This window comes from Desulfogranum marinum, from assembly GCF_963675105.2.
GTDB classification, from domain to species: domain Bacteria; phylum Desulfobacterota; class Desulfobulbia; order Desulfobulbales; family Desulfobulbaceae; genus Desulfogranum; species Desulfogranum marinum.
In genome coordinates this window covers 288,358-346,028 of sequence record NZ_CAXXRO010000005.1, presented here as the reverse complement: position 1 = coordinate 346,028, position 57,671 = coordinate 288,358, and the positions used below count along the sequence as shown (strand labels likewise).

At 46.3% G+C, this 57,671-nt stretch carries 47 protein-coding genes (2 of these 47 only partly in view); 10 read left to right on the top strand and 37 right to left on the bottom strand.

Translation table 11 applies throughout. From position 1 onward, the window contains the following. Window positions 1-1,206 carry the 5' portion of a GumC family protein gene (locus ACHZCY_RS22040; RefSeq protein ID WP_319550424.1) on the bottom strand. The gene continues 381 nt to the left of window position 1, outside the view, so the window shows 1,206 of its 1,587 coding nt (coding positions 1-1,206); its start codon is at window positions 1,204-1,206; the stop codon falls past the left edge of the window. Window positions 1,207-1,296: 90 nt separating this feature from the next. On the opposite strand from ACHZCY_RS22040, the gene ACHZCY_RS22035 reads away from it, so the two are divergent. After that, window positions 1,297-1,962 (top strand): metallophosphoesterase family protein, encoded by a 666-nt coding sequence (locus tag ACHZCY_RS22035; protein WP_319550423.1) that lies wholly within the window; start codon window positions 1,297-1,299, stop codon window positions 1,960-1,962. A 40-nt stretch (window positions 1,963-2,002) separates the two neighbouring features. Here ACHZCY_RS22035 and epmA read toward each other — a convergent pair whose 3' ends face one another. Both epmA and efp read right to left on the bottom strand, forming a co-directional pair. Further along, entirely contained in the window at window positions 2,003-2,923 is a 921-nt protein-coding gene (gene epmA, locus ACHZCY_RS22030; RefSeq protein WP_319550422.1) for an EF-P lysine aminoacylase EpmA, read from the bottom strand. A gap of 3 nt (window positions 2,924-2,926) precedes the next feature. Next, window positions 2,927-3,490 carry an elongation factor P gene (gene efp, locus ACHZCY_RS22025; RefSeq protein ID WP_205221160.1) on the bottom strand — a complete coding sequence of 188 codons (564 nt, stop codon included), beginning with the start codon at window positions 3,488-3,490 and terminating at the stop codon, window positions 2,927-2,929. Window positions 3,491-3,675: 185 nt separating this feature from the next. Between efp and ACHZCY_RS22020 the strand changes: the two genes are divergently transcribed. From ACHZCY_RS22020 to ACHZCY_RS22005, 4 genes are all read left to right on the top strand, one after another. Further along, on the top strand, window positions 3,676-4,173 hold the full coding sequence (locus ACHZCY_RS22020; protein WP_319550421.1) for a metallophosphoesterase family protein: 498 nt from the start codon (window positions 3,676-3,678) through the stop codon (window positions 4,171-4,173). A gap of 23 nt (window positions 4,174-4,196) precedes the next feature. Next, window positions 4,197-4,664 carry an HIT family protein gene (locus tag ACHZCY_RS22015; protein ID WP_319550420.1) on the top strand — a complete coding sequence of 156 codons (468 nt, stop codon included), beginning with the start codon at window positions 4,197-4,199 and terminating at the stop codon, window positions 4,662-4,664. A gap of 7 nt (window positions 4,665-4,671) precedes the next feature. Further along, window positions 4,672-7,341, top strand: coding sequence for a DNA mismatch repair protein MutS (gene mutS, locus ACHZCY_RS22010; RefSeq protein ID WP_319550419.1), 2,670 nt, complete (start codon window positions 4,672-4,674; stop codon window positions 7,339-7,341). 465 nt (window positions 7,342-7,806) lie between these two features. Next, window positions 7,807-9,603 (top strand): N-acetylmuramoyl-L-alanine amidase, encoded by a 1,797-nt coding sequence (locus tag ACHZCY_RS22005; protein ID WP_319550418.1) that lies wholly within the window; start codon window positions 7,807-7,809, stop codon window positions 9,601-9,603. 480 nt (window positions 9,604-10,083) lie between these two features. Here ACHZCY_RS22005 and ACHZCY_RS22000 read toward each other — a convergent pair whose 3' ends face one another. The 24 genes from ACHZCY_RS22000 to ACHZCY_RS21885 all read right to left on the bottom strand — a co-directional run bounded on the left by ACHZCY_RS22000 (window position 10,084) and on the right by ACHZCY_RS21885 (window position 37,270). After that, on the bottom strand, window positions 10,084-10,500 hold the full coding sequence (locus ACHZCY_RS22000; RefSeq protein WP_205221165.1) for a F0F1 ATP synthase subunit epsilon: 417 nt from the start codon (window positions 10,498-10,500) through the stop codon (window positions 10,084-10,086). Between the two features lie 30 nt (window positions 10,501-10,530). After that, a complete protein-coding gene (atpD, locus tag ACHZCY_RS21995) occupies window positions 10,531-11,952 on the bottom strand; it encodes a F0F1 ATP synthase subunit beta (protein WP_205221166.1) in 1,422 nt (473 codons plus the stop codon). Window positions 11,953-11,997: 45 nt separating this feature from the next. Further along, the gene (gene atpG, locus ACHZCY_RS21990) at window positions 11,998-12,879 is read right to left on the bottom strand and encodes an ATP synthase F1 subunit gamma (RefSeq protein WP_205221167.1); all 882 of its coding nucleotides are present in this window, start codon (window positions 12,877-12,879) and stop codon (window positions 11,998-12,000) included. Window positions 12,880-12,897: 18 nt separating this feature from the next. After that, window positions 12,898-14,421, bottom strand: coding sequence for a F0F1 ATP synthase subunit alpha (gene atpA / locus ACHZCY_RS21985; protein ID WP_205221168.1), 1,524 nt, complete (start codon window positions 14,419-14,421; stop codon window positions 12,898-12,900). Window positions 14,422-14,425: 4 nt separating this feature from the next. Then, window positions 14,426-14,974: a F0F1 ATP synthase subunit delta gene (locus tag ACHZCY_RS21980; RefSeq protein ID WP_205221169.1), complete on the bottom strand. Its 549-nt coding sequence runs from the start codon at window positions 14,972-14,974 to the stop codon at window positions 14,426-14,428. Next, entirely contained in the window at window positions 14,971-15,723 is a 753-nt protein-coding gene (locus ACHZCY_RS21975; protein ID WP_205221170.1) for a F0F1 ATP synthase subunit B family protein, read from the bottom strand. Before ACHZCY_RS21975 ends, ACHZCY_RS21980 begins: the two co-directional genes overlap by 4 nt. Beyond that, window positions 15,720-16,151 (bottom strand): ATP synthase F0 subunit B, encoded by a 432-nt coding sequence (locus ACHZCY_RS21970; RefSeq protein ID WP_205221171.1) that lies wholly within the window; start codon window positions 16,149-16,151, stop codon window positions 15,720-15,722. The genes ACHZCY_RS21975 and ACHZCY_RS21970 overlap by 4 nt, the downstream gene beginning before the upstream one ends. Before the next feature lie 224 nt (window positions 16,152-16,375). Beyond that, the gene (locus tag ACHZCY_RS21965) at window positions 16,376-17,374 is read right to left on the bottom strand and encodes an NAD-dependent epimerase/dehydratase family protein (protein WP_319550417.1); all 999 of its coding nucleotides are present in this window, start codon (window positions 17,372-17,374) and stop codon (window positions 16,376-16,378) included. Between the two features lie 56 nt (window positions 17,375-17,430). Continuing rightward, the gene (locus ACHZCY_RS21960; protein WP_319550416.1) at window positions 17,431-19,071 is read right to left on the bottom strand and encodes a fatty acid CoA ligase family protein; all 1,641 of its coding nucleotides are present in this window, start codon (window positions 19,069-19,071) and stop codon (window positions 17,431-17,433) included. Further along, complete coding sequence (locus tag ACHZCY_RS21955; RefSeq protein ID WP_205221174.1) at window positions 19,058-19,939, bottom strand: alpha/beta fold hydrolase; 882 nt, start codon at window positions 19,937-19,939, stop codon at window positions 19,058-19,060. Before ACHZCY_RS21955 ends, ACHZCY_RS21960 begins: the two co-directional genes overlap by 14 nt. A gap of 2 nt (window positions 19,940-19,941) precedes the next feature. After that, window positions 19,942-20,976: a 3-oxoacyl-ACP synthase III gene (locus ACHZCY_RS21950; RefSeq protein WP_319550415.1), complete on the bottom strand. Its 1,035-nt coding sequence runs from the start codon at window positions 20,974-20,976 to the stop codon at window positions 19,942-19,944. 42 nt (window positions 20,977-21,018) lie between these two features. Continuing rightward, window positions 21,019-21,243 (bottom strand): YkvA family protein, encoded by a 225-nt coding sequence (locus tag ACHZCY_RS21945; RefSeq protein ID WP_205221176.1) that lies wholly within the window; start codon window positions 21,241-21,243, stop codon window positions 21,019-21,021. Between the two features lie 62 nt (window positions 21,244-21,305). Continuing rightward, the gene (locus tag ACHZCY_RS21940; protein WP_205221177.1) at window positions 21,306-22,106 is read right to left on the bottom strand and encodes an enoyl-ACP reductase FabI; all 801 of its coding nucleotides are present in this window, start codon (window positions 22,104-22,106) and stop codon (window positions 21,306-21,308) included. Then, window positions 22,107-22,565 (bottom strand): 3-hydroxyacyl-ACP dehydratase FabZ, encoded by a 459-nt coding sequence (fabZ, locus tag ACHZCY_RS21935; protein ID WP_319550414.1) that lies wholly within the window; start codon window positions 22,563-22,565, stop codon window positions 22,107-22,109. After that, window positions 22,565-23,305, bottom strand: a complete 741-nt coding sequence (fabG, locus tag ACHZCY_RS21930) for a 3-oxoacyl-ACP reductase FabG (RefSeq protein WP_205221179.1) — start codon at window positions 23,303-23,305, stop codon at window positions 22,565-22,567. Before fabG ends, fabZ begins: the two co-directional genes overlap by 1 nt. A 59-nt stretch (window positions 23,306-23,364) precedes the next feature. Next, window positions 23,365-24,777, bottom strand: a complete 1,413-nt coding sequence (locus ACHZCY_RS21925) for a phytoene desaturase family protein (protein ID WP_205221180.1) — start codon at window positions 24,775-24,777, stop codon at window positions 23,365-23,367. A 29-nt stretch (window positions 24,778-24,806) separates the two neighbouring features. After that, window positions 24,807-26,255, bottom strand: coding sequence for a phytoene desaturase family protein (locus tag ACHZCY_RS21920; RefSeq protein WP_319550413.1), 1,449 nt, complete (start codon window positions 26,253-26,255; stop codon window positions 24,807-24,809). A gap of 2 nt (window positions 26,256-26,257) precedes the next feature. Further along, window positions 26,258-26,509: an acyl carrier protein gene (locus tag ACHZCY_RS21915; protein WP_205221181.1), complete on the bottom strand. Its 252-nt coding sequence runs from the start codon at window positions 26,507-26,509 to the stop codon at window positions 26,258-26,260. 189 nt (window positions 26,510-26,698) lie between these two features. Further along, window positions 26,699-27,946: a beta-ketoacyl-[acyl-carrier-protein] synthase family protein gene (locus ACHZCY_RS21910; protein WP_319550412.1), complete on the bottom strand. Its 1,248-nt coding sequence runs from the start codon at window positions 27,944-27,946 to the stop codon at window positions 26,699-26,701. A 382-nt stretch (window positions 27,947-28,328) separates the two neighbouring features. Continuing rightward, on the bottom strand, window positions 28,329-30,974 hold the full coding sequence (gene alaS / locus ACHZCY_RS21905; RefSeq protein WP_205221183.1) for an alanine--tRNA ligase: 2,646 nt from the start codon (window positions 30,972-30,974) through the stop codon (window positions 28,329-28,331). A gap of 631 nt (window positions 30,975-31,605) precedes the next feature. Continuing rightward, window positions 31,606-32,316, bottom strand: a complete 711-nt coding sequence (locus ACHZCY_RS21900) for a 3'-5' exonuclease (protein ID WP_319550411.1) — start codon at window positions 32,314-32,316, stop codon at window positions 31,606-31,608. A 3-nt stretch (window positions 32,317-32,319) separates the two neighbouring features. Further along, window positions 32,320-34,275 carry a DUF294 nucleotidyltransferase-like domain-containing protein gene (locus tag ACHZCY_RS21895; RefSeq protein WP_319550410.1) on the bottom strand — a complete coding sequence of 652 codons (1,956 nt, stop codon included), beginning with the start codon at window positions 34,273-34,275 and terminating at the stop codon, window positions 32,320-32,322. Window positions 34,276-34,427: 152 nt separating this feature from the next. Beyond that, window positions 34,428-36,419 (bottom strand): acetate--CoA ligase, encoded by a 1,992-nt coding sequence (gene acs / locus ACHZCY_RS21890; RefSeq protein WP_319550409.1) that lies wholly within the window; start codon window positions 36,417-36,419, stop codon window positions 34,428-34,430. Window positions 36,420-36,994: 575 nt separating this feature from the next. Continuing rightward, window positions 36,995-37,270: a hypothetical protein gene (locus ACHZCY_RS21885; RefSeq protein ID WP_319550408.1), complete on the bottom strand. Its 276-nt coding sequence runs from the start codon at window positions 37,268-37,270 to the stop codon at window positions 36,995-36,997. 47 nt (window positions 37,271-37,317) lie between these two features. Between ACHZCY_RS21885 and ACHZCY_RS21880 the strand changes: the two genes are divergently transcribed. The 3 genes from ACHZCY_RS21880 to trxB are packed head-to-tail and all read left to right on the top strand — an operon-like array spanning window position 37,318 to window position 41,284. Then, a complete protein-coding gene (locus ACHZCY_RS21880; RefSeq protein WP_319550407.1) occupies window positions 37,318-40,092 on the top strand; it encodes an MMPL family transporter in 2,775 nt (924 codons plus the stop codon). A 38-nt stretch (window positions 40,093-40,130) separates the two neighbouring features. Beyond that, window positions 40,131-40,325 (top strand): YgaP family membrane protein, encoded by a 195-nt coding sequence (locus tag ACHZCY_RS21875; RefSeq protein ID WP_205221188.1) that lies wholly within the window; start codon window positions 40,131-40,133, stop codon window positions 40,323-40,325. A gap of 14 nt (window positions 40,326-40,339) precedes the next feature. Further along, window positions 40,340-41,284, top strand: coding sequence for a thioredoxin-disulfide reductase (gene trxB / locus ACHZCY_RS21870; protein WP_205221189.1), 945 nt, complete (start codon window positions 40,340-40,342; stop codon window positions 41,282-41,284). A gap of 106 nt (window positions 41,285-41,390) precedes the next feature. Here trxB and ACHZCY_RS21865 read toward each other — a convergent pair whose 3' ends face one another. The 10 genes from ACHZCY_RS21865 to ACHZCY_RS21820 all read right to left on the bottom strand — a co-directional run bounded on the left by ACHZCY_RS21865 (window position 41,391) and on the right by ACHZCY_RS21820 (window position 56,040). Next, window positions 41,391-42,011 (bottom strand): MlaC/ttg2D family ABC transporter substrate-binding protein, encoded by a 621-nt coding sequence (locus ACHZCY_RS21865; RefSeq protein ID WP_319550406.1) that lies wholly within the window; start codon window positions 42,009-42,011, stop codon window positions 41,391-41,393. Between the two features lie 511 nt (window positions 42,012-42,522). Further along, window positions 42,523-45,621 (bottom strand): efflux RND transporter permease subunit, encoded by a 3,099-nt coding sequence (locus tag ACHZCY_RS21860; protein ID WP_319550405.1) that lies wholly within the window; start codon window positions 45,619-45,621, stop codon window positions 42,523-42,525. Next, complete coding sequence (locus ACHZCY_RS21855) at window positions 45,618-46,736, bottom strand: efflux RND transporter periplasmic adaptor subunit (RefSeq protein WP_205221192.1); 1,119 nt, start codon at window positions 46,734-46,736, stop codon at window positions 45,618-45,620. The genes ACHZCY_RS21860 and ACHZCY_RS21855 overlap by 4 nt, the downstream gene beginning before the upstream one ends. A 36-nt stretch (window positions 46,737-46,772) precedes the next feature. Then, window positions 46,773-47,423: a TetR/AcrR family transcriptional regulator gene (locus tag ACHZCY_RS21850; RefSeq protein ID WP_205221193.1), complete on the bottom strand. Its 651-nt coding sequence runs from the start codon at window positions 47,421-47,423 to the stop codon at window positions 46,773-46,775. Window positions 47,424-47,853: 430 nt separating this feature from the next. Next, entirely contained in the window at window positions 47,854-49,722 is a 1,869-nt protein-coding gene (gene aspA / locus ACHZCY_RS21845) for an aspartate ammonia-lyase (protein ID WP_319550404.1), read from the bottom strand. Between the two features lie 28 nt (window positions 49,723-49,750). Continuing rightward, window positions 49,751-51,058, bottom strand: a complete 1,308-nt coding sequence (locus ACHZCY_RS21840; protein ID WP_205221195.1) for an anaerobic C4-dicarboxylate transporter — start codon at window positions 51,056-51,058, stop codon at window positions 49,751-49,753. Between the two features lie 63 nt (window positions 51,059-51,121). After that, window positions 51,122-51,625, bottom strand: coding sequence for a hypothetical protein (locus ACHZCY_RS21835; RefSeq protein WP_319550403.1), 504 nt, complete (start codon window positions 51,623-51,625; stop codon window positions 51,122-51,124). Window positions 51,626-51,802: 177 nt separating this feature from the next. Continuing rightward, window positions 51,803-52,057: a hypothetical protein gene (locus ACHZCY_RS21830; RefSeq protein WP_319550402.1), complete on the bottom strand. Its 255-nt coding sequence runs from the start codon at window positions 52,055-52,057 to the stop codon at window positions 51,803-51,805. 378 nt (window positions 52,058-52,435) lie between these two features. Beyond that, window positions 52,436-54,070 carry a 2,3-bisphosphoglycerate-independent phosphoglycerate mutase gene (gpmI, locus tag ACHZCY_RS21825; RefSeq protein WP_319550401.1) on the bottom strand — a complete coding sequence of 545 codons (1,635 nt, stop codon included), beginning with the start codon at window positions 54,068-54,070 and terminating at the stop codon, window positions 52,436-52,438. A 137-nt stretch (window positions 54,071-54,207) separates the two neighbouring features. Next, the gene (locus tag ACHZCY_RS21820; RefSeq protein WP_319550400.1) at window positions 54,208-56,040 is read right to left on the bottom strand and encodes an SLC13 family permease; all 1,833 of its coding nucleotides are present in this window, start codon (window positions 56,038-56,040) and stop codon (window positions 54,208-54,210) included. A 356-nt stretch (window positions 56,041-56,396) separates the two neighbouring features. On the opposite strand from ACHZCY_RS21820, the gene ACHZCY_RS21815 reads away from it, so the two are divergent. Both ACHZCY_RS21815 and ACHZCY_RS21810 read left to right on the top strand, forming a co-directional pair. Further along, window positions 56,397-56,951, top strand: coding sequence for an NUDIX hydrolase (locus tag ACHZCY_RS21815; RefSeq protein WP_319550399.1), 555 nt, complete (start codon window positions 56,397-56,399; stop codon window positions 56,949-56,951). Window positions 56,952-57,160: 209 nt separating this feature from the next. Then, window positions 57,161-57,671, top strand: partial view of a S8 family peptidase gene (locus tag ACHZCY_RS21810; RefSeq protein ID WP_319550398.1) — the start only. 758 nt of this gene lie beyond the right edge of the window; the window shows 511 of its 1,269 coding nt (coding positions 1-511); it begins with the start codon at window positions 57,161-57,163; its stop codon lies off the right edge, out of view.

Sequence of the window (57,671 nt, the reverse complement as noted above, 5' to 3'; positions counted from 1 at the left end):
AAGATTCTGCGACACTAAAAAATCATAATGACTCTTAAACTGGTTATAATCACGGGTCAATGCAGACCATTCAGCCTCCCTGACCGGTGCGGCTGCGATCCATTCCTCGAGTTTCTGTATTTGTGAACGTAACTCTTTTTCGTCCACTCGCAACACAACAAGATTACGTTCAAGGTCTCTTTGCTGAATGGCAGCAGCCTGCAAAACCGGATCTCGACTCATTAAGGAACGATTAGTCGAAGGACGACTTCCTTCTTTTTCCTCAGTCCCAACATTGTCATTCGCACTTAATTGAGTTTCCAAGGCAGCAATACTTTTACGAATACGTTTTACTTCCGGGTGTGTTTCCTTGTATTTGACAAGCAATGTATCCAGATAGGCGTGCATCTGTGCCAATTTCTGGTAAGGATCTCCACCGGGCACATCCTTACCTTCCGTAGTCGAAGCAACCATGTTGGAACTGGCATTTTGCAGCAATTGCCGCCTTTGCCCGATCTGCTCTTTAAGGACAAGTTTGGTTCGCTCCAGCTCCTGAATGTTATCCTGCACTCCCTGCAGCTTCACCTGTAGAGTATCCGCCCGGGCGACATTGATTTGACGCTGCTCAGGAAGCTCATTGTAATATTTAAGTTTATAATCGCGCATGGCCTGTTCTTTTTTATCCAGGCTTTGCTTAGATAACTGCAGTTCATTAGCGATATAGCTTGATGTTTCAGAGGCTCTTTCTTCCCTATATTTTAAGTTTTCTTCGATAAACTTAGATGCAAGGGCATTGGTGACTCTAAGCACCTTTTTCGGATCTCCACCGGAAAAACTTACCTGGAAGACTTCCCCCTTTGTTGGTGAAATCTTAATCACCTTACGCATAGATTCTATGACATCTTCAAGGGGCATCTTTTCCAACATTTCAGGGTAAAGGTTTAAATCCTTGATTATTTTTTCCAGGCTACTCCTACTGGTTACCTGCTGCATTAGGGTACTAACGACTTCCTTCACCATATCCTTGACATCCGGCGACATTTTAGACGGGTTGATGGCTTTTTTTTCATAAATCAGCAGTGAAGTGGCTTGGTAGATCTTGGGTGTTTTATAATATTGGACCAATCCGCCAAGCACAGCGATAAAGACCAAAGTAACAAGCAGCATTTTTCGCGCAAGAATGATATCAAAATATTTTTTTACCAGTTGCTGCGTTTTCTCGTTCATAGTGTAGAGCTAGTGCTTATGGTTATATATTATTTTTTATGAAAAAATTCCCTTTACAACAATTACCATTCTTCAAAAAATCGGACTGGCATGGAGCGTACTGTAGTTATCGGCGACATACATGGTTGTCTTGACTCACTCAACAACCTACTGGACTTAGTCCTCCCCAATGCAGACACCTTAATATTTCTTGGCGATTACGTGGATCGTGGGCCAGACTCATACGGTGTAGTTGAAAGGCTGCTGGCCCTGCAAGCAGATCATCCACGACTCATTACCTTAAAAGGCAATCACGATTTCATGTTCCAGCAATATTTTGATGGTAAGGAGAGTAGTCTTTTTTTACGGGTTGGTGGGAAAGAGACACTTACCAGCTATGGCATCCCGCCCGAAGCTTCTGCAGCTCTAGCATCAATCCCAGCTGCACATACCCATTTTTTCCGTGAACTCCCATTATTCTTTGAAAACCAGCACGCCATTTATGTCCACGCCGGGCTGGAGCCTGAGTGCCATCTCAGTCTTCAGAGTCCTCAGTGGTGTTTATGGGCCAGAGAAAAATTTCTTAACTCTTCTTTCCAGCTTGGCAAGCCGATTATCTTTGGCCACACAGTGTTCCCGCGTCCTTATATTGCAAAGGATAAAATAGGGATAGATACCGGGGCGGTTTATGGTGGACAACTCACAGCACTTATTCTTCCAGACATGGAGTATATCAGTGTTCCTGGAGAACTGAACAAACCCTATATCGCTCCTTAGTGTCTTATGGTATATGATAGATAAAGAAAAAACAATGTGGCTATTGCATAATTCGGACATCGATCGGTAAAATTTCAGTCAACTTTTCTTTTCCCAGTAACAACATCATCACGCGATCAACTCCCAAGGCAATGCCGGCTGTATCACCTAGCCTCTCCAGTGCTTGAAGAAACTGCTCCGGCATTCGCACATCTCGGTCTAGTTGCCGAATCGCTCCCATTTCTTGAACAAAACGCTCTCGTTGAACAGCCGCGTCTACCAACTCTGAGAATCCGTTGGCTAATTCGAGCCCGCCTATGTACAACTCAAATCGTTCTGCCAGGTCCGGGCTGTCATCTTTTACTTTAGCCAACGAGGCTAACTGAACAGGGTAATCATACAAAAAGACTGGTCGCTCCCAGCCGAGGTGTGGTTCAATCTCTTCAACCAAAATTTCTTCAAACCGGTCTTTTGCAATGGCCTCATCTGCAGTGATGTCAGCAAAATGTACAAAAGCGTCCCGTAGCGATAACCGGCTCCATGGTTTTCCAAGAGATATGGTCCTCCCTTTATAAACGATGTCTCCTTTGACGTTAAGTCCATTCAACCCAGATACCCTGCTGGCTAGAATGTTGAACAGATCTTCACATTCCGACATTAAATCGGTGTAATCCCACCCACGATGATACCATTCGAGCATGGTAAACTCGGTTTGATGGTAACACCCACTCTCCTCCTTACGAAAACAGTGACAAAGCTGAAAAATCTGTTCACAACCACCGGCCAGCAACATTTTCATGCAAAGCTCCGGGGAAGTTTGCAAAAACCAACCATCACTTGTAAACGGTTGAATATGGGCCTCAGGAAGAAGGACAGGCAGACGGATGGGAGTATCGACTTCTATATAATCGCGATTGAAAAAAAAAGATCGAATAGCCTGCAGCAGCATCGAGCGCTGGCGCAGGCTATGTGGAGAAGACATGCATTATTCCTTGACTCTGGTCATATAGGTTCCGGTTCGGGTGTCTATCTGAATTTTATCACCCTGCTCGACAAAGGGAGGCACCTGTAGTTGAAAACCTGTCTCCACGGTGACGGGCTTTGTGTCGGTTCCAGAAGTATCACCTTTTACCCAAGGATCAGCAACGGTTACTTCCAAGTTGACAAAGGTCGGTAAACTTACATCAATGGGCCGTTCTCCAAAAAAAAGAACCTGGACTTCCATGTTATCAACCAAGTAATTAAGATTATCGCCCAGTTGTTCTTCAGATAAAAATATCTGTTCATAAGAAGTGGTGTCCATGAAATGGTACTCGCCATCCTGAGCATAAAGGAACTGCATTGTCCGTTCTTCCAGGTCAGGCTTCTCAAACTTATCATTGGAGCGATAGGTATTGGAAAATTGATTACCGCTTATCATGTTGCGCATTTTAGTGCGGTAAAGTGCCTGCCCCTTTCCCGGTTTAGAAAATTGAAAATCTGTAATAATATAGGGCTCACCATCAATCTGAATCTTCAGTCCTTTACGCAAATCCGAGGCTGAATACATTGTTATTATCCTTTTATTCATTATTAATTGTTCGGTACGAAAAAAAAACTATGCATATTATATCCCTGATACCTTATCGGTACCCTGTATAAAATACAGTTTCTTTTCCCTCTTATCTTGTTTTCACGGGCTATCTTTAATACATTTACCCCGACACGACAAATGAATATCTTACACGGCACACTATGACTCTTCGAGCTGGGGTACTTTCTGATACCCATCTAATCCGTCCTGACAGCCGTTTTAAAAGGCAAATCAGGCATTGTTTTCACGACTGTGATATTATCATCCATGCAGGCGACATAACAGAACCGACTATACTGGAAGCATTTGGGAATAAATCAGTGTATGCGGTGCATGGCAACATGTGCAGCGCCAAACTGCACAGGCAGTTGCCTGAAGCCACCACCTTTTCTTTCGGGAACTTCACCATCGGGCTCACCCATGGTGCCAGGCTTGGATATGACATAGAAGAACACTTGTGGGACCTCTTTCCCGAAGTAGACTGTATGATTTATGGCCACACCCATAGGCCTGCCTACCACAAAATCGGCCAGGTACTCATCATCAATCCAGGTAGTTTTCAGGCGACGAGCCGTTATGGGGCACCAGGGACCTATGCCATTCTTGAGGCTGGAGAAACCTTGGTGGGAACAATTCTTGAAATTCCTCCAAGCCTATGAAAACCCTTTGGACACCATGGCGGATGGAACATGTTTTGGGTAAAACGCCCAAGACCCAAGGATGTATCTTTGATCCACCTGGCACTGCTACCCACGACAAACACAGCTTGCTTCTTTACCGAGACCAGTGGACGGTTGTCCTCCTCAATCGCTTCCCCTACGCCAACGGCCATCTACTTGTCGCCCCCATCCGCCACCTTGCCGATCTACCAGAACTCAGTCTACAGGAACAGGGAAAGTTGATGCACATGGTTACTCAATGCTGCACCATTCTCAGAGCTACCTTTGCTCCTGACGGCCTGAATGTCGGACTTAATCTAGGCCAAACTGCAGGTGCAGGCATTGCTGATCATCTTCACTTTCATATCGTTCCCCGCTGGGATGGTGATCATAATTTTATGACCGTCTGTGCTGAGATCCGGACCATTCCTCAACATATTGACAACACCTTTGACACACTTCTTCCCCATTTCTTGAAAAAGCAGGTTTAACACCATCATGACCACCAACGTAAAAATCACCCCAATGCTCCGCCAATACCTGGAAATTAAAGAAGCATACGATGACGCCATCCTTTTTTACAGGATGGGTGATTTTTATGAAATGTTCTTTGACGATGCAGTCACAGCTTCCAAGATTCTTGGTATTACCCTTACCTCAAGAAGCCATAAAGACGAAGCCAACAAAGTACCTATGTGCGGTATTCCTTTTCATGCCCTGACAGGTTATCTCGGCAAAATGATAAAATCGGGACACCGAGTAGCTATCTGCGAACAGGTTGAAGACCCGAAACAAACCAAGGGGATTGTTAAAAGAGAAGTGGTCCGTGTTGTTTCACCTGGTGTCACAACAGATGAACAAATTCTTGATGAAAAAACAAATTGCTATGTCTGCGCCTTAACCACCCCAAAGAAACAGGGAGGAAAACACATCGTCGGCCTGAGCTTTCTTGATGCTTCCACAGGCGAATTCCTTGTCACAGAACTTCCTTTCAATGCTGATGATGCAACGGAACTTATCGACATCATGACCCGCATTAGCCCGGCGGAGTTACTCCTCAATGAAAAAGAAAGTGAACTCCAGCAAGCTCTTGCCAAAGTGGTTGGAGAGGCCCTCGGTGATATCTGCATGACTCTTCGTCCTGACTTCCACTTTATAAAAGATACTGCCCAGACAACTTTACTCGATCATTTTCACACCACCAACCTTGCAGGCTTTGGATGTGAAAACTTCTCATATGGTATCTGCGCTGCCGGAGCTCTCCTTAACTACATCCAAGACACCCAAAAATCTGCGCTTAATCACATTCAGCAAATCAAACCGCTCAACCAATCCGGCTTCTTAACCATTGACGACTCCTCCCGCCGCAACCTGGAACTTACAGAAACCATTGTTGGCGGTAAACGTGAAGGTTCCCTGCTGGCAGTCCTGGACTTTACAGCTACACCGATGGGGGCGAGACTGCTCAGAAAACGCCTCCTTTTTCCACTGCAGGATAAAGCCTCTATTGAACGCCGACTTGATGCAGTTGAAGAACTTATTGAATCGCCGGATTCAAGAAAAAACCTGCAACAGTGTCTTTCCTCAGTCTATGACCTGGAACGTCTCTGCAGCCGGCTGGTCCTTGGCCAAGGCAATGCCAGGGATATGGCTGCATTAAAAATTTCCCTAGCTCAATTACCCCTGCTACGACAATCAATTCAAACCTGCTCCTCCCTCCTCTTCAACAACATTCACAGCCAGTTGGACGAACTTGCCGAGCTACACGATCTCATTGACAGTAGCATTCGCGATGATGCTCCCATAAGTCTTCGAGAAGGGCGACTTATTAAAGAAGGTTATAATGCCGACCTGGATGAGCTGCTTATCCTCTTACGAGATGATAAACAACTCATCCTCAACCTTGAAGCACAGGAAAGAGAAAGAAGCGGTATTTCTAAATTGAAAGTTGGTTACAACAAAGTCTTCGGTTATTTTTTTGAGATAACCCGAAGCCAGGCGGGAACAGTGCCGGATAACTTTATCCGTAAACAAACTCTTGTCAATGCAGAACGCTTCATCACGCCTGAACTGAAAGAACTTGAAAATTCTATTGCCACAGCCCAAGAAAAAAGACTTGAGCTTGAATACCAGCTGTTTTCAAATATCAGGCAATCCATAGCAGATCAAAGTAAAAAGATTCTCGATGTCGCCTATCAAGTGGCCAGAATAGACTTTCTGTTCAGCCTTTCTACAGCGGCGGTTAAATATCGATACCGTAAACCATCGATAAACGATGCCCAACAAATATATATCGAGGAAGGCAGACATCCTGTTATTGAACGAGCACTGGAAGCAGGCCGTTTTGTACCCAATGATGTAGAGCTTAACGACCAACAACAACTTATTATTATTACCGGTCCCAATATGGCCGGAAAATCAACGGTACTCAGGCAGACCGCCCTTATAACGCTGATGACCCATGCCGGCAGCTTTGTCCCGGCCCGTTCAGCAAGCATTTGCATTGTTGACCGTATTTTCACAAGGGTTGGCGCTATGGATGATCTTCGCCGGGGACAATCGACTTTTATGGTCGAAATGAACGAAACAGCAAACATCCTTAATAATGCCACCAAAAACAGCTTGGTGATTCTTGATGAAATCGGCAGAGGGACTTCCACTTATGACGGACTAGCTATTGCATGGGCCGTTGCTGAAGCACTGGTCAATAAAGATAATTCAGGTATAAAGACACTCTTTGCTACCCATTATCATGAACTAACAGATCTCGCTTCATCTCACCAGCGTGTACAAAACTATTCTATTGCCGTCCGCGAGTGGAATGATACCATCATTTTCCTCCATAAACTGGTAAAAGGTGCAACCAACAGGAGCTACGGAATACAGGTAGCATCACTCGCCGGCGTTCCTGAAAAAGTAACCCAACGCGCTTATGCCATACTTGCGGAAATAGAACGTGGAGAGATGCACCACCAAGGAAAGATTAATCAGAATCCGGGTAAACAGGTGTTACAAAAAAAACAACAACCAGCACAACTTCAGCTTTTTCCTAAGGCGCAAAGTCCTTTACTGACCTTACTCACCAAAACAAATCCAGACAGCCTCAGCCCACGGCAAGCCCTTGACTTACTCTATGAAATGAAAGAACTTCTTCCGAGTGAAAGTTAGAGTTTAAGGCTCTTTCTTGCCGGTTGCTAAAAAAACAAAACCACGTTAACGGCCAATAGAGAAAGGGTAGTAACCAGAAAAAGTACAAATTCTTTTACTGCTTCATTTAAATACTGTATATTTAGCCTAGCTCGAATTTCTCATGAGCATTTTGTCATTTTTAGAAAAAATTAGTGGTTTCAGATTGATGCTATTTACAACCTATCAGATATAAAATTAACAAAATGCTCATGAGAAATTTGGGCTAGATTTAATACTTATTACTCAAATTGACTTTCGACATTCTAGACAATTTCCGGACCCTTCAAATACAATTTTGCCTGTTGGTCCAAAAAAACTAATGGCAAGGGAATCTACGTTCTTTCCTTACCAAAGAAAAACATATCTAAAATGATGACCAGGCAGTTTAAAGCTCTCAATTTTGTGTGCTACACACACATTATCTTTTTAACTGTAGCAGCGACAATGGCATTGATGCTTTTTCATGGTACCATTGCTTATGGAATGGATTCCACGAACAAGGCTAACAGGCAACAAACTCTTATTGAAAAAGATTACAAAGCAGCAAAGGATTTTTACTATCAGCTGGAAAGAGAACAAGAGCTAGGGCAGGATCGAAAAAACTGGCTCAAAGGTGTGCGTAAATTTAGAAAAATTTATCTCGAACATACAAAAGGACCGTTGGCACCTTCTTCACTGTATATGATGGGTAGGATGCAATACAAAATGTTTCAGCGCTTTCACCTGTCCATAGACCTGGAAGATTCCCTTGGGTATTTCAATGATGTGGCCACCATATTCCCAGGGAAATCGCTAGCAGATGACGCCATATTTAATGCTGCTGAAATTTATCTCAACGACAAAAAAAAAGACACTCTTGCGGCAGAGCAATACCTTAAAATAGTGCAGCATTTTCCCAAAGGCGACAAATACTCACAGGCGTTAAACAGGTTGGAAAAGCTCCAGGAGAATGGAAAGATTCAAATCTCTAACCATCTGAAGACTAATAAAAAAAACAACAAGTTAGTCAACGTACTTCCCGTAAAATACTGGTCATCGGATGAATATACCCGCATCGTCATCCGGGCCTCAGCACCTGTTCATTACTCGTCAGAGCTCCTTGAAGAAACAACAGGGCAACCCAGAAGATTATATATCGATTTCAGCCCTAGCTATATTCCACCCAAATATCGTTCACCAGTACCCATTGAAGACGGTCTCCTTAAACAAATTCGAACAGGACAATTTAGCGACTCCACAGTAAGGGTGGTTCTCGATATTGAGTCTATATCAGACTATAAAATATTTAGTCTCAGTGATCCGTTCAGAGTGGTTATAGACGTACATGGCAACAAGAAAAAAACACATTCTTCCCAGACAACAATCACGGCATTTAAACAAAAGTCTGTTCCTGCATTGACAACTTCCGAAAAAAGAAAACAGGGAAAAGCAAAAACAGAAAGTTCCCATCCTTTTATTAGTCTTCAAGACTATAAAAAAAGGAAACCTTCAGACAAGGCGGCATCAACTCTTCCCTTGCCTCCTAAAAAGTACTCGTTAGCACAGCAACTTGGACTTGGGGTGCGAAAAATAGTGATTGACCCTGGCCATGGCGGAAAAGATCCTGGGGCCATTGCCCATGGACTTAAAGAAAAAAATATTGTGTTGGCAATATCCAAAAGACTTGCCAATGTACTGGAAGCCACCTACGGATATGATGTCTCACTTACCCGTACCAAGGACGTCTATATTCCCCTTGAGGAACGAACAGCGATTGCCAATACTCTAAAAGCGGATCTCTTCATATCCATACATGTCAATGCCCACCAAGACATGAGCATAAGCGGTACAGAGACCTACTTTCTTAATCTGGCAACAAATGCCGAGGCAATGCGAGTGGCTGCTCTTGAAAATGCTACCTCAACTCATAATATCGGCGAAATGCAGGATATTCTCTCGAGTTTAATGCAAAACTCTAAAATCAATGAATCTTCACGGCTCGCAGAATACGTCCACTCCAACTTAATTTCTGGTCTCAATGCCAAATATCCAACGCGTGATCTTGGGGTAAAACAGGCACCTTTTTATGTTCTTATAGGCGCGGAAATGCCTGCAGTACTTGCAGAGATTGCTTTTTTATCTAATCCAAATGAGGCAAAATTACTTAATAGTACCGATTTCCAGAACAAAGTAGCTCAACAAATCGCAACCGGTGTCGTCTCCTACATAGATCATCATACAACAGCCGCCCTACAGTTGTAATTTTTTCAAAGAATCCGCACTAGAAGGACTACTTAATTCTTACTGACTACCCGATACATACTTTTGCTTCTGGTTGTGCATTTACCAGAAACAAAGACGGTACATACAGATAGCCTTCTCGCGCATACCAAGAAGACCACTCCTGATCTAATGAGTGAACAAATTGTAAATTTGTGTACAATCAAAATGAGCTGATATCTGTCCCCTGTTCAAGCAGTTGCCCTTTCCAAAGAGTAAGTGGATGTAATGAATGCTGCTGTTTTAAGATGCCCTGTAAATAAATACAGTCACTCACAACAGTCAGATAAAAAAACACCTCTTACCATTAATAATGCTTACCAAACGCCATTCCGGCCTGTAATAACAATCCATTAAGCCAAATTCTGCAACGACCCATTCTTTCCATGTCCTGAGAAGCACACAAAAAAAGGGCTACCTTAACAGGCAGCCCTTTTTTTGTGTGACAAATGTATATACAATCTAGCTACGTGCCTTTTCAGCAGCTTTTAATCTGGCCATAGCCCTTTGTAAAGCCGCCTCTGCACGGACTCGATTTATTTTCTCAGCAGCCTGTTGCGCCTGAGCGAGTCGCTTTTCAGCCCTTTCCTTTGCAAGCATTGCCCGATTAACATCAATGTCTTTACCGAACTCAGCACTTTCAACAAGGAAGGTGATTTTATTATTCGAGACCTCAGAAAATCCGCCACTGACCATGAGGTACTTTACCTGCTTATCCTTTGTAAAGCTGAGAGTACCGGTCTTAATAGTACTCAGAAAAGGAGCATGGTTAGCCAGGACGCCAAACTCACCACCCACACCAGGAGCAGTGACGATATCAACATCGTCACTGATCACAGGTCCGGTTGGTGTTACTACTTCAAGATGAATCTGTGCCATAAGAGAGTCCTCTGTTCAGCTCGCTAAGCCTTATGCTTCAGCTTTCTGAGATGCAGCTTTTTCTACTGCTTCTTCGATGCTACCAACCATGTAAAAGGCACCCTCAGGCAGCTCATCATGCTTACCATCGAGGATTTCTTTAAAGCTACGGACTGTGTCTTCAACCTTAACATACTTGCCCGGGAAGCCGGTGAAGACTTCCGCCACATGGAAAGGCTGAGAAAGGAAACGCTGTACCTTACGAGCACGAGTAACAGTAAGTTGATCTTCCTCAGAAAGTTCGTCCATACCAAGGATAGCGATAATATCCTGCAGTTCCTTGTACTTCTGAAGGGCAACCTGCACACCACGTGCAGTAGCATAATGCTCTTCACCAACTACGTTAGGATCAAGAATACGACTAGTTGAGTCAAGTGGGTCAACCGCAGGATAGATACCAAGCTCAGAAATTTGACGGGAAAGAACAACCGTTCCGTCAAGGTGAGCAAAGGTGGTTGCAGGAGCAGGGTCAGTCAAGTCATCGGCAGGTACGTATACACACTGTACCGCGGTAATGGACCCCTTGGTGGTAGAGGTAATACGTTCCTGCAAAGCACCAAGATCAGTTGCAAGTGTAGGCTGGTAACCAACAGCAGACGGTGTACGACCCAAAAGTGCGGAAACCTCTGAACCAGCTTGAGTAAATCGGAAAATATTATCTACAAAGAAGAGTACATCCTGTCCTTCTTCATCACGGAAATATTCAGCAGCTGTCAAACCTGTCAAGGCAACACGCATACGTGCTCCAGGAGGTTCAGTCATCTGCCCGTATACCAATGCTGCTTTAGGTAATACGCCGGATTCCTTCATCTCATTGTAAAGGTCATTCCCTTCACGAGTACGCTCACCAACACCGCAGAAAACAGAAATACCACCATGCTGCATGGCGATGTTGTTAACCATCTCCATCATGATAACAGTTTTACCACAACCGGCACCGCCGAACAGTCCCATCTTACCACCACGTGGAAAAGGAACAAGCAGATCGATTACTTTAATACCCGTCTCAAGTACATTGACTTCTGTATCCTGTTCGGTGAATAGCGGTGCAGGTCTGTGGATAGGCATGGTCTTTTCGGAGCTAATATCTCCCATACCATCAACAGGGCGACCGACAACATTCATAATACGACCAAGAGCGGATTCGCCAACAGGGATACTGATAGGCTCTCCAGTGTCACGTACTTCCATACCGCGAACAAGGCCATCTGTCTGGTCCATTGCAACTGTACGAACAACATTATCTCCCAAGTGCTGTGCAACCTCACAAACAAGATTGTCAGCGACGTCGCTGATAGCAGGATTAGAGATAAACAACGCGTTCATGATTTCGGGCAAATCACCCGGTTCAAACTCGACATCAACAACAGGACCAATGACCTGTATAATTTTACCAACTCGTGACTCACCCATCTGAAATGGCCTCCTCAATCTTATAAAATACTCTACGGTAGAGCGTTAGCCTTTAAGTGCCGCAGCACCACCGACAATATCCATCAACTCGCCTGTAACAGCCGCCTGACGAGCTTTATTATACAATTGCGTAAGTTCGTCTATCATATCCTTACATGCATTGGTAGCATTGTCCATTGCTGTCATTCGAGCAGCATGTTCGCTTGCTCCAACTTCAAGCATGGCGTGATAAACCTGCACATTTAAATAAAGTGGAAGTAATACTTCCATAATTTCATTTGGATCAGGCTCATAGATATATGATCCGGTCGCGCCATTCTGCTCTTGAGCAGATTCGGCATCGTTTTCTACAGGTTTAATAGGCAGCAACTGTTCGCGTTCAGGTTTCTGAACAGCTACGGAATGAAACTTTCCGTACACTATATCAACCTGATCACTCTCTCCAATTAAGAATGTCTCGGTAATATCTTGAGAAATCTCGCGAGCGTTAAAAATTTGGAAAGTACCCATGATATCATCATAGGATTTTCTCAATTTGCCTGATTTTTTGAAAGCCTGTGCACCTTTTTTACCTACGGTAACGATGCTTACAGTCTTACCTTCGCTTTCATACTGTTTAACAAGCTTTTCTACGACTTTAACTATGTTGCTGTTAAAACTACCGCATAAACCACGGTCAGAGGTAACAATGACAATCTCTACAGTTTTAACATCCCGTATTTCCATGAGTGGGAGGTTTGCATCTTCCATTCCAGCTGAGAGTTCACTCATTGTTCCAGCGAACTTTTCTGCATAGGGTCTGAAAGACTCCATCTTATCCTGTGCACCTCTCAACTTTGCAGAAGCAACCATGTTCATGGCCTTGGTGATCTGCGCAGTCTTCTTTACACCGGTAATCTTGTCTTTGACATCCTTTAATCCAGGCATAAGACTCTGTCCTTATGATTAATTCAGGCCCTTTGTGGCCTTAAAGGTCTCGCCAAAGGACGTCAGTGTTTTCTTCATTTTTTCTTCAAGCTCACCTGAAATTGCTTCTTTCTCTTTAAGTTCTTGAAAAATTGAAGGTTCGTTAGCTTCGATGTACCCATACATTTCCTGCTCATAGTCAGCAAGTGTGTCTACTGGAAAGGAATCAAGAAAGCCCTTGGTACCAGCGAAAATAATGGTAACCTGCTTTTCCATTGACAGTGGTTGGTATTGGGGCTGCTTGAGAATTTCAACCAGTCTTTCACCACGAGTGAGCTGCGCCTGGGTTGCAGCATCAAGATCGGATCCAAAACCGGCAAAGGCTGCAAGCTCACGATACTGCGCAAGGTCAAGTCGCAAGGTACCTGCAACCTGTTTCATTGCTTTTACCTGGGCAGAGCCACCAACACGAGATACGGACAAACCTACGTTAATTGCGGGACGGACACCAGCAAAGAACAGGCTAGGCTCAAGATATACCTGGCCATCAGTAATAGAGATAACGTTGGTAGGAATAAACGCAGAAACGTCACCAGCCTGGGTTTCGATGATTGGCAAAGCAGTAAGAGAACCTGCACCAAGCTCATCACTCACCTTAGCAGCACGCTCAAGCAGTCTGGAGTGGTTAAAGAAAATATCTCCAGGAAAGGCCTCACGTCCAGGAGGACGACGAAGCAGCAGTGACAGTTCACGATAAGATACCGCCTGCTTGGAAAGATCATCATAGATGATCAATGCATGTTGCCCATTATCACGAAAATATTCGCCCATCGCACAACCGGCAAACGCAGATACATACTGCATAGGTGCAGGATCGGAAGCACAGGCAGCAACAACGGTTGTGTACTCCATGGCACCATGTTTTCTCAACGCTTCAACAACCAAAGCTACCGTTGATTTCTTCTGGCCGATAGCAACGTAAATACAATGCACATCAGTTTCTTTCTGGGCGATAATCGCGTCGACACAGAGAGCGGTTTTACCAATCTGACGGTCACCAATAACGAGTTCACGCTGTCCTTTACCAACCGGAGTCATAGCATCAACAGCCTTTGCACCAGTATAACAAGGCTCATGCACACCTTTTCGTGCGATAACACCAGGGGCGAGAACTTCCATCTTACTGAAGTTTTTCGCATCAATGGGTCCTTTACCATCAATAGGCTGGCCAATACCATCAACAACACGGCCTTCCATTTCAGGGCCGACAGGAACCTCAGCAATACGTCCGGTTCGCTTAACGATATCGCCTTCTTTAATCTCACGAACGTCACCAAGAACGGCACAACCGACGTTGTCTTCTTCAAGGTTCAGCGCAAGTCCGAAAATATTCCCCGGAAACTCGAGTAGCTCCATGGCCTGACAATTTTCTACGCCATAGACACGTGCAATACCGTCACCCACCGAAAGTACCGTTCCGGTTTCCTTCAGGTCGACATCACTCTCGTAGCCAGCGATTTGGTCCTTAATAATCTGGCTGATTTCTTCGGCTTTGATCTGCATTTGACTAATCTCTCCCCTTGATAGATTCTTTTAATCCATTAAGTTGTGTCTTTATACTTCCGTCCAGTACCAAATCACCAACCTTTGCGATGATGCCACCGATTATCGTCGGATCGACCTCGGTCTGAAGTATAACCTTATTTCCTGTAATTTTTTCTAAAGTAGCCTGGATACTTTTCTGCAGTTTGCTATCCAGTTCTACGGCAGACACGACAGAACCATGACTGATATTCTGATCCATATCCACCATGACTTGTATTTCGCAGGCAATATCCGGCAAAATATCTGCTCTTTTTTTCTCAATTAACAAATTAAGAAAACCAGACATTATTGCATCTGCCTTTGCATTTTTGCCAATTTGTGCCATCACTTTTTGCCGTACATCAAGAGGATATAAAGGATTTGTCAACGCATCCCTTACACCAACGGCCTTGTCATCGTACAATGCTGCGACAGCAGCGAGCAGTTCACTGTATTCTTCAATTTTTCCCTGCTCTTTACCCAAAGAAAAAAGCGCCTTTGCATAACGGCGTGCTAGAATCGTATTTCTCACTGTACCGTACCCACTCTTTCAAGGAACTGTTCTGTTATCGTCACCTGATCTGCGGGGGTGAGATTGGAAACGATTAACTCCTCGGCCATTGCAGCTGCCTGCTCTGCAACCTCGTCACGTAACATCCGCTTTGCATCCTCCAGTTCGCCTTGAATGGAAGCCTCAGCCTGACGTTTAATATCGTCAGCTGCTTGTTCAGCCTCAGCAAGAATCCTTTTCTTTTCATTCTCAGCTTGGGATATGGCCTTTTCGACAACACGGTCCATTTCTTCTTCCATGCCTGCAAGTCGCGTCTCAAACGCCTTGAACTCTGCCTGGGCATCATCACGCTTTGCTTCCAGCTCCTGCAGTTCTTCTTTGATCTGCTTTTGACGACCAGAGAGCCCGGTAGCAATGGGCTTGGCAAGAAATTTAACAAGGAGGATCACCAGCGCGATAAAGTTGACTGTCCTCCAAAAGAGGTCTTTCAGCTTCGCAGGAGCGAGTGAGCCGCCGACTTCTCCATGCCCACCTGTTTCTGCATGCGCATCGGCAGCAACTGCATGGGCGCCAGCCTGAGGGGCAACAGTTTCTATTGATGTGTGGCCAGTCGCTTCACCATGGGTATTCGCTGCAGCAGCTTCAGCATGAACAGCAGTTTTTCCACTCTCGTCGTGGCTCGACGCTGAAGCCAAGACAATTGTTGCCGCTCCTGAAAATAGCAACAGCAACAGAGTAGGTACAATAATTCCGACAATACGAGATTTCATGCTTCCAAGCTCCTCCCAAGTATCTTTCCGGCCATATCTCTAGCAAAACCTTCTGTTTTCGCCTGCAGGTCTTTCCTTGCTGCTTCAACCTGTGTGCGTATTTCCGCCATTTGTTTCTCTTTTTCGCCATCTGATTCCTGACGAATAGCAGCCAGTTTCTCGGCGCCGGCAGCCTGCGCGCTAGCACGTGCGGCATCAAGTGCTTTTTTCGCCTTGCCGCTGCCTTCGCGCATTTTCCTGTCCAAATCAAGCTGGCGGTTTCTTGCCCGTTGCTCCAGCTGAGCGACCTGATCATGCATGGAATCCACTTTTTGCTTCCTTTTTTCAAGGATACCAAGCACCGGCTTGTACAGAATTGCATTGAGCACCAGCATCAACACAATCATGTTGATGATATGTATTACCATAGTAATATCAATTGAAATCATACCAACTACTCCTCATCTCAAGAAGAAAACAGGCCATAACTCTGAAAGTGAATGGCGGTTCATATTACGACAGGATTTCTACTTAAAAATCCTGTTACTGTCAATTCATTTTAAATAAAACTTATATGTTTTTTCAGTTCTGCTTGCCACTCGACAACAAACACGGAAAACAGATGACTTCAGAGGGGTATTATTACCCAAGCACAGCCCTTGATGAGTCATTATTACACAGCCTCGCGACGTAACCACGACACCAATTCCTCAATCCCTTCTGCTGTACTCACCTGTTCCTTGTAACCAAGTATACGTTCAGCCTTCTCATGATTAAACCAGTGAGAATGCGCCAATTGGTGGGCAAGAAAACGTGTCATCTTCGGCTCAGTTGTGCATCTCGCCAAGCCAAAAATTCCTTCAAGGGCCCCCCCGGCCAGGTAAGCAACAAAAAATGGAACTTTTTTATGTATCTGCTCAATGTCTAGCCTTGCATACAGGCTATTTATCCATTCCCAAAGAAGCACTGGCTGTTCTTGCCCAATGAAAAATGCCTGTCCACCAGCTGAACCACCGGCGTGTAAATTTTCTGCAGCAAGAATGTGTGCATGGACCACATTATCGATATAGCTAATATCCACAACATTATCACCCTTGCCGACTACTTTCAGCTCTCCTTGTCTGCCTCGCTCAAGTAATCGGGGAATAAGATGCTGATCACCAGGCCCCCAGACAAGATGCGGCCTGATAGCAGTAGTACCCAATCCTTTTCCATTTGCAGCAAGGACTATTTTTTCGGCCTCGATTTTACTTGCAGCATAGTGGCATAGTGGACGGGAGGCATATGGTAGCCGTTCGTCCGCCCCTTTTAGAGGCGCACGATCAAACACAACCGATGGAGTCGAGGTATACACCAAAACAGGGACGGATGCATCCTTGCAGGCGGCAATTACATTTTGGGTCCCCTGGGTATTTATAGCAAAATATTCCTCTTCTGCGCCCCATATTCCAGCCTTTGCAGCAACATGAAAGACTGTGTCCACACCTTTAAAAACAGATTGTAGAAAATCTAAATCACGAATATCTCCCTGATGACATCGCACCCCTATTTCCATCAAATGGGGATAGCAATTCCGCCCAACTACATTGACCTGCAAGCCCTTACTTATCAATTTCCGTACAATGGCCTGGCCGATAAACCCTCCACCGCCGGTTACCAGTATATTTTTCATAGTCTTTGCACAAACACGTTATTAAACCTATGACCTGACCAGATCACTGATTTTCATCAATCATAACAGCCTACTTTACGTTTGGCCCAAAGGGCCAGCTGCTCACGGAAAATCTTGGCATTGTGCCGTATATCCACAGGAAACCCAGGATGAACAAGGAAGGTCTCTATCCCTTGCGTCAAGGTATTTGCAGCAGCCAAGCCTTTTAGTTGTTGAAACAGCATGCCGTGGTTGCGGCTTTTTTGTTTTAGCTCAACTATTAATACAGGTCTTTGTTTGCCAATTTTTCCCACGCCCACCAGAGCAGAACGAAATACAGCTGGGTGTTCGTTAAAAATTGCCTCGCAGGGGATGGTATATAAAGTCTCTGAATCCGTAAAAACCCGATGCGCTTTGCGGCCACAAAACCACAATCGCCCCTGTTCGTCAAAGTAGCCCATATCCCCCATACGATGCCAAAACGTTTTCCCATCCTTAATTTTAGCATGCACATTTTCATGGGTATTGCTGTCATAAGCTCTAGTTACCACAGCTCCTTTGACGACAATTTCGCCAATCTCTCCAAGGGGTAATTCTATTGTTTTTCCCCACTCAGATACAGGCTCATCGCAAGGAGTGATTACTTTAATCGTAATCCCCGGCAAAGGCCTGCCGACGCAGGTCCCTCGTCCGTGGCGAGTCTGTTCCCATGTTTCACCGGTCACTTCATGCCCTTCTATTGCTGCAATGGGGAGGCTTTCGGTTGCACCATAGGGTGTAAATATCTCAGCGTTATCACCCATAAGCTGCTGCAGGCTCTTGATGAGCGTTCCCGGAACCGGAGCACCAGCCATGAGAATCTTTTCGACAGGTAGCTTAACATCGTTTTCCAGGCAATATCGACTAACCACATTCCAGATGGCAGGAGAACCAAACGAATAGGTAACTCCATGCTCTACAATTGAGCTGACGAACTTTCGAGGATCAACCTTTGCAGGGCGGGTCGGATCCATATCCGGAATAACAGCGGTCGCCCCCAACGCAATCGAAAAAAGGCCGAAAAGCGGAAATCCAGGTTGATCAACATCTCCCGCTCCTATGCCAAAATAATCCCTGATCAGTTCCAACTGCGCATGAAAAATGCCATGGGTATACTGGACGCCTTTTGGAGGCCCGGTGGATCCGGTAGTGAAAATAATAGCTGCCAGATCATCTACGCCTGCTTTGAAATGAGGAACACCGGATCTTTCGGATTGAGGTATAGAGTCTTCAATCCTCTCCAAACAGGCCCCACGCCACAACAAAGAAGGACCTACACAAACCCTGGTGCGGAGGGAAACAAACGGTTTTCGAAAGATGGCACTGAAATAAATTGCTGTGGGAATACCGATCAAAATATCCGGCATTACAGCACCAATGCAGCGCAACAAATTTTTGTATCCCATCCCGGGATCAATCAAAATAACTACAGCCCCAAGTTGGAACAGGGAGAAAGTCAGACAGATAAACTCAACCGATGGTCGGACCATCAGCATAACTCGATCTCCTTTCTTTATTCCAAGCTCATGGAGTTCTCCAACAAAATAATTGGTGATGGCTGCGAGTTCCTGAAATGACCAAGACTGCCATCCACCCTTACGCGGCGCGACAAGCCCTCTCTTGTATTGCATTTTCAGTGCAACCTGTTCAAGAACATTGCCGATATTATAATCTATCATGGCCGTTATCTTGTTGTTCCAGAAATCCTTTGATTAGGGGTAAAATATCGGACAATGCATCTTCCAGTACGTAGTGGCCCGCCTCTGGAAAATAATGCCCCTCGGCAGCAGGAAAACGAGTCAGCCATTCATCATAAAAATGACGGGTAAAACAAAAGTCCTTTCCACCCCAGCATATCAGCATAGGATGCTGCTGTAATTTTTCAAGGGAACGTTCAACTTCAACCAGACACTCCCAGGAAGGGTGATCAGCTGTCAATGGTATATCCTGAACAAACCTCAGGATAGCAACCCTGTTTTTCCAATTATCATAGGGCGCTACAAAACCGGCAGCGATATCCTTGCGCATCTTTTTGGTAACAGCCATAAAAAGAGCGGCCCGGGCAAAACCATTCAGTCCCCTGACCAGAAAATCACCGATAATCGGCCAGCGGCAGACAGCAATCCGAAAAGGTATCCGTTTTGATCTAAAAGCAGCTGTATTCAATATCACGATCCTCTTGACAATCTCAGGATTTCTCCCAGCCCAGCCCATACCAATAGCGCCACCCCAATCGTGGACGACCAGCGTGCACTGCTTAATTTCTAGATGAGCTAGCAGGGCTTCAAGATTGGCAATATGATTGCACAGAGAATAGTCATACTCGACAGGCTTATCAGAAAAACCGCACCCCAGGTGGTCTGGAACGATTAAACGGAATTGACCGGCTAGTTGAGCAACCACATTTCGGTAAAGATACGACCAGGAAGGATTGCCGTGCACACACACAACCACAGGCCCTTGACCTTCGTCAAGGTAGGCCATTTCCCCGCCATCTACCTTGAATCGTCGGGGAGTAAATGGATACTCTGCAAGTTGGTCCATCATGGTTACCACTCTATGCCAAGCATCAGCGAATTAATCCCTGAACCAATTCCAAGCAAGGCTGCTTTTTGACCGGCTACGAGCTGTCCCTGTTCGATCCCCAGCCCCATCGTCACAGGTGCTGATACGGAACCAACATTACCGAGAACAGGTAAGGTCTCAAAATTTTTACGAGGATCCAGCTCAAGACGTTTAAAAAGTGCCTGAGCATGGGCTTTCCCCACTTGGTGACAAAAAAATCGATCGATGCCCTCACCCGACCAGCCAAGCTCCTGCTGAAATCCATGCCAGCAATCAGCAGCAGTCTCAATCCCCTGCCGCAGCAGCTCTTCCGAATCAGTAGACATCAAGGTGCCCTGCTCCGAGTTCTGGCCACCTTGGCAAAGATGGTTATAGGCAGTATTGGCTCTACAGCTGCCTCCTATAAGAGAATGACCTGTGTCGCAAACGCGCTTATCCGACATAACAATGGCCACCGCACCAGAGCCGATGGTAAGCGAGGCAAACAAAGGTTTCACACTTTTCCTGGTAAGAGACTGTTCCTCAAGCATATGGCGCATTGTCGATTCTACCAGATCTTCAGCAGTTTCTCCGGCAACAATCACCCCTGATTTCACCTGTCCGAGTTCAATCATATTAGCCAACATGATCATGCCGTTAAGAAACCCAAGGCAAGCATTGGAAAGATCAAAGATATGACAGGAACCTGGAAGTTCCAAAGATCGATGGACAAATGCCGCTGTAGCCGGTTCCATCATATCGCGGCTTACAGAGGTAAAAATAAGACAACCGACATCTGCCCTGTCCACACCGGCACGTTCCAATGCCACGTTTCCTGCCTGAGCAGCCCCTTCACTCGGCCTGGTACCTTTATTCCACAGCCGCCTGCTTTGAATACCGCTCATTAGCTCCAATCGACCATGGGGAAGCTTCAACCGTTCATACAAAGGTGCAAGGCGTACTTCTATGTCATCAGAGGTAAGAGTGACCGGAGGCAACACATATCCGAAATCGTGCAGACAAACATTTGAAAATTGCATTATCTATAAAATGATAAATTGTAATTAAGCAGCGTTAAATTCTTAGTCTTCGGGCGTGTTGAAGCGCTGGGCCCACGTTATCAAGAGGGCTGCAAGGGCAACATCATCGAGGATACCCACAACCGGCACCCATTCAGGAATAAGGTCATAGGGAGAGATAACATACAGCAAACCGCTGCCAAGGATTATTTTCACATACAGCGGTGTTTCTTTGGAGAAAAAGACAGCACCCGTATTTCTGATCATCTCCACAACTCTGTTTATCATGTTCTCCTGCAGCTGCATGTGCGTAGCTTATAGTGCCGGCCTTCCCACATTACCCGTTTTTTTTAAAGAGCGGCCTTGGTCACAATCTCGGCATCAAAATAATTCATCCCCATACCAGCATCAACCACGACACACTGCCCATTAATACCCGAGGACCGGGGAGAGAGCAAAAAGGCGGCAACATTGGCTGCTTCTTCGGTCCTGAGCGCCTTTTTACGCAATGTTGCCTTTTCAGCAAAAAGATAGCTGTCAATATACCCCGGAATACCTGCAGACGCGGAGGTCTTCAGCAGACCAGGACAAACAGCATTAAATCTGACTTCAGAAAAAGCGGAAAAACTCTTGGCCAGAAAACAGATCGAGGACTCCAAGGCAGCCTTCACAGGTGCCATGTAGCCGTAATTTTCAGCAGCCATTCGAGTGGTGGAGATGGAAATAGTTACCAGAGCAGCATGGTTTGCAAGCAATGAGCGAAAATGATTTGCAATGGAAATAAAGGAAAAGCAGCTGATGTCAACGGCTTGGAGGAAATCTTTCTTGAGTGTCTCGTGGAAGGGCTTGAGTCCTTCAGAATAATTGGCAAATGCTATGGAATGGACAATACCCTCTACAGGACCATCAACCGCGCGATCAATCTGATCCCGAACCGCAATGATATTTGCTTCATTTTCGACATCACAAATAAAAACCTTGCTTTCCGGAAAGAGCTTTTTCGCCGTTTCTGCTCGCTGTTCAGATCTCACCACATGGATCACCTCAGCACCGGCTTCGACCAATACCCGACCGATGCTGCAGGCAACAGATTTTTTATTGGCTAGTCCAAATATAATAATTTTCCGACCTGCTACACCTAAAAAATCCACTTAATCCCCTTTGAGTGCACAGGCAAATTCAACCTGCACTGCAATTTGCCCACGGACTCTGACATTTCCTTTCAGAAACCAGGCTGATCCAATCCTTTCGGTTAGGTGAGCAGCTATTTCGATTGTATCTCCAGGACCAACCTCGCGCTTGAACCTGGCATTCAAAATCCTGGTAAGCACAGGTATGCCGCCAACTTGCTCTGAGTCGCTATTTTTTTGCTGCTTATGCATCAACTCGCTGATATAAACGGCACCGGCCTGAAACACTGCCTCGCACAGCAGCACTCCCGGCATAATCGGATAATCCGGATAATGCCCCTGAAAAATGTCCAAATTTGCAGAAATTGTCTTCTTTGCCCGAATCCCCTCTTCATTGATTTCAGTAATTTCATCAAGCCAAAGAAAAGGAGGACGGTGAGGAATCCTGGAATAAAGATAGTGTTGATCATTTAGTTCCATTACAGCCCCCCGGTAACCTCAAGCACAGCGCCATTTATATACGAAGCATTGTCACCGGCCAAAAATAAAACCGCATCAGCGACCTCTTGAGGGGTACCAAAACGACGTTGCGGCACCATCTTTTTATATTCTTTCACCTGACTCTCATTCAAATCATGAATAAAATCAGTGGCAATAAAGCCGGGAGAGACACAATTGACCGTAATTTTTCGTTTACCCACTTCTTTTGAAAGTGATTTCATCAACCCAACCTGCCCTGCCTTTGATGCAGCATAATTGGCTTGCCCTGCAAACCCTAGATGTCCCATGGGTGAAGTAATAAAAACAATTCGTCCATACTTCTGCTTCAGCATCAGGGGCAGTACGCACTTAGACATATTAAAGCCACCAGTCAGATTGACATCAATGACACGGTGCCAATCCTCTTCCTTCATCATGGCAACTACAGCATCACGCCGAACCCCGGCATTATTCACCAGGATATCCATGGTATCGTAGCGCTCTTCCACCTCGGCAAAGAAAGCAGCAACGGCTTCATAATCACTCACATCGAGTTGTTGAAGCGACAGGCAGCCTTCAAAAGAACTGCATTCCTGTTGCAGCTGGTCCGCTGCCTCTTTGTTGGCACCATATACTCCAACAACATCCGCACCACCGGCGAGCAGTGACTGCGTGATTGCTTTGCCAATGCCACGGGTTGCCCCTGTCACAACAGCCTTCTTTCCCTTAAAATCAGCCATAGCCCTACACAGTTATATTCAAATAAACATTCGGGTGGTTTTTACAGACCACAACGTCCTCACCCTTGCTCACGCAGATAGCCGTCAACATCATGAGCTGCAATCACGCCATAGTTAATGGCTCCCAACCAACCACTCATAATAATACCCACAGAGCCGACGTGATAAAGACCAGGTAACGTCTTATGGAGCGCCCTGGAGATGTCAAGCCCCTCAAATTTAGTACCAAAAGAGGTCCCCCTGGTATGCAAGGTATACCGATTAAAGGTGCGGGGAGTAGCAGACTCCACGGTATCAATCTTCTTTCTTACATCCGGAATATACCTTTCCAAATCAACAAGACACCTCTCGATCATTGCCTGTTTGGCCTGCAGATACTCGTTTGATTCTAAATAAGCCCAATCTGCATAATCGGCATTCATGGAGGCGACAATGGTATAATCAGGTTTTTCCGGTCTGGTTTTGGGATAGTAGACTGAAAACGTTCGGCTCCTGGTCTCCATCGCCCGCATTTCTTCTGCTGAGTACTCTTTGGCTGTGGAGGTAAACAACAAATCACCTATATCGTCTATGGTTTCTCCTTTACGAATGCCAAAATAGACCTGACAACTGGAATTATTTACCTCAACCTTATCATGCTCTGTTAGGAAATCAGGTGGAAAATTCTCTCTTCCTGCAAGATTGTCAATGGTATTGGTAATGCCGGCGTTGGATACAACAGCGGTTGCAGCAATGTGTTTCCCGTTGACAGCAACCCCGCAGGTTTTACCTTTATGGACCAGAACTTTTTCAACCTTGGCACCGGTACAGATGGTGACGCCGTTTTGCTGCAACTCTTTTGCCATCAGACCGATAAGGGTATCAGTTCCACCTTCAAAAGTATAAACCCCCCGGTTCATGAAATTGGAAAAAACAATACCGTAGGTTATGGCTGGTTCATCCATGGTGGACCCATTTGCATAGGAAATGGGCTCCATGAGCAGACGGTGGATATCAGTTCGCCCAGGAAAAAACTTGTCAAACAATTCTCTGGTGGTCATTGTTTGGTCATCGTAAAAATTCATGCCGTCAACAGTGGCAAAAAAATCATGAACTGTCTGAGCCGCGACCCCAAAATTCTCTTGCAGAATACGGATAAAATCGACTTTACTAAAAGTGGTGGTCAGGGAAAACTGAGGGTTATCAAACACTATCTTTGGCAACTGGACAATACGATCACGAATCTCCTTGCCCCAGTATTTTTTACAGGTTTTCACCATTCCATAGGGAAAACCGTGCAGGGACACATCAAAAATATGCCCCCCCCTTTTAAACCAGGTCGCCAAACCTCCAAGCTGTATATGGTGTTCAAGCAGCAACACTGAGTGCCCGGCATCGGCAAGCCTGTTTGCGCATGTCATCCCTCCAAGTCCTGATCCAATGACAATAACGTCATAGCGGTTTTCAAGCGTATCTAAAGAAGAGTATTTCATATGTCCTTAATGCTGTTACGTAGCCGTATCTAGGAAAGAATATGTTGATTAATCACTGTAACGCCGCTGAGCATGGCCCCGACAATACCCAGGTACCCTTGGTCCGTGCCGGCAATAAACAAATTGGGCCAAGGCGTTTTACCGTCTCTTATTTTTAAGGGACTCCCATAGATGGCACCTTCAGCCTTTCTGGTAAAACGTTCAACCGTGAGCGGTGTAAAACTATCCTGGTAAATCACATTCTCGCTGTATGGGCCGATGACATCTTCCGCGTTACTGATCGCAGCATGGGTCCACTGCTGTTTGAGTGTTGTGTATTCAGCAGGAGTTGCCGCTTTCCATAGGGCATAATTAGCAGCATTGGTGTTCCTGATCTGAAAACACTCTTCCTTCTCTAGCCCTTGAAAATTATCAGGAAAACAAATCACTCCCCAGGAAAGGTCAAGAAATGTCGTCGGTCGCTGGTAGTGTAACTGGGATTTTTTATTATAAAAAAGGATTGTAGCCGAACTGTCAAGCCCCTCTCGTGCTTTCTCATCAACCAGGGACACGGTTTCCATAAAACTCATCCGTCCACCGTATGCCTGCTGCGGAATATCCCATCCGCTGAGCTTGATGGTTTCCGGCATGCCTACGGTGGAAAGCACAGCATCTGCTGTTAGAATTTCACCATCGGCCAGTCGTATACCTTTAACCTTGCCCTGTTCCCTATAGATTTCTTTCACCAATGCACGATAACGAATTTCTCCGCCAAAACTTTTAAACTGATCCAGTAACATTGTTAAGAATTCTCGGATAGTCCCACCAGGCCTGAAAAATCCTTCTTCAAAAACAGACCGGAACATAATCACAAACTGCCCCATATCCATATCATGCTCTTCAGGATTACCATATACCATCAGCGGTAACAGCAGCATTTCCTCCAACAACGGGTTCTCAAGAGCGCGCGAGAGAAAAGTACGCGCAGATTTCCAAGGTTGCACTGTAAAAGGGTCATACGCAGCAATACTTTTTTTCAGAGCAATAAATCTGTCAACACTCTCTGGAAAGGCTCCTGCCATCTCCTGTTCAAGAAGCAGGGGATCGTTGGAAAATAAAAGCGAGGCATCGGGGAATCGTATTTCAGAGCCCACCTGCTCATGGGTCGCAAACAGTTTTCTGGAAAGTTTGAGTTGACGAAAAAGAACATTCAATGGAGCACGTTTATTCCCGGCAGCCGCATAGTTGGTCATAGCATGCAGCCCGGTTTCCAGTATTTTCCCCTGCCTGAAATAATAGGAATTCAGGCCTCCTGGGATAGTGTGCTGTTCGAGAAGTAAGGTTTTGACTCCGAAACGCGCCGCACGAATGCCTGCGGCTATTCCAGATAAACCGCCGCCGATGATAATCAGCTGATACTCAGCCATAGAAAAAAGGTGGGAAGGAAGGTAAAGGCAGGACCAACGGGCAGCAATGCCGGCATAATCCTGCCTGCTCAAGTTTAGGCGTCTTTCAGCTTTGGCTCCAGGTAGTTGACACAGCTGGTCAAAGTTGCCAGCTCCGGATATTCGTCCTCAGGAATCTGCAGCTGATAACGTTTTCGCAGTTCCATAACAATATCCAGAAAATCCATCGAGTCCAAATCAAGCTGGTCGCGTAATGGTGCATCTGCGTCAAGGTTATCAAATTCTGCTTCTTCGTCGATATCTTCTATTATTTCAAGGATAACGTCCTTGATTTCTTCCCGAGTCATACTCCGTCCCCGTTGCTTATTGAAAACTCTTCCAACAGTAGCCTTTCAGGCAAGAGTTGCAAGAGTCATATTCGTTATATGGAAATCAGCTTAATAGTCAGTGACTAATGTGTGAGCATACGGCCAGCTCTTCCAGCCCCCAGTATTCATCGAACGGGGACAAAACGGAAGAACTTACCATAAAACACCTCAACCCGCCACAAAACTCTTGACAACAACCACTGAATTTATTCCCAGCATACCAAAGGAATTATTCAACACAGCATCAACACGAGCAAGTTTTTGCGGTTCGCCACTCACCAACCCTTGCATAGCGCAGTCAGGGTCAAGTTGATCGAGATTAATGGTCGGATGCACGTAATGATCAGTAAAAGAGGGAAGGTTGCCGGCAAGTTCGAGTACTCCTGCCGCGCCCATCGCATGCCCGATACTGGACTTGGTATTGTTGATATAGGTGGATGTGCAGCCGGCAAAAGTCTTTCTAATGGCCGAACATTCCTCCACATCACCCTGGCGAGTGCCTGTGGCGTGGGTATTCACGATCGTAATATCACCGGCATCCATTCCAGCCCGCTTCAGCGCCATTTCCATGCACTGTTGCTGCCGGGGACCATATGGTAAAACAAAATCCCTGGCATCGGAATTCATGGCATACCCTGCAAGCTCACCATATATTTTTGCTCCTCTTTGCAGAGCACTGTCCAGTCTTTCCAGGGTAAAGACACACCCTCCTTCTGAAATAACGATTCCGTTTCTCTCCATATCAAATGGACGACTGGCACGAATGGGGTCTGGATGTTCGGCTAAAGCTCCTTGAGACTTGAAAGAGGCAAAGATACCAAAAGAGCCGACACACTCGGAGATCCCACCGCAAAGGGCAAAATCCACCTCTCCCAATCTCAACATCTGGGCCCCCTGAATAAGTGCGGCATTCCCTGCGGCACACGCAGCACCAATGGTATAGTGAGGACCGGTAATACCCAGATTCATGGTAACTTCACCGGCTGGGTTGTTGAGAACGGTTCGCGGGTTATGGTGATGGGTCCAATAGTCCACATTATAATCGAATTTGCTTATATTGTAGACCTCATTTTCCGTTTCCACCGTCCCATGCTCTGTAAGGCCAAGATAAACTCCGGTTGTGCTACGGTCATACTCCTCAAAGGTTATTCCGGCGTCCTCAAGAGCCTCATTGGCGCAGTATACGGAAATACAGCCTGCACGACTTCCGCGCTTGTTCTCCCTCTTTTTACGGTACCTTGTTTCATCAAACGTACAAATACCGGCCGGATGAACCCCCATATACCGAAGATCCAAAGTTGTTATGCCGCTTTTGCCGGCAAGAAGATTCGCTCTAAACTGGTCGAGCGATGATGCACCAGGTGCGGTAAGCCCCACTCCGGTGATGACAATTCGTTGTGAATCAGACTGTTGCATTATCTTACTATTCTTTCGATGCTGCAGGACTATTCAAGGATACTTAAACAATTAGAATCTTCATCCAAGATTAAGGCATGCTTAAAAAATAACAACAGACACATAATTAATATTCCGATGTTTTTTTAAAGTACAGCAAGAAAGTTGGGTGAAAAGGCAATTATGCAAGATGGCCTAAAAAGTGTAACAGCATCCGAGTTATGGTTTATGCGAAAAACGCATATACGGCCTCAGCCACATATGCGTTCTCCAGCGTTCAAATCTCAAAGGCATCTTGAATTATCAGCAATTTAGTTCGAGGTCAGGCAAGCCATGACTCCGGAAAATCGGGCTAAATGGCAATTATTCAAGATACCCTTGTTCTTGTCGCCACTGTCAAAGTTTATTTGAGCAGCTCCTCAACAATAGCAGGCACCTTGCTGACAGCCTCATCAAGCTTGTCCGGCATGCTACCGCCGGCTTGGGCCATGTCTGGTCGACCACCGCCTTTGCCGCCAACAATAACAGCGACTTTGTTAACAATATCACCAGCCTTTATCCTGCCTGTCAAATCTTTGCTCACTACAGCAAGCAAGGCTGCTTTTCCACCAAATTCTCCACCAAGCACTGCAATACCGGTCTGCATTTTATCTCTGATTTTATCACCAATTTCGCGCAGTGTTTTTGGAGAATCCAATTTCACAGTACAGGCAACAACCTGCACCCCGTTTACCTCTACCGCCCCCGCAAGGAGTTGATCAAGGTTGGAAAGGGTCATTTTGGCAGTGATCGCCGCAAGCTCCTTTTCCAGCGCTTTGTGCCTTTTTTGTAAATTGACCACCTTTTCAGCAGCTCTCTCCAGTGGGCTCCCCACGGTCTTGCACAGTTCCGTTGCGTCCTGTTCAAATTTGTGGAGCCATTCCATGGCCTGCCTGCCGGTAACAGCCTCTATACGACGTACTCCTGCAGCAATCCCTGTTTCATGAATCACTTTAAACAGGCCGACATCGCCGGTTGCACCGGCATGGGTACCCCCACAAAGTTCTTTGCTAAAATCACCGATGGTTATCACCCGGACATCATCACCATATTTTTCACCAAAGAGTGCTGTCGCACCAGCTTCAATTGCTTCTTCCCGGTCTAGAATTGCCGAAGACACAGGAATATTCTGCCGAATTTTGGCATTAACTATTTTCTCTATTTTCACAATTTCTTCAGGGGAGACCGGAGAAAAATGGGTAAAATCAAAACGCAACCGGTTACTGTCTACCAATGAACCGGCCTGCTTGACATGCTCACCCAAGACCTGCTTCAAAGCGGCATGCAAGAGATGTGTGGATGTATGGTTCGAGGCAATTTCTGCGCGACGCTCAGCAACCTGGAGATTAACCTGCTGCCCCTGCTCAAGCGTTCCTTCAACGACCTCACCATGATGAAGAATAATCCCCTCTACTGGTGAGAGTGTTTGGGTCACCTCAAAACGACCTCCCGGCCAGGATATTTCGCCTTGATCGCCAACCTGCCCCCCTGATTCCGCATAAAACGGTGTCTGCCGGCAAAATACCTGTAAACGCTCGCCCGCTTTTCCGCTTTGCACCAACGCACCGGATTGATCAATGATTCCCTCAACCACAGAATCGCTGTTGGTGGAAAAATAACCTGTAAACTCGGCAGTCTTTTCCTGATTGACCAGATGTAGCACACCTTGGTCAAGATGGTCCACATCGCTGCCCTTCCAGGACTTACGTGATTGCTCACGTTGCTGCTCCATGGCCAGGGCAAACCCAGGTTCATCAAAGGCGACGCCCCTTTCTATCGCGGCATCACGGACGATATCGACAGGGAAGCCATAGGTGTCATACAGCTTAAAAATGAATGTACCATCAATAATGGCCGATTCTCCCGACTCTGCTTGTAATCTCTGTATTTCTTCATCAAGCTTCTGCAGCCCTCTGTCAAGAGTCAAGCCAAAACGCTGCTCTTCGTTGGCTACCACTTTGGCCAGCAAGTCTCTAGTATCATCCAGATGTGGATACGCGTCGACCATTGTCTCTGTGACAAGCGCACAAACTCCAGGAAAAAACGATTCCAACCCCAGGGCCCTGCCATAGCGAATGGCTCGACGCATAATTCGACGCAGAACATATCCCCGCCCTTCATTGGAAGGCAACACGCCGTCCCCTACAAGAAAAGTGGTCGCTCTGGCATGATCTGCAATTACACGAAGGGACACATCGTCACTTTTATTGTCGTGATATTTTTTTCCTGCCAGCTCGGCGATATAATCAATAATCGGGGTAAATAGGTCGCAATCAAAATTATTGTATTTGCCTTGTAAAACAGCTGCTACCCGCTCAAGCCCCATGCCGGTATCAATGGACGGGTGTGGCAACGGTGTCATTTTACCGTTCTCGTCTCTGTAAAACTGCATAAAAACCAAGTTCCACAACTCCAGAAAGCGGTCACAATCACACCCTAGTTTGCAGTCAGCACGACCACAACCAGCTTCCACTCCTTGGTCTATATGAATTTCAGAGCAAGGACCACACGGCCCGGTATCCCCCATGGCCCAGAAGTTCTCTTCTTCTCCCATGCGGACGATTCTTCCCGGTGGCAACTCTTTGACCTGTTTCCATAATTCATCTGCTTCATCATCGTCATCATAGATGGAAACCCATAACTTCTGTGGATCCAAACCAAGCTCAACCGTCAAAAACTCCCAGGCATAGGCAATGGCTTCCTTCTTGAAATAATCACCAAAAGAAAAGTTACCCAGCATTTCAAAAAAGGTATGGTGACGGGCCGTATATCCTACATTTTCAAGATCATTATGCTTGCCTCCGGCTCTAACACTTGCCTGGGCTGTGGTCGCACGAGTGTATGGTCGATGCTCTTCACCCATAAACACTTTTTTGAACTGCACCATTCCGGAGTTAACAAAGAGAAGGGTAGGATCATCATGGGGCACCAAAGAAGAAGATTTCACCCTGGTGTGTCCGTGTCGTTCAAAATACTCAAGAAAACGTTTTCTAATTTCTTTACCGGTCATCTTTGCAAATATGTTTTGTGTTAATGGGTATTCAAGATATACAATCTTAAAATCAAAGGTAACTCTTCAGCAGCACCCCAACTCTTCACGATCAGCTCGCCCAGCATACCGATGTATCGAAGTCGGGGCTTACCTGCTAAATCGGTCAGCTTGTGAACATTTGGAGCACTGCTGATCAATTACAGTTGGGCTAGCTTGACAGCTTTTAGCTCTTCGCAGAACAGTTACGAATCAAAATACATTATGTCTGCAGATTACTGACGATGGCGACAAAAGTCCAGGCGCTAACCAGAATTTCTCATGAGCATTTTGTCATTTCCCGAAAAGATATGTGATTTCAGATTGATGCTATTAAAATAAATCAGATATAAAATGAATAAAATGCTCACCAAAGGTCAGTCCATGCGGTACCAATAAGCGACGATTCGAAAACATACCACCATGCGCCTACGCTCAACATAAACCAATAGTGTGCAATTGAGCAACATTGATACAATATCGCGAGAAATAAGGGCTAATCATATACATCAACGACGACAATGCAAATAAAAAAACCATCGCGCACAAGGCGAACTACACTTTTCAGTACTTCATCTCCACCTCAACCCTTGCTTGTCCCCAAAAGCCACCCTCAAAAAAGTCGTTCTTCGCCCTTATTGCGTCCCAACTGACGTACATCTTCCAAAGTCTGCACGCCCATACTCTTTAATTTCTTAGCCAGGAAAAGAAAAAGATAAGCGGTCTGCAATGCATCCTCCAGGGCATCATGGGGCTTAAAACGGGGCAATTTAAATTCTGCTGTTAAATCATCGAGTACAAGGGATCCAGGGTTCCCCGCAAAACGAACGCCTCTTTTTCCGGCAAGCTCTTTGTAGAGACGAGCCATGGTCATGGTATCAACGCAAGGATTGGACAGGATCCCGCCAAGATTTTTCCTGATTGCAAGGTTTAAAAAATGAAGATCAAGGCTAATACAATGCCCCACCAAGAGTGCTCCACTGCAATACTCAACAAACCGGGGTAAAACCTCCTCTATACCTGGAGCCTTCCGGAGCTGCTCAGGAGTGATGCGATGGACAAATGTCGCTTGATTTGCATCTAGTTTGACGGGACGAACCAAAGTGTGAAAGGTACTGGAAAGTTCAATCTGTAACCTGGAGATACGAACGGCACCAATGGAAATAATTTCATCTTTACGCTTATGCAGGCCGGTTAATTCCGTATCACACACCACATAATCATAATCAGGTAAAGGAAGGCGAAAATCAAGCCGCTTAAACTGCTCCTCATTGCGCACAAGGAGTGGATCTGGTTTCCTCAACCAGCTAAAAAAAGAGCGCATCCCCTATCGTTGCCTTTTATGAATACCCTTAACCAGGGACTGCAACAGATCATTTAATTCGCCAACCAGCTCAAACCCATCCCGTAACATTTTCCTCTCCAGTTCAGTAAGTTTTCCAAGCGCAATAAAGCTATCCGGCAGAGAGCCGACTTCATACTGATGCAGTTGATGGATAAGTTGTATATGCATCTGGATTTCGCAAGCCTCCTGAATCCGACCGGCCAATTCGCCGTCAAGGCGACCTTCCTTTGCAAGGATTGCAAGCCGGGCAAGGGTGTTCGTTTCCCTAATACCATAATGAAGAGCCAAAATTCGTGCAAAGTGAATATAAGGCGCCAATCCCTTTTCTTTTATATCAAAAAGGCTTTCCTGCTTGCCGTCCTCCTCAACAATAACATCTCTAAAAACAGCGAGCGGAGTTCTCCAGGTGGTACAATCATTGACAGCGCTGATTAAATATCCATTATACTTTCGGGCATCCTTAACTATCTTGGCGCGTATCTCTTCAAAAAGGGGTTTATGACCGTACCCAAGCCGAATGTCAAAAAATGCCCCTTTCTCAACCACACCTGCAAAAGGCTCCCCCTTAAGCCAAGTAGTATACTGATCCTTCCAGACACGTAATGGCCGGCACCACCGGGAATCGCTTGCAATAATGTGCTCTTCAGCTACAGGATACCCGCAATTTACCAGATGGTTTATCGTTCTTTTGCTCAACTCCTTAAAATATACGGCTGCTGCCCTTTGCTGGTAATCATCTTCGGGGTCGGCATATACCAGTGCGTTCTCCTGACCAGTCTTAAACGTTAACTCCTTTCGCCCCTCACAGCCCAGCAACAACCAACAATAAGGGACCGGAGCACGACCTAACTCCAATTCCACTAAGCGTAAGAGCTGTGCGAGCACCCGGTCATTTAAAAGCGCTACCATCTGGGCAATATTACCAGCTTTCGCCCCTTCATTTATGAGGTTTCGAACAACACCCGGGATTTTCTGGGCCAAGGAATATAAGGCTGGATAGGAACACTGGGTGCTGATTTCTTTAAACAACATATAGGGAGAATTCCCTTGGAGCAACATGACATCATGAGAGGTAATTATCCCTGTAATTTTCCCGTTGTCCTCCACAGCCAAATGATGAATCCCGGAGGACATCATTTTTATCAGCGCATCAAAACAAACGGCCTGGGAACTGATAGCGGCTACCGGAGATGTCATGATTTTTCTTACCGGCATTGCCATCTCCATCCCCGCAGCAACAACCTTGTTACGAAGATCTTTGTCCGTAATAATACCGACAATATTATCCTCGTCATTCTCATAGAGTAACAGCGAGCCAACACTGAAACGCATCATCATTTTGGCTGCATCCTGCACCGACGCCCCCACAGGTATCCTACGCAGGGTACGCCCTATGATATCCTCGACTTTGATGGAAAAAAGGTACAGATCTTCGTCTCCACGTCTGGCGACCCTATGTTTCCGCAATTCTGTATACGCGGTGGACACAACTTTCTCGGAAAAACTTTTTAAATAATACTGGGCAAAGCCCGGCTGCGAAGTAATCAAGTCCAGAAAAATGTCTCGTGGCAACAAAAAACAAAAGGTATCTTCCACTGTTTCCACATTCATATTGGCCACAGTGCCTCGTATTATACCAAGAGCCCCTATGTATTCGCCTTCACCGCGGTAATCTTTCAGCGTAGTTTGCCCTTCCTCGTCGGTCAAAAACGATTTCACTCCACCTTGTTGGATCAGATAAAGAAATCGGACTTCACTTTCCCCCATGGTAAGCAGCCATGTTCCTTTGGGAAAAAAGTCGACTCGTACATGCCGGGCAACATCTTGTAAAAGTTGCAAGTCGAGCTCCTTAAACGGCATGATATTGCCAAGAAAATCGACAATCACATCAGGTGCTGAAGGCACCTGCCCATTACTTGCCATATGCCCCTTATCCATAATGACTGTACCTATTTAATAGAGCCTCATGGCTACAAAAAGTCCAAAAAAAAACAGGCAGGACACCGGAGCGTCCTGCCTCAATATACGTCATTTCATTGCCGGTTGCACGTAGCCGGTGGCATCTAAATCAAACTGCTCCTCTTTTACGATTAGCCCAGTTTTTTCTTACCGTCAACGAGCTGATCGACCACAGATGGATCGGCAAGGGTTGAAGTGTCGCCAAAATCTTTAAAATCGTTGGCTGCTATTTTACGCAAAATACGTCGCATAATCTTTCCGGATCGGGTCTTCGGCAAACCTGGGGCCCACTGGATGGCCTCAGGGGTAGCAATGGGTCCGATTTCAGCACGTACATGGCTGCGTAGCTCTGCAAGCAGTTCATCACTTTCTTCAGCCCACGACATCAGGGTAACATAGGCAAAAATTGCCTGCCCCTTGATGGGATGAGGCATACCAACAGCAGCAGCCTCAGCTACAGCCTCATGGGACACCAAGGCTGATTCGATCTCGGCTGTACCCAGCCTGTGACCACTTACATTGATAACGTCATCAAGGCGCCCCATGATCCAAAAATAACCATCTTCGTCACATCGAGCTCCGTCTTCTGGGTCATAAATTCCTTCATACCGGCTAAAATAAGTTTTTTTATACCGTTGGGGATCACCAAAAACGCCACGAAGCATACCAGGCCAAGGCTGGCGAATAACAAGGTGTCCACCCTCATTGGGTGCAGCCTCCTTCCCTTCCTCATTAAAAATTGCCGCATCAATACCTGGTAAAGGGTAACTTGCGGATCCCGGCTTCAGCGGGGTTGCATACGGCAGTGGCGAAATCATGATCCCGCCGGTTTCGGTCTGCCACCAGGTGTCAACAATGGGTAGTTTTCCCTTACCCACGTTCACATGGTACCACATCCATGCTTCCGGGTTAATTGGCTCACCAACAGATCCGAGGATACGCAGACTAGACATATCATAACGCTGGGTATACTCAATGCCGTCACGCATAAGCGCGCGAATGGCGGTTGGGGCAGTGTAAAAAATATTGACTTTAAATTTTTCAACTATCTTCCAGAAACGATCAGGAGCCGGATAGCTTGGAACGCCTTCAAACATAACAGTCGTTGCCCCAAGACCAAGCGGACCATAAAGAATATAACTGTGACCGGTAATCCAGCCGACATCTGCTGTGCACCAGTAGACATCGTCGTCCTTGAGATCAAATACCCATTGACTGGTGTGCATGGCATAGGTCAAATAGCCGCCGGTGGTATGGACAACACCTTTGGGTTTACCGGTAGAACCTGAAGTATAGAGAATAAATAACAGATCCTCAGCATCCATAGATTCGGGTTCACAGTACGATGCAATATCAGACTCTTCAACCTCTTCATGCCACCAGCAATCACGCCCTTTCTGCATGGCTACATCTGTCCCGGCCCGATCAACAACGATACAGCTTTCAACGCAGTCACATTCCTCCATGGCTTGATCAGCATTTGCTTTCAGGGGGATCGCCTTACCCCCGCGAAGTACGGCATCTGCAGTCAGCAGAACCTTGGCCTCACAATCATTGATTCGACTCTGCAAAGCAATCGCAGAAAAACCTGCAAACACAACAGAATGCACAGCACCAAGTCGGGTACATGCCAACAGAGAAATAGCCAGTTCCGGAATCATCGGCATATAGATGGCAACCCGGTCCCCCTTTTTGACCCCTTTTTTCTTGAGTACATTAGCAAACCGACACACTTCGGTGTGGAGCATCTGATAAGTGTAGACCTTTACGTCTTCTTCCGGTTCTCCCTGCCAGATGATAGCGGCTTTATTGCGGCGACCATCCTCAAGATGGCGGTCCAGACAATTGTAGGAAACATTGAGTTTTCCCCCCTGAAACCACTTGACTTCGGGAACAGTCAAATCGTATTCCAGGACCTTGTCCCATTTCTTATCCCAGGTGACGAGTTCATCGGCACGTTCACTCCAAAACCCTTCCGGGTCATCCATAGATCGCTGATAAATCTCCTTGTATTGATCAAGGGATTTTATCCACGCCTCATCACGACCTTCCTGGGGTGGCTCAAAGGTATTCCCCTCACTCAGCAAACTCGTAATCTTATCTTCCATCTCTTTTGCACTCATAGGCCCCCCTTGGACTATTATTTAAGCATGGATTGCAGACACCACACCTAGTAGGAAAGCCTAGTCAAACATGCTTTCCTTTTACTCTTCATTATCATGTATAGGTTGTTGGGTAAAAATAGAGAAAAACAGAACGTTATCAAATACCTCTCTCTTCTGAAAACATAGTAGTAGGATTAATAATACCTTATTCCTTTGTCAAGATATAACAAAATAATCCCACCTCGGCCCCCAGAGGCATCTGTTTTTACGCAACCGGGGATAGTATACTGCGCTCAAAACAAACAAGCGCTATATTACTAAAAAAAACAGACTGTTAATAAGTTTTCCGCTACAAGTTTCATAACAGGGCTGCAAACTAAATTGGTCCATTGTTCATACCAATTTACAGCTATTGCTTTTTTCTGATACCATCCTTCATTATCGTTGATGACACGTCTTCCCACATGAAAAAAGCTTTCGTTACCCAATAAATCTGACCATCTACATGAAAAACGAACATATTTCTTGACAAGCAGCAGGTAACTATCCAATAATTTTCCTATACAGATATTTTTCAGTCATAGACTGTGCAATCAACAACAAACGGATCTAATAGCTGTCGCTGTTATCCAATCAATAGCTCTTGTCCATTTCACATCAACACTCTCTGCTCTTTTAGCAAGCGGGAGACTACTGCTGGAGAATTTGCCGCACATGCCTACACCTCCAATGCCGACCTCTCCAAGCACCCGTCTACATCGAGAGCCAATGGGCTGATAAACATGCGCAAGGACGTAACTCGCCTCCATAACCACATTGCTGATCACAAGAGAACAGAACTGATAAAAAGAGTATACGATCCCTCTCATAAGGCCCGCTCTTTCCAAAAAACGACGATCTCTACTCGACGATAAGAATGTCCCCCACAACATTCCTGATCCAATGCCCGATCACTCATCCTCGCAAGATAACATGTATTTTTTTGTTACTCACTGTCCTCAGTATCTTGCTTTTTCTTTCGCATACCCAACAATCAACAACGGCTTTATTGGCCAAGGGACCTCCATGGACAAAAATGCTCCATGCCGAGCAACCAATGGCTGCTCAAGAAATACTAACGGTTGGTATTTTTCCGAATTCTGAGGAAGCAGGCATCTTTACCCCTGCAGCGTTTTCATTGTTCATTACCCTTGACCAAACTCTTCAGTCTTTTGCGAGGGTGACCAGCACCTCGCCACAGATCCTTGCCAACGACTACCTCGCTCCGGGCAACATAGACCTCGCTACCCCAGGTGACCTCGGGGCGGTTACCCTTACTCCCTTTCTGAATGCTACACTTGATGTCCCCCAACTCACAGAGGCAACAGTTCAACAGGCGCTGCAATCCCCCTTGCTGAACAACATATTTATCTCCCAGGACGAAAAAGCAATAGCCCTACGACTCCCATGCCTGATAAGCGGCAAAACCCAAGAAATACAACAACAGCTGCAACACGCTGCCATAAACCAAGATCCCCAAGCTGTTCAGCTGCTCTTTTCCGGGTTGTCGTTTGCTAGAGAAAATTTTTTCAGAGAAATGGAAAAGAACACGCTCCCGCTCATGTGCGCCAGCCTAGCACTTATTGTTGCCGTTTCACTCTTAACCGTTTTCGCTTCCGGATACAGCTGCATATTTATCCTTCCGGTGGCCTGTTCCACTTCGCTCACCCTGGCCTTGCAAACCTTGGTACAGTTGCCGGCCGGCCTTTTTAGTTTCACCCCTCCGCTGATTGCAGCGTGCACCTCCCTCCTCTTCTCCATTTGGCTCGCTGCCACTCTTAACAGCAGATTGCCGGAGAAAGAAAAACACCCCTCGTTTATAGCCCGGGAAATGAAAATCCTCCTACCACAGCTTTGGCTCACGTCCCTTGCCTCGGCGGGGGCCCTGCTTTGTTTGTGTTTTTCCTCTCTGGCCACGGTTCGCTTTCTGGGGTTTTTCGGAGCTATTTCCATTTTACTTGCTTTTATCAGCAGCGTAATGGCAGTTCCAGCCACATTTATATTACTGCCCCCCTCCTGGAGATCGGTAAATAAAAATCAAAACAAAATAAGCAAAGGGTTGGCTGTCCTGGCCAAGCATACAACCCAAAGTGCTCTCCCAGGGAAGCTGGCATATATCTGCGCCAACCACTGTTCGCTCACAGTGGCAGCCCATATTTTTTTTCTCGTCCTGGGGATGACAGGCATCATGCTGGTAACAATTAATGCGACCCCTGTACAGTGGTATGCAAAAAAACATTGGATCCAAACAGCAAACCAAAAAATCATTCAACACTTTGCCGGGGTCGACCAGCTCAACCTTGTATTTTCGGCCAATGTTGTTGCTACACGCTCTATTAATGAAGCGCGGCAATGGCTGACCACTACGCTGAAAAATACCTTTGACGACGCACCGTCATTTTACACCTCGCTTGAAAAAGATATTGAACAAACCGTTGACCACCTGCATTCAACCACTGAATTCTCAAGCAGACTCACCAGTCTTTGGCGCCGGAAAATGAATGCTCTCCACGTGGAAGATGACGTACAGATTAACCACTGGTCAATAGCCTTGGATACCCTTGCCCAACTGGATAACGAAAAACAGACTTTTCTCAAGCCGGCTGTGCTTGCTTATTTGGCAGACTTACAACAGTTTCTGGAACAATTACCTGAGATAGGCAAGACCCTTTCTGTTGTGGATATAGTGGAATCAATGCACCAGGCCTTATTTGAAGGTGCCTCTGAGTACAAACGAATACCTACGACCATAGGCAGCGTTGACCAGACCCTTGCTGCTTTTAAAGAGAAACGGCCGACACCGCATCTTGCACGCTTTATAACTGCCGATGCAACCACAACAACGCTTACTCTTTATCTGAAAAATTCGTCAGCACGTTCCATAGAAGCAATCGTCCAAGCAACTGCGTCCTATTTCAAAACCACTCCCCCTCCTGTTCCATTGGACTATTTTTGGGCAGGATCAGCCTACGGTTTTAAAATATGGAATGAAAAAACGGTATTGTCTCTGATTCTCTGGTCCACAGTGGGGCTGATAACCGGCTGTCTCATATTTTCCTTTGCACGACGCTCATTGACGTGCGGCCTTGCTCTCCTGGCCGTCATTGGCTACCCGCTCATCTGTGCTTACGGGATATGCGGATTAATCGGAATGCGTTTGGCCACCGTTACCATGGCAGCCATCACCATATTGTTCCCTGTCTCGTTCTGCCTAACCTCCATAATGCTGCACTCAGCCGGCAAAAAAGTAAAAGAATATGGCTGTTGTCAAGACAACCTCCAGGAACAGTTAACAGCAACGTATTTCCCGGTCATATGGAGTGTGGCAGCTGTAATTTCTGGAGCTACCCCGGCTCTTTTTTCTGCTTATTACTCATTGCAAACAACGGCATTCATGACTATTTCATTTATGTTTATGCAGGGGATTACATTTTTTACGCTGCTTCCCCTTCTGTTTAATCTGTTGGAATCAAGATTATTTAAAAAAGAACTGCCGGCCCTTGATGAAGCAAAAGAACAAGCAGCAGTAACTGCAGACTGGAAAGACAGCATGGATGAGACAACGGCACATCTGTCGCTGCCCGCAGACACAGCAGCCGTTTCTGAACTGAAAGACGTTTTTGCGCCTCAAAAAAATACTGACACTACATAATGTTTTTTTGCTCACACTTTTTCAAAGGAGTGTAGATTATGGTAATTAATGACTGGATTCATGTCATGGCAGGTTTTTTCATTCTCATCAGTCTCGCACTGGGAGTGTGGGTAAGCAGCTACTGGCTTTTCTTTACCGCCTTTGTGGGCGCAAATCTGTTTCAATTTGGATTTACCGGATTTTGCCCCATGGCCATCATTCTCAAACGCCTTGGCGTCCCTGAACAAAAATGAAACTGGAAAAAAATATGACTCAAAAAGAAATGCACGACCTCGTTATTGTCGGTGGAGGACCGGGTGGTCTAACGGCTGGTATTTACGCCCAGCGTGCGGCACTGAAAACCGTGCTGATTGAAAAAGGATTACCTGGTGGCCAGATGGCATCGACTGATACCGTGGAAAACTGGCCTGGGATTAAAAATATCACCGGCCAGGAACTGGCTGAAAACTTTCTCACTCATGCCAAATCGTATGATCTTGATATTATTCAAGAAGAAGTTACCGCTATAGAGCCGGGCCTGGATTATCATACCGTTCGCCTTGCCAATGGCGACGTATACCCTGCGCATACCGTCATCATTGCCGTTGGCGGCAGTCCGAAAAAACTCAACATCCCGGGTGAAGATGAATACTACGGCAAAGGTGTTTCTTACTGTGCGGTTTGCGACGGTTTTTTCTTCCGCAACAAGACCGTAGTTGTTGTGGGTGGTGGTGATTCTGCAACCGAAGAAGCACTCTATTTAGCGAAGCTCGCCAAAAAAGTCTACCTGGTTCACCGCAGAGATGAACTGCGTGCAGGAATGATTCTGCAGAAGCGGATAAAGGCAGAGCCGAAAATAGATATACTGTGGAATAGCATTGTAACAAAAATAAACGCAGACGACACAGGCGTTTCGGAGGTGGAACTGCAAAACACCCTCACCAACGAAGAGAGTCGTTTAGCAACAGACGGCATTTTTATTTTTGTTGGCTTTGATCCTAACAACCAGCTGATTCCTGCTGGAACGCCAATGGATGCTGATGGCTTTGTCATGACCGACTGCAAGGGCGAAACAACCATGCCCGGCATTTATGTGATTGGAGATTTACGACAAAAATACGCAAAACAAATCGTCGTTGCCTCAGGAGAAGGTGCCACGGCAGCTCTGGCAGCCGCCCACTTTGTGGAAGCCAAAAAAGGCAGTCAGCACTAAAAAAAACGGGTCTTCTACCGCATGTTTAGAACTCACGCCGACCAGGCGCACTCAAAAGGCGCTTCTGGTCGGCAGAGCCGACCCATAATACATATGCCGGTGTTTTCTACCCAACAGTCTCACCTTTTTGGAATTCAACAATTTTATTTTTGAGCTGCTGGGTTAAGTTTTTAAAGTCGTCTTTGCGTAAAATTTCCTGAAACTGTTCAAGATAGTTACGGATCAGACTGACGCCCTCCACTACCACATCATAGACTTTCCACTGCTCGCCACGTAGCAGCATAATATAAGAAACCGGTATTTTTCTTTCCCCATCGACCAACACCGTCTGCACCTGGGCTCGCTTTCCCCTGATCCTCTGCTTGCCATATTCAACCTTTTGGTTAGTGTAATTTTCCATTTGACTTACATAGGCATATTTCAATAGCTCGGTAAACAATTCTACAAATTGCTCCTGCTCCTCAGGTGAGATTTCCTTCCAATGCCTACCCAGTACTCGCTTTGACATCTCTCTAAAATCAAACCCCTCTTGTGCCACCGCCATAATACGATCAACTTTACTTTCAGCCGCCCCATCATCCCCTGGATCGCTCAACACCTGTATAATTTGAGCGACAAAAGGCCGTAACTGTTCTGTCGGATCCGGGAGTGCCAGTGCGTTATCATATGCCCCGCTCCACATACACCCCGCTACAACTATCACTACTGCCATGAGCCTTTTCTTCATAACAATCCTTCTCTTTTACTCCATCTCAGACAATTGTTTTTTCGCCCAATCTTGTTTTTATGCCAATAAATTATCATCCAAGGTAAACGAAGACTCCAATATTCGCTAAATACCTGTGCATTTTTTTAGCATGCCTGAATCATGGACGAACGCTCTCGTTATTCAAAATACTGTTCACTGATAAAATCTATCTTTACCACTCCTTGGTTGCTGTCCAGCAGCTACAGAAAAGCAATTTTCATACCAAAAAAACTATCAACCTACGAACCCTTCTTTTCAGTGACCAACAGATGTTGCGCCACTCTTCAACACCGACAAGATAGTTCGTACGACAAGGCACCTCCAACATAAAACATGCCCAGGCAGGAGGTTTATCCGCTCTACTCCTACCCGCCGTTTGCACCTATCGCAAACAATCACGCTGCAGGCAATATCATTTGTCTTCATCTTTGCTCCACCAGAACGGATCCTCTTTGAGGCAAACCAACCGTTCACGTCTGTCTCCCGGCAGCTAATTTACCTTATAAACTAGACAACTGTCTCCGTGTTGCTCCACCTTCGTGCTTCCAGTGCGAACATCCATATGTTCTGAAACTCTAAAAAACGTACAATAGAGAACAGGAACAATCACCAGCGTCAATACGGTCGCAAACGTCAGCCCACCCATTATGGTAACCGCCATAGCAGCAAAAAACGCATCCCACAGCAATGGCACCATACCCAAAACAGTGGTAAATGCAGCCATGGAAACAGGCCGAACACGACTCACTGCAGAATCAATGACTGCCTGATATGGATGCTTCCCTGCGGCCAGTTCAATATTTATCTGATCCAACAAAACGATCTCATTCTTCATCAACATCCCGGATAAACTTAAAAAGCCAAGCAAGGCCATAAATCCAAAAGGTTGTTTGAAAATGAGTAAACCAGCAGCAACACCAATCAAGGCCAATGGCAGGCCGAGGAAAATAATAACAGGATGACGTAAGGTATTAAAAAGCATTACCGAAATAAAAAACATCACGGCAAATGCCAGCGGCACCTTGGACATCAATTTCCGATTAGCATCACCGGAACTTTCATACTCTCCCCCCCACTCAAGAACATATCCCTGAGGCAGATCAATGGCCTCAATGTCTGAGCGAAGTTCTCTGAAAAGAGCATCCGCCGTACCTTTTACCTGCTGACACGACACGGTTATGGTCCTCATCCGGTTCCGGCGCTGAATAACCGGATCTTCCCACTGGGTTACACTCCCATTGGCCACCTGATCAATTGGAACAGCCTGACCAGCTACATCACTCCACACCATGACCTCATGCAGGTTGTCAATACCGGAACGTTGTTGCAGGGGCTGCCTGACAATAATCGGCAACAGATCCTCCCCTTCGCGATACAGCCCGGCCGCTGTCCCGGAAAAATTTGCAGCCAACGCAGTTGCTATCTCCGGCCTGGTAACACCAATTTCACGTGAACGTGTTGCAGCCATGTTGACAGAGGCCACTTTCACTTTTTCCGCCCAGTCCGACTGGACAGTATTGGTATTTTCATGTTTCCACATAATAACCTTTGCCTGATCCGCCAGATCACGCAACACTTCAATATCTGACCCGATAAAACGAGCCTCCACAGCCTCACTGCTTGGACCAAGTTTAAAGGCCTCAACCTTGCTCACCGCGTCGGGGAAATGGGTATTGATATACTCTGCCACCTCAGGAATAAGTTGAGCATTTAGCCGGTAGTCCGATACAGAAACAAGGAGTTGCCCATAGCTACTGTTTGGCATTTCCGGTGAATAGGTCAAAATAAAGCGAAGTGCTCCCCCACCAACAAAGGTTGTGACGTCGGAAACCCCCTCCAAAGAGCTCACATAAGCTTCAAGTTTCTTCAACTGGGCTGCTGTTTCCTCTATGTGGGTACCTTCCGGCAGAGTCATGTCGATGGTAAATTGCGGTCGCGGTGAATTAGGGAAAAAATTATGATCCACAAAACCAAAACCGTATATGGCAAGGGCAAGCATGCCGATAACGGCTGAGATCGTCAGCCACCTGAAGGTAATACAAGCCTGTAAAAATGCCCGATAACCACGAAAAAAAACGTTATCATACAAGGCGCCATTATTTTTCGGCTGATCAGGGAGAAAAGTAACACAAAGATAAGGCACAACGGTTATTGCCAGTATCCAACTCAGCATCAACGACAGGCCTATGACCTGAAACAGACTACCCAGGAATTCACCGGTAACATCCTTGGAAAGCGATATAGCGGCAAAGGCAAGAATGGCAATAATCGTCGCCCCCAATAATGGCCATTGGGTTTCAGCAACGGTCTGTATTGCTGCCTCCTTCTTGCCAACCCCCAGCTGATGTTTAATAACAATCCCCTCGGCAACTACAATGGCGTTATCTACCAGCATCCCCAAGGCTATAATCAGAGCTCCCAAAGAGATACGCTGCAGGTTAACTTCAAAAATAAACATGCAAATGAAGGTTGCCAGGATAGTCAGAAGCAGCACTCCCCCTATAATAAAACCTTCACGCACGCCCATAAAAATGACTAGAAGCACTACCACAATCAAAACAGCTTCAAAAAGGTTTAGAACAAACCCATTCACAGCCGTATTGACGGTGTCTGCCTGGTAAGCAATGGTATTGAGTGTCACCCCGACCGGTAACCGCCCTTCCAGTTCAATCAGTTTGTCCTTGACCGCATTACCCATGGTAACGACGTTACCGCCCGATACCGTTGATATTCCCAGTCCTACCGCAGGTAGTCCATCGCGTCGCAGCAGCTGCTGCGGTGGATCGAGATACCCTTTCTCTATAGTTGCCACATCCTTGATCCTGATCATGGTCCCGGAATCCCCGGAACGGATCAATTGCTCACCAATATCAAGCACATCCGCATAGTCGCCGGACACGCGCAGACGCACATCGTGGGGCCCCACCTTAACCTTGCCGGCGTCGGAGACAGTATTTTGCTGACTGATGGTCTGGAATATAGCGGCTGGCGGAATACCGAGTTGAGCAGACTTAACCCGATCTATCTCTACATAAACGACTTCCTCCTGCATTCCCCAGAAATCGATCCGCCCCACATCCTCACAAAGCAGCAGCTCTTTACGCAGGTCTTCTGCAATCTCTTGGAGAGCATGTTGCGAATACCCGTCTCCGGTTATGGCAAAGAAAATGCCATATACATCACCAAAATCATCATTAATGATGGGGGAATAGCTGCCTGGCGGCAACGCACTGGCAGCGTCACCAATTTTTCGCCGCAACTCATCCCACACCTGAGGCAGGGTCTCCTTATCGTATTTATCCTGCACTTCAGCATAAATGATGGAAACCCCGGAGCGAGAAATGGACCGGACTTCTTCCAGCTGTTTCAGCTGCTGAATTGCTGTTTCCAGCGGCTCGGTTATCTCCAACTCCACCTCTTCCGCTGTAGCACCTGGATATAGAGTATATATGACGGTTTCCTTAATGGTAAAATCAGGGTCTTCCAGCCTTCCCAAGCGCTCATAGGAAAGATAGCCCCCAATAAATAGAAAAACGATCAACACAAGAATAACTGCCCTGTTTTCGAGGGCGTAACGCACCAATTTCATCCGTCAAGCCCCTCTTTTCCGTCTGCCACCGGTCGGACCTGCATTTCTTCCAACAAGGTATGCACAGCTGCCGTTGCCACCTGTTCCTTTCCTGAAAGTCCTTGCAGGATAACCACCCCATTATTGGTCAGAGAACCGACAGTGACCTCAGTTTTCTTCGGATTACCGCCACTGGCAGGAATGACCCACACATAGGACTTACCATCATTTCCACCGACAAGAGACTCGACCGGAACGCTGAACCTGGCCGCCACACCGGCCGGCTCCAGGGTGCTCTGCAGACGGACAGTGGCTGTCATCCCAGGTAAAATTTCCAGAGAAGCGGGTGGAGATAAAGTTACAACCACTTCATACGTTCTTAATACCGGATCAGACTGCACGCTGTATTCCCTTATCGTAGCAGGGAACCAAACATCCTGTTCGGCATCAAATTTTACCGCAATGGCATCAAACTGCTCTACACCGCCTTTAGCAATCAGCCTTTCCGGCACTTTGGCCACCACCTCAATCATTGTCAGATCTTTAAATGCAACTACCGGTGTACGCTCTTTGACATGCTCATAATTTTCTACATACCGTTTGGAAACCACTCCATCAAAAGGGGCATAGAGAACCGTATCGGCAAGGGCCTTTCTTTTTAACTTTAAATCCGCACCCGCTACTTCATATGCTGTTTGCGCAGCATCATATTTGGCCTTGGATATGACCTTTCGCATATGAAGGTCCTTGGCTCTTTCATATGCTCTTTGCGCATCATTAAATGATGCAAGCGAGGCATCTAATGCATGCTGAAAATCCCGGGGATCAAGCCGTGCCAAGACATCTCCCTTGTTAATATTTTTCCCTTCGAGCACGTTTAATTCTTCCAGTAGCCCGGCAACGGAGAAACCTATTTCAACCCGCCTTTTGGCTCTGACAGATCCGGGGAAAGTACGACTTTCAACTGCTGACATCAGCTGTACCGATGCTGTCGGCACTGGCCTGGCGGCCTTAAACAGTTCAAGAGGACCTGTCTCTTTCTCAGCCATCATGCTTGAAAGAGAATCCTTCCAGGTAAACGCACCGATGGCAGCTAAAACCACCAGTAACAGCAATACATTGTTCCGTTTCTTCATCACATTATCTCTTGTATAAAATTAATGCCTAACTGTTCAGCAGTGCTTTAAATCTTCAGGCAGAGGCAAATCAAGCTGCAGGATCATTGCCCTGGAAACGGTCTTTGCCGCTTCACGGTAAAAGGCGACATCTGTTATTTTCTCACCTCGAGCCAGCTCAAATATCTGCTCCGTTGCTCCATAAAATACAATTTGGGCATGAAGCATATCCATCCATGTATTTGCCTCTTTGTCATCGGCCCCGGGTTTAATTTTCCGATAAAACTCCCGGGTTTTTTCCATGTCAGGTATAAATAAACGCTCAACTAAAAGCGGCATAGCGGATGAGGGATTAACTATCTCACGGATAAGCAACCGGCGTTCCCACCTTGGTTTGTCCGGCTTAAAAAACTCATGGAAATTTCTAAAGACAGCCGTACGGATAATTTCGGCCTGACCGGCAGGATGTTCCGCAAGGATCGGATTTTCCTCCAGCACTTCCAAAAAACCATTGCAACGTTTCTCGGCCATAGCATGCCTAAAGGCCTCTATGTATAGATTTTCTTTGCTACCAAAATGGTAGTGAATGCTCCCCAGATTAACGCCGGCCTTTTCTGCAATGGCCCTGGTACTGACCCCATCATATCCATGTTCGGCAAAAAGCTCGCCTCCTGCAAGAATAAGCTGCTCTCTCGTTGTTTGTGCCATACTCGCCCTTTACTAATAACATTCGACCTACTTTTAAAAACAAAAGACCAACTTATTAAGTCAAACGACCAAACATGTCAACAATTATTATTTTCACCCCTTTTCCCTATAGTTAGCCGACAGGGAAAGAGTGTGAAAAAAAATATGATTTCAGGAAATTACAAACATCAGGACAGTCCCATCTAGGCGACCACTTTTTCACGGCGAAATAACCGCTTAAAAATATGACCGCAGGCGGGTCGTTGTCTGCATGCTGTGTGGTAAAAAACGGAATACGAGGGGAAATGATACTAGTGATCTAGACTGGGACGCATGCTTTTTTCAGAATGCCACCCTTCAAGAGAGGAAGTTTGGTGCTGAAAAATGCATCACAGGCATCCACCAAAAATCGGTGGATTACCTGTGATAAAAACAACGGCAAAGTAACGCTTTATTTTTTCGGAATTTCCCGAGGGTCCGTCATATTTTCGGGACGAAGCATATCATCAAGTTGCTCCTGGGTGAGTAACCCTTTCTCCAAAACAAGGGAATAGACACTACCGCCTGTTTTAAGTGCTTCCTTGGCAATGGCGGCCGACTGCTCATAACCAATGACCGGCACCAGTGCGGTGACCAGGCCAATACTGTTTTCTACATAGTTTCTACAGACGTCCTCGTTAGCCTCAATACCGGTTACACAACGAGCAGCCAGAGTAACGCAACCGTTTTTCAAAATCATCATCCCGTGGAGCAAATCATAGGCAATGATGGGTTCGGCCATACACAATTCAAGTTCCGATGCTTCTGCGGCCATGGAAACCACCGCGTCGTACCCCATGACCTGGTAACAGATCTGGTTAACCAACTCAGGAATAACAGGATTCACCTTGCCCGGCATGATTGAGGACCCAGGCTGCATAGCCGGCAGATTGATTTCGTTGAGCCCACACCTTGGCCCAGAAGACATCCAGCGCAGATCGTTACAGATCTTTGAGATCTGTACAGCCGCACGCTTTAATGTGGCAGACATGGCCACAAAGGTTCCGGCATTCTGGGTTGCCTCAACCAAATTTTTGGCTCTTCGCAGTTCAAACCCACTGACTTCCGACAATTTTTGGGTGACCATATTGGAATAACCGGGAGGACTGTTGATACCGGTGCCGATAGCAGTGGCACCCATGTTGATATCCAGAAATTCATAGGCTGCCCGCTCAGTTGCCTTGATGGCAGAATCAATCATCACTGCATAGGCACTAAACTCCTGACCAAGTGTCATGGGTACGGCATCCTGATTTTCAGTACGCCCCATCTTTAATACATGGGCAAACTCTTCGGCCTTGTTTTCCAGCGCCTCCTTTAAGCCGGTCATTGCCCGGACCAGGTTCCGGTTGGACAGCAGTACAGCCAATTTAATAGAGGTGGGATAGGCATCATTTGTCGACTGAGAGCAGTTGACATGGTCATTGGGATGCAAATACTGGTACTCCCCTTTGTTGTACCCCATGATTTCCAGACCACGGTTGGCAATAACCTCGTTGGCATTCATATTGGTTGAGGTACCGGCTCCTCCCTGGAACATATCCACTGTAAACTGTTCCCGTAACTTACCGGCAAGCAGTTCATCGCAGGCGGCGCAGATGGCTTTCATCTTGGGTTCGTCAATGGCGCCTAGTTCAAAGTTGGTCAAAGCGGCAGCCTTCTTGACCATGGCCAACCCTTCAACCAGGTGTTCGAAATTACTGACAAACACACCGGAAATGGGAAAATTCTCCATGGCCCGTTGGGTCTGCACACCGTAGTAGACATGATCAGACACCTCCCGCTGCCCGAGAGAATCATGCTCCAGGCGGAAACCGCTCATCACCTGTACATCCTGCTTGTTATGATACAGTTGACTTGATAGAACCCGTAGACGGCGATTTATGCCCACCGCCACCCTGGAAATAATCCGGTAAAACATATCCGGCTTCTGTTCGCGCAGCGCCTCAATCTTTTCCCTTGATATCTGCCATACTTCCGCTCCATTTCTGGTAAAGGCACCATTACTGTGCGAATCGCCTTCCAAAAAAGCCCCTTCACTGAGAAGCGCTCCGGCAATCATGGTTGCAACATGACGCGAAGAACCATGCAGCCCGCGGACAAGCTCAATATCCCCGTCCAAAATTATCCCAGCCCATTTGCGAGGCGTGGACTCCTGAAAAAGCCATTCATTGGGTTTATATACTTTCCGCTCGCCCTCCTTAAAAAACAGAATCAAATCTTCTTCGCTGATACCCGAAGCCTTTGCCGCCTGCCTGATAACACTTTTATCTATCTTCATAGGATGTTCCTTTCGATGGAAATGAGGATTATAAAATGATTCCGCCAAACACAAAGCCCAGGCCTACCGCAAAAACAATCGTTAGCGTACCGGGGAGTAGAAAGGGATGGTCAAAAACATACTTACCGATTCTGGTGGAACCGGTATCATCAAACTCTACTGCGGCCAGCAAAGTTGGATAAGTTGGAAGCACAAACAGGGCACTCACTGCGGCAAAGGATGCGATCGCTGCTACCGGGCTGACACCGAGTGCTAGCGCTGCGGGCATCAATGCCCTGGTGGTTGCAGCCTGTGAGTAAAGAAGCATGGCTGCAAAAAAGAGGACCACTGCCAACAACCAAGGCTTGGATTCAAGAAGCGTGGCCGCAAACACATTAATCTCATCCAAATGTGCAGCAACAAAGGTGGTTCCCAGCCAGGCAACCCCAAGCACACAGATACAGGCGCTCATCCCTGATTTAAAAGTGGAAGCATTAAGAATATTTTTCGCCTCCACTTTGCACAACATGGTAATTAGAGTTGCCGCGGCAAGCATAAAGGTAATGATGGCATGATCGCGGGCAAGGACCGGCTCTTTAATGAGACCAACCGTGGAGCTGATGGCGGTCGCGTAAAAAACCACACAGGCAAGGGCAATACCGAAAATAAGGACCGACCGTTTTGCCTCAGGCGTTATTACCTTTTGCGACTGGGTCTCTGTAACATCCTTGACCAAGCCTTTGGCGACCCTATCCTGATACACAGGGTCATCTTTGAGATCCTTGCCCATGAAATTAGTAAACACTGCGCTAAGCATAACCGCTATAAAACTGGAAGGGATAGCAATCATTAAAAGCTGTACATAGTCGACTCCAACCTTTTCCAGCTCTGCTGAGAAAAAGACGACTGCCGCAGAGATGGGAGAGGCGGTAATAGCAATCTGGGAAGCGACGGTGGCAATAGCCAGTGGTCGGGAGGGGCGGATGCCTTCACGTTTGGCGACCTCGGCAATCACAGGCAGGGTGGAAAAAGCAGTATGTCCGGTACCTGCAAACATGGTCATCACATAGGTGACAACCGGAGCAAGAAAGGTAATGTATTTAGGATTACTTTTGAGCACCTTTTCTGCAATATGGACCAGGTAGTCGAGACCGCCCGCTTCCTGCATAGCGGCAATTGCTGCAATCACTCCCATTATGATGAGAATAACATCGGTCGGAATACTGCCCGGCTCCAACCCAAATACAAATCCAAGAACAAGTACACCAAAGCCGCCGGCAAAGCCGATACCAATACTGCCCAACCGAGCTCCCAGCCAGATAAATAGCAATACAACCAACAGTTCAAGCACCCACATAAATCCTCCTTCCTCTCATGCAGTAAAGCGAAAGCATTTGATTATTCATTGATACATTCCTGTTTAGGGTAATATATAGGTGCCTTTCAGGCCTTTGGCATATCCTCCCACGCTTTCGAGCTTACCTGTCCCTTGAAACGACAAGGTGGACCATTGAAAACCAAGTGTTCCCTTTATCCCTGCCAAATTGCCTGTGCCACCAACAATCTCGCCGGTAACGAGTGTTCCCTCTGCCATTTGTTTAGCCTGGAGTACAATATACACTTGCTGCCCATCAAGGCTTCTCCAGACACACCTGATATCACTTCCGTTTTGGGTGTCACCAAGGCCAATACACTCTGACCAATAATCCGTTTGAGTACCAACACTGTCCTGGAGATGCACAAGACCAGCCAACTTAAAAAGTGCGACCTCCCTGTCTTTGCCGAAAGACAAGCCCTCCTTGGTACCATTAGCACTCCAGGTACCGCTAAAAGAACTTTCAGCTTGCGCTGCGTAGCCTTCAACGATCACAAGCAAAAAGAAAAGGTTGAAACAAATCAAAATCATAGAGCGTTGTATGTGCATCTCCGTCCCCCTGTAAGGTTAGCTACCTAAGAAACCGCGTTGTTCCTTCTTCAACAATCTTTGTTCGCTCATACCTACAAATGCCGTCTTCTCATCCCCAGCTCAAGCCCTGTTACATCTCCCATTATCGTCATTGGATATTTTGAAAAATGTTTTTTCAAAATACCCGCGCAGTGATCAAGGGAAGAAACCCTCCACCAAACGCATATGTTTAATTTTTACCAAACAATCATTGAGGGCTCCTTCACCTGTCCCTCCCATACCCTTATACTGCTCAGAAGATTCGACAAGCTGTACACAGGGAATGGCCCTGAACTTGTAAACACTCTCGGTCAACACCTCCTGCACCTTAATAGTCAGGGTTCTATCTGAGCGATAAAGCTCATATGTGTCCACCCGGCACAACACATCACCCGCATTGACATCATACATTGCATCACCTCAAAAAATAGTCCACCCTGCTATATACCGGCAGCATACAGCGAAACCACAAAAAGACAAAACATATCTAGTAGATATATAACCATATCCTCACTAGTTGCCAAGTAACAAGAGAACGCTCAAAACCACGCAGAGCAAACTAACGAAAACAAACTTTTACTAACGATTGGCCACTACCAATCAATTACCAAAAAATAACAGGACAACAAAAAGAGAGGGGAACTTCAAAAGTACAAAAGGGTGACATGAATAAAAGTCTCATTCATCATCACCCACAGGTGGAACGGGCACCTCTTGTCAAGAGCTCTTATCGGTTAACGTGCCGGCTTTCATTCGGGCCGCAGAGAAACATTCACCGCAAGGAATTACTTATTTTTCACACAATGCAAGCAAAGAAGGTTCATAGTCAACTGGAGCTTCATACCCCAACAAATTACAAAGGGTCGCGGCAACATTAGCCAAACCAGCAGACTCGATCTTGGTCAGAGTGAAACTATTTGCCTGATTATAATCAACAATAACAAAAGGGACTGGATTCTTGGTATGGGCCACCATTGGCAACTGTTCACCGTTTTTTTGGGTCCACATGCAATCGGCATTACCATGGTCGGCAGTTATTACTGCGACCCCGCCTACAGCCTTGACGGCGGCGAGCAATCGCCCCAGACAAAGGTCCACGGTTTCCACCGCTATCCGCACTGCACCTTCAACACCGGTATGACCGACCATATCCCCGTTGGCATAATTAAGACGGATAAACTTATACTTTTCACTCTTTACCGCTTTGATCACTTCGCTGGTAATCTCTTCTGCTTTCATCCAGGGGCGCAGATCAAAGGTAATTTTATCCGATGGGATTTCGACATATGTTTCTAGTTTCTCATCTATATAACCGGATCGGTTCCCATTCCAGAAGAAAGTTACATGACCGAATTTCTGGGTTTCTGAAATAGCATAAGAGGTAATATGGTTATTGCAAAAATACTCACCAAGAGTCTTGTCTATCTCCGGGGGATCCACCAGATAGTTGTTTGGTATTTTCGCATCTCCGTCATACTGCATCATGCCGGCATAATACACATCAGGGTAACGCTGACGATCAAAGGCTGTAAATTCGGGCTCATCAAATGCTCTGGATATTTCAATAGCTCGATCACCGCGGAAGTTAAACAAGATCACTGCGTCTCCATCTTCAATGGTTCCAACAGGATTGCCATCCTCCACGATCACAAAGCTGTCCATGTACTGATCTGTCATGGCAGGGTCTTCACGGTAATAAGTCTCTATTGCTTCCGTAGCCGAAGCAAAATAACGCCCCTGACCGAGCACATGTGCCTTCCAACCCCTTTCAACCACCTGCCAGTCGGCATTATATCGATCCATAGTGGTCACCATCCGTCCACCTCCGGAAGCAATACGATAATCCCGCTCACCTGGTGCGGAAAGCTGCTCTAACTTTTCTTCCAGAGCACCGAAGTATTTTAACCCACTTTTTGGTTCCACATCCCGACCATCGAGCAGACCATGTACTCTGACCTTTTTCAATGCGCTACGGGCACACTCCTCCAATAGAGTAAACAACTGGCCGATGTGGCTATGCACGTTACCGTCGGAAACCATTCCTATCAGATGGAGTGTCCCTCCGTTTTTCGCACGGGCGAGAACCTTGGCCCACGACTTCCCCTGAAAGGCCGCACCGGAACGGAGTGCCTCATTAACCAACTTAGCTCCTTGGGAAAAAATGCGTCCGGCACCCAAGGCATTGTGCCCGACCTCTGAATTACCCATATCGTCATCGCTGGGCAACCCGACTGCCGTACCATGTGCCTTCAAACGGGTTGCCAGCGGGGTTTTCAAAACTGCGTCCAAGACAGGAGTGTAAGCAACATGCACACCATCACTGGCATCCTGAGGACCAAGCCCAACGCCATCAAGAATAATGGTCACGACAGGACCGGCAAACGATTTATACCCGGGCAAAGGTAATAATTGTAATTGACTCATTGGTTATAGGTATCCTTTTCGTTAAGCATTTGTTGGTAAGAGAGGATCAAGCTGTATGCCCAGCAAAAATCAGACAAAAATGCCGGCACCTCCCTACTACTCTCTTTTTGGATTCTAGTCTCTCCCATTTCTTCACCTCAAATTGAGTAAAAGAGCCCCAGGCAGCCCACAAGAATAAAGGTATACATTATGGTGACTCCGATACCGGTTTTCATATAATCTTTTGTTCTGTAACCACCGGGACGCATTATCAAAGCGTTAACTTGATGAGTCGGCAGCACAAATGTATTAGAAGCTGAAAGTCCCACCACCATTGCTGCCACCACCGGATTGGAGCCAATGCCGGCAGCCATATTCATTGCCAACGGTACCATCAGCACGGCAGCGCCAACATTTGAGGCAACCAGCGAAAAGAAGGCAGTGAGCAAAGAAATGACGAACATAAGCAGTAAAGGCCCAGGGGTTCCGATTGAATCCAAGAGCGTGGTCGCTAAATATGCTGCAGCGCCTGTATTTTCAAAGGCTGTACCCAGCGGGATAAGACCGGAGAGAAGAAAAACCGTCCGCCAGTCAACTGCTTCATAGGCTCTGTCGGCAGGGATAATACGGGTCAATATCATTCCCAGTGCCCCCGTGAGAAGAGCGATGGAAAGCTTGACATTGAACACAAGAGCCAAGACAAGGGAAAGGAGAAGAAAAAAGACAGCACATCGAATACGATCCGGTTTTAACTCTTCACCTAGTATTTCCTCAATAAAAACAACATCCATTTTCTGCTGCAGCAAACGAAACTGAGGCCATTTTCCCTGGAGAAGAATGGTATCGCCTTGTCTGAGTTTCGTTATGTTAATCTCCTCCATGATCAGCTCTTCACCCCGAACAATTGCAAGGGGATTGACTTGAAAAAGCTCCCGGAACCGCAGATCTTCCATACTATGATTACTCAGATTGGATTGAGGAATGACGACCCCTTCAACAACCCCGCTTTCTTCTTTTGAATTTTCCTTGGCAAAAATATCGTGTTCATCCTTGACTTTCCACGACAGTTCCCCGGCAGCCTCCCTGATATTGCTATTTGAGCTCATGATCCATAAAGAATCTCCAGGGTCAATACGAGAGTCCCGCATCGGTGCCAGGATCTTCTCACGTCCACCTTGCTTAGCAATACCGATGACTGTTAGATGATAAAGTGGTCGTAATTCCAACTCACCCAAAGTTGCCGAAGAGGCAGTAAACGGAACCTGCACCTCATAGCTGTGGCCAACATCATGGCCGTAAATTTTTTCGAGCCTCTTATCCATGCAATCTTCATCAAGGGAACAGGCATCACTTGGCAGTAGTTTTCGGCCCAAAAAAAGAAAGTAAACGAGTACGCCGATCAGCAGAGCAATCCCGATGGGGGTAACAGAAAGCAATCCCAAAGGAACAAAAGGAGCACCATGAACAGCTTCACTGTTATTGGCCCACCAACCGGCCATCAGGTCATTGAGCATAATCAAAGGGCTTGAGCCGACCAAGGTGAGACACCCCCCTGTAATAGCCGCAAATCCCATGGGCATCAAAATCTTACTTGCCGCTATGTTTAACTCTCGGGAGATGCGCATTGTCGCCGGCAGAAACAGAGCTGCAGCGCCTATATTCTGCATAAAGCTTGATATAACCGATACGGTTGATGAAATAATGAGCATAATCCGTGTTTCACTTCGGCCTGCAACCTTAATAATATAAGCAGCAACACTGTTCATCACCCCGGTTTTATTTAATCCTGCACCTAAAATCATCACTGCTATGATGGAAACAACCGCATTGGAACTGAGCCCGGCAACGGCTTCTTCAGGAGAGACAACACCTGTCAATGGCAGCAGCACCATCATTAACAACCCGACGAGATCAACCCGTAACAAGTCAAAGATAAATAGAATCACAGCCAACCCCAGCAGGCCGAAAACTATCATCATATCAAATGTCATATTTGTAGCCCTCACTCTCCCGTCATGCACTTCGGACAAGAACAGTTCTAATAGTACATAAGGTATCTTGGCGGATACAACCCTGTTATCTTGCTAAGTATCTATTGAAAAAAAGAAAAACTCTCGAAAAGAGATAACGGTCATAATAGACCCATGGCAACCCTTTGTCACCCCTGATTGCACCGGCAAAAAAGAACGTCGGAATTCCCTCATTTTTTTCAAATAGATACTCAACCTGCTCTGCACCTACATTAATTTTTAAGATTGCATAATCCGTATCATTGTATATCTTTAATATGTATCCGTAAAATATCTTTGTAAAAGATTGCTGTTGTACTAAATGCGTAGGTCCTGATTTGAGAGAAGCAGCCGTAGCAACCATCATTAGCACCGACCCTATCCCTCAGGTTTTAGTGCTCAAACGAACGAGTAACCCTCAAGACCCATGGTCAGGCCAGTATGCCTTTCCCGGAGGCCGAAGAGATTCATCAGACAGCTCCCTTCTGGACACTTGTCTCCGGGAGACCTATGAAGAGTGCGGCGTGGAATTAGCATCACATTCTTTTATCAAAAAGTACCCAGTGCGTAAAGCCGGCAACCATCTTGGAATCCCCACCCCGGTAACAACATATCTCTTTGAGCTTACCCATCGCCCCCCCATCAAACTGCAGGAAACAGAAATCAGTGCCCACGAATGGCTGCAACTGGGATATGCGGCTGACGACACCAACATCATCCAACGTCCCATGAGTCCACGTTGTCCGCAGCGACTTTTCCCGTGTCTTCCTGCGTCCAAGGGGCTTGTATGGGGCTTTACCTTTGAAACATTGATGATGGTAATTGCTGATCGCTATTCTGACAGCAGCCCTAGTTACAGCATGCCCAATTCGACCCCCACCAACAATATGTAAAGAACATGGCCCCCCCATACATTCTCTCTCTCTTGGGATTAAGGGCTCACTGTTTCTCAATATTTTCAATATATAGCCCACGTATTTTTTTCAGGTGGCTTTTTCTATGTTGTTTAGCAACCTTCTCCTGTGTTTCAACTGTCTCATCACAAGACATACACATCCGGTTCATAAACGATCGTATAACACTCCATGCCGACCAGACCCCGTTGCGACAGATACTGGCAGAACTCTCAATCCATGGAGTAGACATACAGGCAGACCCCACAATAAACCCAACGGTTTCAGTCCACCTGAAAAACGTCCCCTTCAGCCAAGGACTTCCGGTTCTGCTTCGCTCTGTTAACCATGTGATTACCTGGAAAAAGGATGGAGACCACAATTTTCTCCCACATACAATACAAATATTCGCTCCCGACATGCAGCACCGGATGGAACCTTTCAACAGATCGCATGCTTTCCGTACCATCCGCCATCCCACCACGGGATCGCTTATTCTTGCGGGTGAACTGCTCATTCAAAAAAAAACGCGTGTTTCTGACGCCCTTTTCCAAAAACACATACGCAGCATTGGCGGTCGCATCCTCGGCAAAATTGACGCCACTGGTCTTTGCAGAGTATCATTCCCGCTCGACAGTGACATAGAGGCTCTATTGTCGACGGTAGCAAAGCTTGAATCCGTAGCCTCAACAGAACCTCATTTTGCTTATACCATTCGCC

What these genes read in the sequence shown, in the direction of transcription:
- ACHZCY_RS22035 (WP_319550423.1), top strand. Translation starts at nt 1,297, where the DNA reads ATGGAGCGTACTGTAGTTATCGGCGACATACATGGTTGTCTTGACTCA.
- epmA (WP_319550422.1), bottom strand. Translation starts at nt 2,923, where the DNA reads ATGTCTTCTCCACATAGCCTGCGCCAGCGCTCGATGCTGCTGCAGGCT.
- efp (WP_205221160.1), bottom strand. Translation starts at nt 3,490, where the DNA reads ATGTATTCAGCCTCGGATTTGCGTAAAGGACTGAAGATTCAGATTGAT.
- ACHZCY_RS22020 (WP_319550421.1), top strand. Translation starts at nt 3,676, where the DNA reads ATGACTCTTCGAGCTGGGGTACTTTCTGATACCCATCTAATCCGTCCT.
- ACHZCY_RS22015 (WP_319550420.1), top strand. Translation starts at nt 4,197, where the DNA reads ATGGAACATGTTTTGGGTAAAACGCCCAAGACCCAAGGATGTATCTTT.
- mutS (WP_319550419.1), top strand. Translation starts at nt 4,672, where the DNA reads ATGACCACCAACGTAAAAATCACCCCAATGCTCCGCCAATACCTGGAA.
- ACHZCY_RS22005 (WP_319550418.1), top strand. Translation starts at nt 7,807, where the DNA reads ATGGCATTGATGCTTTTTCATGGTACCATTGCTTATGGAATGGATTCC.
- ACHZCY_RS22000 (WP_205221165.1), bottom strand. Translation starts at nt 10,500, where the DNA reads ATGGCACAGATTCATCTTGAAGTAGTAACACCAACCGGACCTGTGATC.
- atpD (WP_205221166.1), bottom strand. Translation starts at nt 11,952, where the DNA reads ATGGGTGAGTCACGAGTTGGTAAAATTATACAGGTCATTGGTCCTGTT.
- atpG (WP_205221167.1), bottom strand. Translation starts at nt 12,879, where the DNA reads ATGCCTGGATTAAAGGATGTCAAAGACAAGATTACCGGTGTAAAGAAG.
- atpA (WP_205221168.1), bottom strand. Translation starts at nt 14,421, where the DNA reads ATGCAGATCAAAGCCGAAGAAATCAGCCAGATTATTAAGGACCAAATC.
- ACHZCY_RS21975 (WP_205221170.1), bottom strand. Translation starts at nt 15,723, where the DNA reads ATGAAATCTCGTATTGTCGGAATTATTGTACCTACTCTGTTGCTGTTG.
- ACHZCY_RS21970 (WP_205221171.1), bottom strand. Translation starts at nt 16,151, where the DNA reads ATGATTTCAATTGATATTACTATGGTAATACATATCATCAACATGATT.
- ACHZCY_RS21965 (WP_319550417.1), bottom strand. Translation starts at nt 17,374, where the DNA reads ATGAAAAATATACTGGTAACCGGCGGTGGAGGGTTTATCGGCCAGGCC.
- ACHZCY_RS21960 (WP_319550416.1), bottom strand. Translation starts at nt 19,071, where the DNA reads ATGATAGATTATAATATCGGCAATGTTCTTGAACAGGTTGCACTGAAA.
- ACHZCY_RS21955 (WP_205221174.1), bottom strand. Translation starts at nt 19,939, where the DNA reads ATGATGGACCAACTTGCAGAGTATCCATTTACTCCCCGACGATTCAAG.
- ACHZCY_RS21950 (WP_319550415.1), bottom strand. Translation starts at nt 20,976, where the DNA reads ATGCAATTTTCAAATGTTTGTCTGCACGATTTCGGATATGTGTTGCCT.
- ACHZCY_RS21945 (WP_205221176.1), bottom strand. Translation starts at nt 21,243, where the DNA reads ATGATAAACAGAGTTGTGGAGATGATCAGAAATACGGGTGCTGTCTTT.
- fabZ (WP_319550414.1), bottom strand. Translation starts at nt 22,565, where the DNA reads ATGGAACTAAATGATCAACACTATCTTTATTCCAGGATTCCTCACCGT.
- fabG (WP_205221179.1), bottom strand. Translation starts at nt 23,305, where the DNA reads ATGGCTGATTTTAAGGGAAAGAAGGCTGTTGTGACAGGGGCAACCCGT.
- ACHZCY_RS21925 (WP_205221180.1), bottom strand. Translation starts at nt 24,777, where the DNA reads ATGAAATACTCTTCTTTAGATACGCTTGAAAACCGCTATGACGTTATT.
- ACHZCY_RS21915 (WP_205221181.1), bottom strand. Translation starts at nt 26,509, where the DNA reads ATGACTCGGGAAGAAATCAAGGACGTTATCCTTGAAATAATAGAAGAT.
- ACHZCY_RS21910 (WP_319550412.1), bottom strand. Translation starts at nt 27,946, where the DNA reads ATGCAACAGTCTGATTCACAACGAATTGTCATCACCGGAGTGGGGCTT.
- alaS (WP_205221183.1), bottom strand. Translation starts at nt 30,974, where the DNA reads ATGACCGGTAAAGAAATTAGAAAACGTTTTCTTGAGTATTTTGAACGA.
- ACHZCY_RS21900 (WP_319550411.1), bottom strand. Translation starts at nt 32,316, where the DNA reads ATGCGCTCTTTTTTTAGCTGGTTGAGGAAACCAGATCCACTCCTTGTG.
- ACHZCY_RS21895 (WP_319550410.1), bottom strand. Translation starts at nt 34,275, where the DNA reads ATGGATAAGGGGCATATGGCAAGTAATGGGCAGGTGCCTTCAGCACCT.
- acs (WP_319550409.1), bottom strand. Translation starts at nt 36,419, where the DNA reads ATGAGTGCAAAAGAGATGGAAGATAAGATTACGAGTTTGCTGAGTGAG.
- ACHZCY_RS21885 (WP_319550408.1), bottom strand. Translation starts at nt 37,270, where the DNA reads ATGAGAGGGATCGTATACTCTTTTTATCAGTTCTGTTCTCTTGTGATC.
- ACHZCY_RS21880 (WP_319550407.1), top strand. Translation starts at nt 37,318, where the DNA reads ATGTCCCCCACAACATTCCTGATCCAATGCCCGATCACTCATCCTCGC.
- ACHZCY_RS21875 (WP_205221188.1), top strand. Translation starts at nt 40,131, where the DNA reads ATGGTAATTAATGACTGGATTCATGTCATGGCAGGTTTTTTCATTCTC.
- trxB (WP_205221189.1), top strand. Translation starts at nt 40,340, where the DNA reads ATGACTCAAAAAGAAATGCACGACCTCGTTATTGTCGGTGGAGGACCG.
- ACHZCY_RS21865 (WP_319550406.1), bottom strand. Translation starts at nt 42,011, where the DNA reads ATGAAGAAAAGGCTCATGGCAGTAGTGATAGTTGTAGCGGGGTGTATG.
- ACHZCY_RS21860 (WP_319550405.1), bottom strand. Translation starts at nt 45,621, where the DNA reads ATGAAATTGGTGCGTTACGCCCTCGAAAACAGGGCAGTTATTCTTGTG.
- ACHZCY_RS21855 (WP_205221192.1), bottom strand. Translation starts at nt 46,736, where the DNA reads ATGAAGAAACGGAACAATGTATTGCTGTTACTGGTGGTTTTAGCTGCC.
- ACHZCY_RS21850 (WP_205221193.1), bottom strand. Translation starts at nt 47,423, where the DNA reads ATGGCACAAACAACGAGAGAGCAGCTTATTCTTGCAGGAGGCGAGCTT.
- aspA (WP_319550404.1), bottom strand. Translation starts at nt 49,722, where the DNA reads ATGAAGATAGATAAAAGTGTTATCAGGCAGGCGGCAAAGGCTTCGGGT.
- ACHZCY_RS21840 (WP_205221195.1), bottom strand. Translation starts at nt 51,058, where the DNA reads ATGTGGGTGCTTGAACTGTTGGTTGTATTGCTATTTATCTGGCTGGGA.
- ACHZCY_RS21835 (WP_319550403.1), bottom strand. Translation starts at nt 51,625, where the DNA reads ATGCACATACAACGCTCTATGATTTTGATTTGTTTCAACCTTTTCTTT.
- ACHZCY_RS21830 (WP_319550402.1), bottom strand. Translation starts at nt 52,057, where the DNA reads ATGTATGATGTCAATGCGGGTGATGTGTTGTGCCGGGTGGACACATAT.
- gpmI (WP_319550401.1), bottom strand. Translation starts at nt 54,070, where the DNA reads ATGAGTCAATTACAATTATTACCTTTGCCCGGGTATAAATCGTTTGCC.
- ACHZCY_RS21820 (WP_319550400.1), bottom strand. Translation starts at nt 56,040, where the DNA reads ATGACATTTGATATGATGATAGTTTTCGGCCTGCTGGGGTTGGCTGTG.